At 39.3% G+C, this 57,671-nt stretch carries 54 protein-coding genes, 7 tRNA genes and 1 other RNA gene (1 of these 62 running past the window's edge); 19 read left to right on the forward strand and 43 right to left on the reverse strand.

The window, feature by feature from the left end; genetic code table 11:
* Positions 1 to 1,487: the 3' portion of a bifunctional lysophospholipid acyltransferase family protein/GNAT family N-acetyltransferase gene (locus tag FFU37_RS12285; protein ID WP_138489602.1), read on the forward strand. Its footprint begins 277 nt before the window's first position; the window shows 1,487 of its 1,764 coding nt (coding positions 278–1,764); its start codon lies beyond the left edge, outside the window; it ends in the stop codon at positions 1,485 to 1,487.
* Positions 1,488 to 1,606: 119 nt separating this feature from the next.
* Here FFU37_RS12285 and FFU37_RS12290 read toward each other — a convergent pair whose 3' ends face one another.
* From FFU37_RS12290 to FFU37_RS12300, 3 genes are all read right to left on the reverse strand, one after another.
* Entirely contained in the window at positions 1,607 to 2,311 is a 705-nt protein-coding gene (locus FFU37_RS12290; protein WP_138489603.1) for an NRDE family protein, read from the reverse strand.
* 1 nt (position 2,312) lies between these two features.
* Positions 2,313 to 2,846 (reverse strand): DinB family protein, encoded by a 534-nt coding sequence (locus FFU37_RS12295; protein WP_138489604.1) that lies wholly within the window; start codon positions 2,844 to 2,846, stop codon positions 2,313 to 2,315.
* Positions 2,847 to 3,057: 211 nt separating this feature from the next.
* Positions 3,058 to 3,132, reverse strand: a tRNA-Arg gene (locus tag FFU37_RS12300).
* Between the two features lie 246 nt (positions 3,133 to 3,378).
* On the opposite strand from FFU37_RS12300, the gene FFU37_RS12305 reads away from it, so the two are divergent.
* A complete protein-coding gene (locus tag FFU37_RS12305) occupies positions 3,379 to 3,561 on the forward strand; it encodes a hypothetical protein (RefSeq protein ID WP_039490259.1) in 183 nt (60 codons plus the stop codon).
* Positions 3,562 to 3,564: 3 nt separating this feature from the next.
* On the opposite strand, the gene FFU37_RS12310 is transcribed toward FFU37_RS12305, so the two are convergent.
* The 3 genes from FFU37_RS12310 to FFU37_RS12320 form a co-directional block, all read right to left on the reverse strand.
* Positions 3,565 to 4,371, reverse strand: a complete 807-nt coding sequence (locus FFU37_RS12310) for a phosphotransferase (protein ID WP_138489605.1) — start codon at positions 4,369 to 4,371, stop codon at positions 3,565 to 3,567.
* A gap of 3 nt (positions 4,372 to 4,374) precedes the next feature.
* On the reverse strand, positions 4,375 to 4,992 hold the full coding sequence (gene pnuC / locus FFU37_RS12315; RefSeq protein WP_002963042.1) for a nicotinamide riboside transporter PnuC: 618 nt from the start codon (positions 4,990 to 4,992) through the stop codon (positions 4,375 to 4,377).
* Between the two features lie 201 nt (positions 4,993 to 5,193).
* Entirely contained in the window at positions 5,194 to 5,445 is a 252-nt protein-coding gene (locus FFU37_RS12320; protein ID WP_002963043.1) for a hypothetical protein, read from the reverse strand.
* A 100-nt stretch (positions 5,446 to 5,545) separates the two neighbouring features.
* On the opposite strand from FFU37_RS12320, the gene FFU37_RS12325 reads away from it, so the two are divergent.
* Positions 5,546 to 5,785 (forward strand): DUF2960 domain-containing protein, encoded by a 240-nt coding sequence (locus FFU37_RS12325; RefSeq protein WP_002963045.1) that lies wholly within the window; start codon positions 5,546 to 5,548, stop codon positions 5,783 to 5,785.
* Between the two features lie 31 nt (positions 5,786 to 5,816).
* Here FFU37_RS12325 and alr read toward each other — a convergent pair whose 3' ends face one another.
* The 9 genes from alr to rpsF form a co-directional block, all read right to left on the reverse strand.
* Positions 5,817 to 6,896, reverse strand: a complete 1,080-nt coding sequence (gene alr, locus FFU37_RS12330) for an alanine racemase (protein ID WP_138489606.1) — start codon at positions 6,894 to 6,896, stop codon at positions 5,817 to 5,819.
* A complete protein-coding gene (dnaB, locus tag FFU37_RS12335; RefSeq protein WP_002963050.1) occupies positions 6,896 to 8,275 on the reverse strand; it encodes a replicative DNA helicase in 1,380 nt (459 codons plus the stop codon). The genes alr and dnaB overlap by 1 nt, the downstream gene beginning before the upstream one ends.
* 112 nt (positions 8,276 to 8,387) lie before the next feature.
* On the reverse strand, positions 8,388 to 9,326 hold the full coding sequence (locus tag FFU37_RS12340; RefSeq protein ID WP_002963051.1) for a DUF4097 family beta strand repeat-containing protein: 939 nt from the start codon (positions 9,324 to 9,326) through the stop codon (positions 8,388 to 8,390).
* 9 nt (positions 9,327 to 9,335) lie between these two features.
* Positions 9,336 to 9,818: a hypothetical protein gene (locus FFU37_RS12345; RefSeq protein ID WP_024596807.1), complete on the reverse strand. Its 483-nt coding sequence runs from the start codon at positions 9,816 to 9,818 to the stop codon at positions 9,336 to 9,338.
* Entirely contained in the window at positions 9,805 to 10,356 is a 552-nt protein-coding gene (locus FFU37_RS12350; RefSeq protein ID WP_138489607.1) for an RNA polymerase sigma factor, read from the reverse strand. The genes FFU37_RS12345 and FFU37_RS12350 overlap by 14 nt, the downstream gene beginning before the upstream one ends.
* A gap of 227 nt (positions 10,357 to 10,583) precedes the next feature.
* On the reverse strand, positions 10,584 to 11,036 hold the full coding sequence (gene rplI, locus FFU37_RS12355) for a 50S ribosomal protein L9 (protein ID WP_002962755.1): 453 nt from the start codon (positions 11,034 to 11,036) through the stop codon (positions 10,584 to 10,586).
* A gap of 35 nt (positions 11,037 to 11,071) precedes the next feature.
* Positions 11,072 to 11,299, reverse strand: a complete 228-nt coding sequence (gene rpsR / locus FFU37_RS12360) for a 30S ribosomal protein S18 (protein WP_002962753.1) — start codon at positions 11,297 to 11,299, stop codon at positions 11,072 to 11,074.
* 12 nt (positions 11,300 to 11,311) lie between these two features.
* Entirely contained in the window at positions 11,312 to 11,629 is a 318-nt protein-coding gene (gene priB / locus FFU37_RS12365) for a primosomal replication protein N (RefSeq protein ID WP_004588456.1), read from the reverse strand.
* Between the two features lie 43 nt (positions 11,630 to 11,672).
* Positions 11,673 to 12,014 (reverse strand): 30S ribosomal protein S6, encoded by a 342-nt coding sequence (gene rpsF, locus FFU37_RS12370; protein WP_002962750.1) that lies wholly within the window; start codon positions 12,012 to 12,014, stop codon positions 11,673 to 11,675.
* 374 nt (positions 12,015 to 12,388) lie between these two features.
* Between rpsF and FFU37_RS12380 the strand changes: the two genes are divergently transcribed.
* Positions 12,389 to 13,588, forward strand: a complete 1,200-nt coding sequence (locus FFU37_RS12380) for an alpha/beta hydrolase-fold protein (RefSeq protein ID WP_138489608.1) — start codon at positions 12,389 to 12,391, stop codon at positions 13,586 to 13,588.
* 264 nt (positions 13,589 to 13,852) lie between these two features.
* On the opposite strand, the gene FFU37_RS12385 is transcribed toward FFU37_RS12380, so the two are convergent.
* From FFU37_RS12385 to FFU37_RS12400, 4 genes are read right to left on the reverse strand one after another with little or no spacing between them, the layout of a single operon-like run.
* A complete protein-coding gene (locus FFU37_RS12385) occupies positions 13,853 to 15,019 on the reverse strand; it encodes an FAD-dependent monooxygenase (RefSeq protein WP_138489609.1) in 1,167 nt (388 codons plus the stop codon).
* Positions 15,016 to 16,203 (reverse strand): 2-octaprenyl-6-methoxyphenyl hydroxylase, encoded by a 1,188-nt coding sequence (gene ubiH / locus FFU37_RS12390; RefSeq protein WP_138489610.1) that lies wholly within the window; start codon positions 16,201 to 16,203, stop codon positions 15,016 to 15,018. The genes FFU37_RS12385 and ubiH overlap by 4 nt, the downstream gene beginning before the upstream one ends.
* Positions 16,204 to 16,218: 15 nt before the next feature.
* Positions 16,219 to 17,541: a Xaa-Pro aminopeptidase gene (pepP, locus tag FFU37_RS12395; protein WP_138489611.1), complete on the reverse strand. Its 1,323-nt coding sequence runs from the start codon at positions 17,539 to 17,541 to the stop codon at positions 16,219 to 16,221.
* Positions 17,542 to 17,569: 28 nt separating this feature from the next.
* Entirely contained in the window at positions 17,570 to 18,133 is a 564-nt protein-coding gene (locus tag FFU37_RS12400) for a UPF0149 family protein (RefSeq protein ID WP_002962745.1), read from the reverse strand.
* A 193-nt stretch (positions 18,134 to 18,326) separates the two neighbouring features.
* Between FFU37_RS12400 and ssrS the strand changes: the two genes are divergently transcribed.
* Positions 18,327 to 18,509: non-coding RNA, 6S RNA (gene ssrS / locus FFU37_RS12405), on the forward strand.
* A gap of 138 nt (positions 18,510 to 18,647) precedes the next feature.
* Here the strand turns inward: ssrS and FFU37_RS12410 are convergent.
* The 9 genes from FFU37_RS12410 to FFU37_RS12455 form a co-directional block, all read right to left on the reverse strand.
* Entirely contained in the window at positions 18,648 to 21,731 is a 3,084-nt protein-coding gene (locus FFU37_RS12410) for an efflux RND transporter permease subunit (RefSeq protein ID WP_138489612.1), read from the reverse strand.
* Entirely contained in the window at positions 21,728 to 23,044 is a 1,317-nt protein-coding gene (locus FFU37_RS12415) for an efflux RND transporter periplasmic adaptor subunit (RefSeq protein ID WP_138489613.1), read from the reverse strand. The genes FFU37_RS12410 and FFU37_RS12415 overlap by 4 nt, the downstream gene beginning before the upstream one ends.
* Positions 23,034 to 24,449 carry a TolC family protein gene (locus tag FFU37_RS12420; RefSeq protein ID WP_138489614.1) on the reverse strand — a complete coding sequence of 472 codons (1,416 nt, stop codon included), beginning with the start codon at positions 24,447 to 24,449 and terminating at the stop codon, positions 23,034 to 23,036. The genes FFU37_RS12415 and FFU37_RS12420 overlap by 11 nt, the downstream gene beginning before the upstream one ends.
* Before the next feature lie 403 nt (positions 24,450 to 24,852).
* Positions 24,853 to 24,928, reverse strand: a tRNA-Thr gene (locus tag FFU37_RS12430).
* A 102-nt stretch (positions 24,929 to 25,030) separates the two neighbouring features.
* A tRNA-Phe gene (locus FFU37_RS12435) sits at positions 25,031 to 25,106 on the reverse strand.
* Between the two features lie 132 nt (positions 25,107 to 25,238).
* A tRNA-Thr gene (locus FFU37_RS12440) sits at positions 25,239 to 25,314 on the reverse strand.
* Between the two features lie 57 nt (positions 25,315 to 25,371).
* A tRNA-Phe gene (locus tag FFU37_RS12445) sits at positions 25,372 to 25,447 on the reverse strand.
* A 52-nt stretch (positions 25,448 to 25,499) separates the two neighbouring features.
* Positions 25,500 to 25,575 (reverse strand) — tRNA-Thr (locus FFU37_RS12450).
* A gap of 71 nt (positions 25,576 to 25,646) precedes the next feature.
* A tRNA-Phe gene (locus tag FFU37_RS12455) sits at positions 25,647 to 25,722 on the reverse strand.
* 330 nt (positions 25,723 to 26,052) lie between these two features.
* On the opposite strand from FFU37_RS12455, the gene FFU37_RS12460 reads away from it, so the two are divergent.
* On the forward strand, positions 26,053 to 28,830 hold the full coding sequence (locus FFU37_RS12460) for a hybrid sensor histidine kinase/response regulator (protein WP_138489616.1): 2,778 nt from the start codon (positions 26,053 to 26,055) through the stop codon (positions 28,828 to 28,830).
* A 49-nt stretch (positions 28,831 to 28,879) separates the two neighbouring features.
* On the opposite strand, the gene FFU37_RS12465 is transcribed toward FFU37_RS12460, so the two are convergent.
* The gene (locus FFU37_RS12465; protein ID WP_002962543.1) at positions 28,880 to 29,152 is read right to left on the reverse strand and encodes an oxidative damage protection protein; all 273 of its coding nucleotides are present in this window, start codon (positions 29,150 to 29,152) and stop codon (positions 28,880 to 28,882) included.
* Positions 29,153 to 29,187: 35 nt separating this feature from the next.
* Complete coding sequence (gene mutY, locus FFU37_RS12470; RefSeq protein ID WP_138489617.1) at positions 29,188 to 30,249, reverse strand: A/G-specific adenine glycosylase; 1,062 nt, start codon at positions 30,247 to 30,249, stop codon at positions 29,188 to 29,190.
* A gap of 161 nt (positions 30,250 to 30,410) precedes the next feature.
* Between mutY and trmB the strand changes: the two genes are divergently transcribed.
* From trmB to arcA, 4 genes are all read left to right on the forward strand, one after another.
* On the forward strand, positions 30,411 to 31,136 hold the full coding sequence (gene trmB / locus FFU37_RS12475) for a tRNA (guanosine(46)-N7)-methyltransferase TrmB (RefSeq protein WP_007582957.1): 726 nt from the start codon (positions 30,411 to 30,413) through the stop codon (positions 31,134 to 31,136).
* Positions 31,137 to 31,198: 62 nt separating this feature from the next.
* Complete coding sequence (gene rsmC, locus FFU37_RS12480) at positions 31,199 to 32,224, forward strand: 16S rRNA (guanine(1207)-N(2))-methyltransferase RsmC (RefSeq protein WP_024605357.1); 1,026 nt, start codon at positions 31,199 to 31,201, stop codon at positions 32,222 to 32,224.
* A 151-nt stretch (positions 32,225 to 32,375) separates the two neighbouring features.
* Complete coding sequence (locus tag FFU37_RS12485; protein WP_138489618.1) at positions 32,376 to 33,980, forward strand: sensor histidine kinase; 1,605 nt, start codon at positions 32,376 to 32,378, stop codon at positions 33,978 to 33,980.
* 499 nt (positions 33,981 to 34,479) lie between these two features.
* Positions 34,480 to 35,196, forward strand: a complete 717-nt coding sequence (arcA, locus tag FFU37_RS12490; RefSeq protein ID WP_002962549.1) for a two-component system response regulator ArcA — start codon at positions 34,480 to 34,482, stop codon at positions 35,194 to 35,196.
* Between the two features lie 16 nt (positions 35,197 to 35,212).
* Here the strand turns inward: arcA and arcB are convergent, their stop codons facing one another.
* A complete protein-coding gene (arcB, locus tag FFU37_RS12495; protein ID WP_039486381.1) occupies positions 35,213 to 37,531 on the reverse strand; it encodes an aerobic respiration two-component sensor histidine kinase ArcB in 2,319 nt (772 codons plus the stop codon).
* Between the two features lie 231 nt (positions 37,532 to 37,762).
* On the opposite strand from arcB, the gene folE2 reads away from it, so the two are divergent.
* The 4 genes from folE2 to FFU37_RS12515 all read left to right on the forward strand — a co-directional run bounded on the left by folE2 (position 37,763) and on the right by FFU37_RS12515 (position 41,170).
* On the forward strand, positions 37,763 to 38,683 hold the full coding sequence (gene folE2 / locus FFU37_RS12500) for a GTP cyclohydrolase FolE2 (RefSeq protein ID WP_002962551.1): 921 nt from the start codon (positions 37,763 to 37,765) through the stop codon (positions 38,681 to 38,683).
* A gap of 115 nt (positions 38,684 to 38,798) precedes the next feature.
* Positions 38,799 to 39,395, forward strand: coding sequence for a DUF2726 domain-containing protein (locus FFU37_RS12505; protein WP_002962552.1), 597 nt, complete (start codon positions 38,799 to 38,801; stop codon positions 39,393 to 39,395).
* Positions 39,396 to 39,517: 122 nt separating this feature from the next.
* The gene (mtnN, locus tag FFU37_RS12510) at positions 39,518 to 40,225 is read left to right on the forward strand and encodes a 5'-methylthioadenosine/S-adenosylhomocysteine nucleosidase (protein WP_024597687.1); all 708 of its coding nucleotides are present in this window, start codon (positions 39,518 to 39,520) and stop codon (positions 40,223 to 40,225) included.
* Complete coding sequence (locus FFU37_RS12515; RefSeq protein WP_138489619.1) at positions 40,226 to 41,170, forward strand: cobalamin biosynthesis protein CobD/CbiB; 945 nt, start codon at positions 40,226 to 40,228, stop codon at positions 41,168 to 41,170.
* 64 nt (positions 41,171 to 41,234) lie between these two features.
* Here the strand turns inward: FFU37_RS12515 and tyrS are convergent, their stop codons facing one another.
* A complete protein-coding gene (gene tyrS, locus FFU37_RS12520; protein ID WP_007585427.1) occupies positions 41,235 to 42,434 on the reverse strand; it encodes a tyrosine--tRNA ligase in 1,200 nt (399 codons plus the stop codon).
* A gap of 323 nt (positions 42,435 to 42,757) precedes the next feature.
* Here tyrS and FFU37_RS12525 point away from each other — a divergent pair, with 323 nt between their 5' ends.
* Positions 42,758 to 44,071, forward strand: coding sequence for a peptidoglycan DD-metalloendopeptidase family protein (locus FFU37_RS12525; RefSeq protein ID WP_002962558.1), 1,314 nt, complete (start codon positions 42,758 to 42,760; stop codon positions 44,069 to 44,071).
* A gap of 74 nt (positions 44,072 to 44,145) precedes the next feature.
* Here FFU37_RS12525 and FFU37_RS20305 read toward each other — a convergent pair whose 3' ends face one another.
* The 5 genes from FFU37_RS20305 to FFU37_RS12545 all read right to left on the reverse strand — a co-directional run bounded on the left by FFU37_RS20305 (position 44,146) and on the right by FFU37_RS12545 (position 48,632).
* Positions 44,146 to 44,322, reverse strand: coding sequence for a hypothetical protein (locus FFU37_RS20305; protein WP_007583822.1), 177 nt, complete (start codon positions 44,320 to 44,322; stop codon positions 44,146 to 44,148).
* A 13-nt stretch (positions 44,323 to 44,335) separates the two neighbouring features.
* Positions 44,336 to 45,307, reverse strand: coding sequence for an aldo/keto reductase (locus FFU37_RS12530; protein WP_024604017.1), 972 nt, complete (start codon positions 45,305 to 45,307; stop codon positions 44,336 to 44,338).
* Positions 45,308 to 45,449: 142 nt separating this feature from the next.
* Entirely contained in the window at positions 45,450 to 46,580 is a 1,131-nt protein-coding gene (locus FFU37_RS12535; protein WP_002961942.1) for a sodium ion-translocating decarboxylase subunit beta, read from the reverse strand.
* Between the two features lie 13 nt (positions 46,581 to 46,593).
* The gene (gene oadA, locus FFU37_RS12540) at positions 46,594 to 48,375 is read right to left on the reverse strand and encodes a sodium-extruding oxaloacetate decarboxylase subunit alpha (protein ID WP_138489620.1); all 1,782 of its coding nucleotides are present in this window, start codon (positions 48,373 to 48,375) and stop codon (positions 46,594 to 46,596) included.
* An 11-nt stretch (positions 48,376 to 48,386) separates the two neighbouring features.
* Entirely contained in the window at positions 48,387 to 48,632 is a 246-nt protein-coding gene (locus FFU37_RS12545) for an OadG family protein (protein ID WP_002961940.1), read from the reverse strand.
* 519 nt (positions 48,633 to 49,151) lie between these two features.
* Here FFU37_RS12545 and FFU37_RS12550 point away from each other — a divergent pair.
* From FFU37_RS12550 to FFU37_RS12560, 3 genes are all read left to right on the forward strand, one after another.
* Positions 49,152 to 49,325 (forward strand): DUF1328 domain-containing protein, encoded by a 174-nt coding sequence (locus tag FFU37_RS12550; protein ID WP_002961939.1) that lies wholly within the window; start codon positions 49,152 to 49,154, stop codon positions 49,323 to 49,325.
* Between the two features lie 58 nt (positions 49,326 to 49,383).
* A complete protein-coding gene (locus FFU37_RS12555) occupies positions 49,384 to 49,575 on the forward strand; it encodes a hypothetical protein (RefSeq protein WP_002961938.1) in 192 nt (63 codons plus the stop codon).
* A 134-nt stretch (positions 49,576 to 49,709) separates the two neighbouring features.
* Positions 49,710 to 50,177, forward strand: a complete 468-nt coding sequence (locus FFU37_RS12560; RefSeq protein WP_002961937.1) for a YcxB family protein — start codon at positions 49,710 to 49,712, stop codon at positions 50,175 to 50,177.
* 50 nt (positions 50,178 to 50,227) lie between these two features.
* Here FFU37_RS12560 and csrA read toward each other — a convergent pair whose 3' ends face one another.
* From csrA to FFU37_RS12590, 6 genes are all read right to left on the reverse strand, one after another.
* On the reverse strand, positions 50,228 to 50,419 hold the full coding sequence (gene csrA, locus FFU37_RS12565) for a carbon storage regulator CsrA (RefSeq protein WP_004587515.1): 192 nt from the start codon (positions 50,417 to 50,419) through the stop codon (positions 50,228 to 50,230).
* A gap of 91 nt (positions 50,420 to 50,510) precedes the next feature.
* Complete coding sequence (locus tag FFU37_RS12570; protein WP_138489621.1) at positions 50,511 to 51,728, reverse strand: aspartate kinase; 1,218 nt, start codon at positions 51,726 to 51,728, stop codon at positions 50,511 to 50,513.
* A gap of 6 nt (positions 51,729 to 51,734) precedes the next feature.
* Positions 51,735 to 54,335 (reverse strand): alanine--tRNA ligase, encoded by a 2,601-nt coding sequence (gene alaS, locus FFU37_RS12575; protein ID WP_138489622.1) that lies wholly within the window; start codon positions 54,333 to 54,335, stop codon positions 51,735 to 51,737.
* 19 nt (positions 54,336 to 54,354) lie between these two features.
* Positions 54,355 to 54,807 (reverse strand): regulatory protein RecX, encoded by a 453-nt coding sequence (locus FFU37_RS12580; RefSeq protein WP_138489623.1) that lies wholly within the window; start codon positions 54,805 to 54,807, stop codon positions 54,355 to 54,357.
* The gene (locus FFU37_RS12585) at positions 54,807 to 55,595 is read right to left on the reverse strand and encodes a BPSS1780 family membrane protein (protein WP_024595741.1); all 789 of its coding nucleotides are present in this window, start codon (positions 55,593 to 55,595) and stop codon (positions 54,807 to 54,809) included. Before FFU37_RS12585 ends, FFU37_RS12580 begins: the two co-directional genes overlap by 1 nt.
* Before the next feature lie 81 nt (positions 55,596 to 55,676).
* Positions 55,677 to 56,300 carry a GTP cyclohydrolase II gene (locus FFU37_RS12590; RefSeq protein ID WP_002961931.1) on the reverse strand — a complete coding sequence of 208 codons (624 nt, stop codon included), beginning with the start codon at positions 56,298 to 56,300 and terminating at the stop codon, positions 55,677 to 55,679.
* A gap of 249 nt (positions 56,301 to 56,549) precedes the next feature.
* Between FFU37_RS12590 and FFU37_RS12595 the strand changes: the two genes are divergently transcribed.
* A complete protein-coding gene (locus FFU37_RS12595) occupies positions 56,550 to 57,665 on the forward strand; it encodes an energy transducer TonB (RefSeq protein ID WP_138489624.1) in 1,116 nt (371 codons plus the stop codon).
* Positions 57,666 to 57,671 lie beyond the last annotated feature (6 nt).

Consider the following 57,671-nt stretch of genomic DNA (forward strand, 5'->3'; position numbering starts at 1 on the left):
ATCCTTATGGCATGATTGAGGGCGTAATTATTGCAAATTTACTCACCCATTATCGTAGCGATACAAAAGTAATGGCTAACGTGGGTTTAAAAATATTTAAAGAAATTAAAGACTATTTTATTTTTGCTAACCCACTAAAACCAAAAGCAGCCATTAATACCAGCGCAATAAAACAGTGTTTTAGTCATGTTAAAAATGATGGCTTACTTGTGGTTTTTCCTGCGGGAAGAGTGTCATTTTTTCAATCAGAAAAACAACGTGTAACTGACGGGCAATGGAATCGCTTAGCCGCTCAACTAGCTTTAAAAACACAAGCTCCTTTATTGCCTGTATTTATTAGCGGTCAGAATAGCTCAACCTTTTATAACTTGGGGCGTGTTTACTACCGATTTAGATTATTAATGCTAATACGCGAATTACTTAAAATTCAAAAAAGCTCTATTAGCTTAAGCGCTGGTAATTTACTTACACCCAAATTATTAAATAAGTTTGAAAAAACTGACGACATAAACGCACTTACACGCTTGCAGTGTTACTTAAACGATGAGCGCTTTGTAACGCCTTGGCAAGAGGATAACCAATCAACACAGCTCAAAGCTATTATGCAGGAAGTTGATAAAACAAAAATGAAAAATGAGCTTGCCAACTTGCCAAGCGAGCAGCACTTAGTCGACTTTAAAGGTTACTCAGTTTATTACGGCTACCAAGAGCAAATACCTAATTGCGTTACTGAAATAACACGCCTCAGAGAAATAACCTTTCGTACATTAAACGAAGGAAGTGGCGAGCCATGCGACACTGATAAGTTTGATGCGACTTACATGCATTTGTTTATTTTTGATCATAAAAATGAAGAAATTATTGGTGCTTATAGAATTGGACAAACCGATTTATTACAAAAAAATAGCAACGTGAGCGCTCTTTATTTATCGCAAATGTTTAACTTTGAACCTTCTTTTATTAATCAGCAACAGCCGTGCTTAGAAATGGGTCGATCGTTTATAGTTCAAAAACATCAGGGCAGTTACCATGGTTTATTACTGCTATTTAAAGGGATTGGTGCGTTTATGGTGCAAAATCCACGCTATAGGACTTTATATGGCACTGTTTCATTAAGTAAACTTTATGACCCTCGTTCTGTTGCAATTATTGACCATGCAATGGTTAATAATAAACAAGGTGTTAGCGCCAATACGCCTTTTAATAATAAGCTGCACCCAGAGTTTGAAGACTTTATTAATGACCACACGTTAAATATAAGCCATGTATCAGCATTGGTTATGGGAATAGAAGAAGATAAAAAAGACATACCGATTTTATTAAAGCAATACCACAAGCTAGGCGCTCAATTTCATTGCATGGGCATTGATAGCAACTTTAATCACACGCCAGGATTACTTTTAAGTGTGCACCTACCAAGTGCGCCTGAAAAGCTACTTAAGCTCTACCTTGGTGATAAAAAGGATGATTATATAAATCACTCATAATTTTTACCTGCTGCTTAATATAGCAGGTAAAATACAGTTAACAAAAAAGTCGATGTAATTAATTACATCGACTTTTTTGTTTTTAATTATGTAATAGTTATGGCTATAAAAATATTTAGTTAAGCAGCAGCGACTTTTAAACAACCAATGCTACTAATGAGCTGAGACTGCTTATCAAAATAATTAAAACGTATAGTGTCACCAACTTTAATATGACTAATACTGACCGTCATTGCATCTTCTCTTAGCATGTTTACGCCATATTGCCCTTGTTCGGCTTTACTGTAATGAAACGCTAAAAACTGCTCACTTTCAGGATGTCTTAAATCAATAAGTTGCTTAAATTGTTGTTTACGCTTTTGTGTCACCGTTTCAAGCTCAACACCTGATGACGTAGCAAGTGGTTCAACTTGGCAGTGGATTAACTGCTTTGCATCCCACCTAACAAAAACCACGTTATTGTTATTTATCGATAGCCCATCCGGAAAAATACACAACTTAAAAGGCGCGTAGCCCGATAAATCCATGTTTTGTAATTGGTACAATGCAGGGGCTTTATTGCTCAGTAAATGAGGGATTAACAGACCTCTACTATGCTTTACCGCAGTTATATCAAATACACTTTGATAATCGTTTAATAATGCGAGTGTTTGCCCAAAATGCGATACCCCAAGCCAAGTACCTCCTCCTTGCGGATCAATGGGGAAAATTGCATTGCCCTGGTGCTTACTTGGAGCGATTGCCGTTTCTCGTGTTTTTTGCTCATCGCGATTAAAAAATAGCTCGTAGCCATCATCAGTTAAAAAGTAACTTAACGTGCACATTTTAATTTTGCATCGATTTTGGTTGTGCTGGCTGGCTATTTTCTCTTAAAAAGGTAGCTGTACTTGGTGCTAAACCAAAGCTTTGATCGAGCTGCGACTTTTGAGCAAAAGAAATTTGTGAAATCATCGCGTAATGGTGCACAGCGTGACTGCCTACAAAAATAAGCTCTCGCGCAAGTGATGTTGTTACTGTTTGTACATTTTTGCTTTTAATCGAAACTTCACTTGAAAGTAATAACGGTTTATTAAAATCATCTGGACTTAGCTGTTCAACCCACGTTGTTATTTCGGCAATTTTTTTTATTGCAGCAGTTGGAGAGCTTTCAATATCTCCTCCTCTTAAGCGGCAATCATAATCTACTTTTTGCGTGCTAAAGCCGGTCATTAAAGATTGATAATGATCGATAATATGTCGCATATGAGCTCCTGCCGAGCTAATAAAGTTAGGAGTAATGACTTGGGAATAGTCCTCTTTAGTTACACCTTCAAGATAAGCGTGTCCTTGAGCTAGTATCTCTAATTGACTATTTAACATTGAATCGGTCTTCCTCATTTATCACTAAATCTTATATGCAAATAATTACAACATGATTTTTGGATGCTAATTTTGCATTGTATAAATAACTAGAAAGCTGTTTTTAAAATTAACTTTCAAAGTTTTTGCAGTAAATGCATTTTTAAATACAAGAGTAATTAATAAGAAGCTAGGTAATATAGAGAGGATAATTAATACATATAAAAGCAAATGGCGCTCTCGGTAGGGATCGAACCTACAACTCAGCCTCCGGAGGGCCACGTGATATCCATTTCACCACGAGAGCACATTTGTTGCCGCCACACCAACTCGCGATATCAGTGCTTTAGCACCCGCAATGATAAAGAGATCTTTAAATAAATACCAGTAAGATCAGCTTATATGCTTATTAATTAAACTCTTTTAAATAAAACACTTCACAAAGGCTTAAAAACACGCTATTTATTCTTATTAGATAAGAAACAGTAACGGTTTAGCAACATTAAAATTATGATTGTCGCTGTGAGGATTAGTTTAATACGAGGAAATAATGATGAGTTTAATGTCTACTGAGCAAGTCGCTGAGTTTTTAGGTGTAAAAGTAGAGCGTGTAAAACGTCTCTCTAGAGAAAGTTTATTAATTGCTAAATCTGAAGACGAGAATGGCGAACCACAATTTGATGCGGCCGAAGTAACAAAGTACAAAGAGCTCGCTGAACGCTTTGGTGGTTTGTAACTTTTATAAAAAAGTATTAGTAACAAGTTTATTTAGCTGCGCACGTAACATTATAGATTTACTAGTTATGCTGCGCTCCTCATACCAAGCAATACATAACACCAAAAAAAACAGCTTATAGTAATTTAACTTATCTATTGATGGGTAAAACGTGCTTGTTTTATCAACGCTATTTTTATAGTTGTTTAACAGCGCTTTTTTACTTTGCTCATTAAGGTTAAAACTCACTGCAAGGGCTGCCAAATCAAAATATACATCGTTAGTTTGCGCGTACTCAAAATCAATTAAATACATGCCCGAAGCATTTACAATAATGTTATCTTTTACCAAATCGTTATGACAAAAGCCTTCATCAAATTGCATGGCTGCAACTACTTTGAGTGCCTGCTCTATTTGAGGTTTATATTGCGTATATACGCCGGTGCTTTGATAAAAATGCAGCTCTTTAGCTATATCCATTGGCGCGGTAGACGCTTTGTAATTATGCACTTGAGCAAGTTTATTAATAAAGCTAAGCGTTATATCCGATTGCGCGCTCTTGCCTTCAATATAATTAAATACCGCACGACCATTTTCTTTATCAAGCCAAATAGGCGCAGGACATATATTAAGCTCACTTAAAAAACGCTGCGCTTCAAGGCCGTCACTTGGCCAATGGCTTTTATAACACTTTAACAAATACCCTTGTTGCTCGGTACGTATTAAAAAATTATCGTTACTAAAGCCATTAAGTAATCGCTCGCTTGAAACAATGCTTGTAGGCTCTATAAACGCACTACACATTTTTACTAGCTGATTATGCTCAATCATTAATTAAAGCTGAGCTAGCGGCTTAGCTTGGCTTTGTTCGTACTCTTCGTACCAAGTTTTAAAGCCCCACGCTGCCATAATGGTATAAAATATAAAGAGCGCAAGCGTTGGGTAATAGCCTTTTTCATAATATAAATACATGGAAGCTGCATCTATTACAATCCAGTACAGCCAGTTTTCGAGGACTTTTTTAGCAACTAAGTAAGTAGTTACTACGGCAAAACACGTTGTAAAACTATCAAGATAAGCAAAATCGGCATGCGTATAGTTTTGCATAACGTAACCAATTGTAATTGCAGCTACGGTTGTTAAACTAATTAAAACAGCATGACGGTTTATCGACCACGATGTAATATTTAAATTTTCAGCTTTGCCTTTTCTCCATACAACCCATCCAAACACAGCCATATACATATAATAAAAATTAAGTAACGACTCCATGAGCAATGCGCCATTCCAGTACATAATTGTATAAATGAGCGTGCTAAAAAATGCCGCCGGCCAACACCATAAGCTTTCCTTTATTGCCAATAATAAGTACGCCATCGACAATCCTACCGCAATGTATTCCCAATGCGACATTGCTGTAAAACCGCTTAAGGTTTGTGTTAAAAAGTCCATATTATGCAATCACCGTTTAGTTGCGCCATTTGTTATACCAATCTGCTTATATACGGGGTCTATTTAACGTTAAGAAAATTACGCTAGAACTAGACAAAAATTTTTGTATCTAGTTGTTCTAAATAAAAAATTTTTAACGACGTTATAGTGCAATTTAATTCGTTAAATTGATCAAAGATTTATGCAGGTTGGTATTATAGATTATTCAGGCGATAAGTCGCCAGAGAGAAACTTACATACAAAAATAGCTTTACCAAATTCTTCATATGAGCGCTTAATTTCGGTATTTAACACCTGCATTACTAAATCATAATCACCAAAAATTTGCGTTGATAGCGTATTAGTAATCACTTTTAAATTTTCGTATTCGTTTAAGCGGTCAATAAAGCCTTTAATAAACGGAATGTAATCTTGGTGAAGTGGATATTTACTGATCTCTACTGATAATTTCATTTTAAACTCTACTTTTTAATTATTTGATTTAAACAAATCATTCAATGCCAGTTCAATACAGTGTAAAATTATACTAACACTCAATTTAACTGAGCTTATTATGGCACGCAGAATAACGTATACATTTAAAAACCAACCGCGCGAAATTAACTTCGCAAAAGATAAATACCACGACATGTATCAAGCTATTGCTGCTGCCGAGGGTATTGATTTAACAAATTACTTAAACATGGTACGCCAAATAGAAATGACCTCAAAAGGGTCTGCTTCTGTTCGTAACTTTCGCGACCAAGAATTTGCCCGTATGGGCTTTAGCGACATTTACTTTATAAAAGAGTAATTATACCCAATTGGTATACGCTAAAAACTAACTATGGCTGATACTCATAACTTACGCGTGGTGTAATATTACATAATAGCTCGTAAGGAATAGTATCAGCGCACAGTGCTATTTCTTCAACTGGAAGCTCAGGGCCCCACATAGTGACTCTGTCGCCAACTTTAATATTATGCTCATTAGCGCCTATATCAACGCTGATCATGTCCATAGCTACGCTTCCTACAATACCATAACGCTGCTCACCAATTATTACCGGTGTCCCCTCTTTAGCATGCCGAGGATAACCATCGCCATAACCCATAGCTACAACAGCTAACTTGGTTGGTTTATCGCTTTTCCAACGACCACCATACCCAACAGCCTCATTAGCAGGCACATCTCGTACTGCAATTACGCGCGTAGTTAAGCGCATAACTGGTTTTAATTTGTGTTGCTGCCCAATACTATTTGCCATTGGCGATACACCATATAACATAAGCCCAGGACGTACCCAATCGCCATGACCGCTCGGCCAGGCAATAATACCAGCAGAATTTGATAAACAATGCGCTTGATCAATGCCATTCACTAAATTATCAAACAACGTAATTTGCTGAACCGTTTTAGCATTATCAACGTCATCAGCACACGAAAAGTGGGTCATTAAATTAACCGTATTTTTAGCGTTAGGTGTTTTTTGTAAGCGGTTATAAAACGCTTCAAACTGCTCTGGCGCAATACCTAATCGATGCATACCTGTATTTACTTTTAACCAGCATGTTATTGGTGCATCTAGCTTTGCTTTTTCAAGCGCTGCTAATTGGTACTCATCGTGAATAATAGTTTGAAAATTGTTGGCGAGCAGAATCGGTAAGTCGGCTTTGTTAAAAAAACCTTCTAGTAAAACAATTGGCTTTGTTAAGCCCCCAGCTCGAAGGGCGAGCCCTTCATCTATACGTGCCACAGCAAATGCGTCAGCATTATTTAAATGCTGCGCAATCGTTACTAATCCATGCCCGTAAGCATTGGCTTTTAGCACCGCCATCACTTTGCTGTTAGGTGCAAAGCCCTTAACTTGCGCTAAATTATGCGCAAGTGCCGTTAAGTTAATTTCAGCAGTCGCTAAGCGCATTAGTAATCGTCATCTACCGCTGGTCCCGCATAATTATCAAAGCGAGAAAATTGACCTTGGAACGTTAAACGCACTTTACCAATTGGGCCGTTACGTTGTTTACCTATGATAATTTCAGCAATACCTTTATCAGTACTGTCTTCGTTGTAAACTTCGTCACGGTAAATAAACATGATTAAATCGGCATCCTGCTCTATCGACCCTGACTCACGTAAATCTGAGTTAATTGGGCGTTTATCAGCACGTTGCTCTAGCGTACGGTTTAGCTGCGAAAGCGCAACAACCGGACATTTTAGCTCTTTTGCTAGTGATTTAAGTGAACGCGAAATTTCAGCAATTTCAAGCGTTCGGTTATCAGCAAGGCTAGGTACGCGCATTAGCTGCAAGTAATCGACCATGATCATACTAATGCCGCCGTGGTCACGCGCAATACGACGTGCACGAGAGCGAACATCGGTAGGTGTTAAGCCCGAGGCATCATCAACATACATTTTGCCTTTTTCCATCAACAAGCCCATTGTTGATGAAAGTCGCGCCCAATCGTCATCATCTAACTGACCTGTACGTACCTTAGTTTGGTTAATACGGCCAAGAGACGCTAACATCCTCATCATAATTTGTTCTGAAGGCATCTCTAGCGAGTAAATTAGCACGGGTTTGTCTTGAGTCATTGCGGCATGTTCTGCAAGGTTCATCGCAAAGGTGGTTTTACCCATTGAAGGACGCGCTGCCACAATAATTAAGTCAGATGGTTGCAGGCCCGTCGTCATTTTATCAAGATCGGCATAACCTGTACTTACACCCGTTACACCATCTTGTGGCGACTGATAAAGCTCTTCTATTTTATCAACGGTTTTTTCAAGTATGTTATGAATACTTTGCGGGCCTTCCGTACTTTTTGTACGTTGCTCGGCAATTTTAAATACTTTGCTTTCGGCAAAGTCGAGTAAGTCGTGACTAGTACGCCCTTCGGTATTAAAACCCGCTTCGGCTATTTCATTTGCCACGCCAATCATTTCACGTACAACAGCACGCTCACGTACAATGTTTGCGTAGGCATCAATGTTGGCTGCACTTGGGGTATTTTTAGCAATTTCGGCTAAGTAAGCAAAACCACCAATACCTGCAAGTTTATTATTTTTTTCTAAACTTTCAGAAATAGTGATTAAATCTATCGGATCGCCAATCTCAGCAAGTGCCGTCATCGCCTCAAAAATTAACTTGTGCGTGCGGGTATAAAAATCCTGTGATACAACAAGCTCAGCTACGCGGTCAAAAGCTTGGTTATCAAGCATTAAGCCACCTAAAACAGATTGTTCAGCTTCTATTGAATGGGGAGGAACTTTAAGAGTATCGACTTGCTTATCTGGTTTGGCCATAACTTCACAGTAGTAAAATTGAATGGCTCTATTCTATCGACTTGCAGGGGCTGTGCAAATAGAAAAGCAGGAAATCTTTCCTGCTTTTTGTAATCGTGATGGGGAATGAGTGTTATTTGGTACGCAGCTCTATGCGTCCACTAATGGTATCCATTTCAACATTAGCATTACCGCCATTAATGCTAAATTCTAAATCACTGGCTGGGCCATATTTAGCTTTACTGACTTTGTCACTACTGACTTTGTTAATGATTTTACCATTAGCATGGGCTTTAATTTCAAACTTTGCTGATACACTTTGTGGGAAATAAAAGTCGGCATCACCACTTACTGATTCAAAACGTACATCACCGCCTTTTAAAAGCTCGTTAATCTGTACTTCTGCTTCGCCATTGACCGTATTAATACGTAGGTTTTTAATAGCCGATAGCGTAAATTCTATATCGCCATTTACGTTTTCAAGGCGTACATCATTAGCGCTTGAAGTTGATTTAATATCACCATTAACAGCGCTAAAACGCAACTCACCACTTGATTGCCTATCGTTAATTTCACCATTTACGGTTTCAAACTGAATATTCCCGTTTAAGTTCTCAGCGTTCACATCACCATTTACAGTGGTGAGCTTAATGTTGCCAGTAATATCATCTACCGTAATTTCGCCGTTAACCACATCAACTTCTGCGCCGTTTTTAAGCTCCTTTGCAGTCACCGATACATTAACGCCAGCAAACTCTAAACTACTGCTTTTAGGCATAAATATAGTTAGGTTTGAGCCGTCACCACTATTTCCCCAATTTGATTTACGGGGCATTTTTACAATAAACTGTGTTTTATCACCACTTGTTTTAAGCTCATAACCCTGTGCTTTATCATCAAGCTCGCCAGATACTTTAAATTCGTTTTTATCCCAGCCTGTAATATGTATATCACCCCGTTGGTTTTCAATAAAAATAGTGCCGCCACTTGGTACGTCTATTTGCTTATCTATTTTTTCACCCGCAAATGCCGCCAGTGGAAATAAGCTCAGTCCTAATAAAATCGCTTTCATACCGTACTCCTAAATGTGCTGCCAACGTGGCGCGTGCACCTTGTTAATTAAATCAAGTTGTTGTTGATATATTTGCGCTAACATTGTCAGTAGCGCTTGGTTTTGTGGTTCGTTTTCAAGAGCTTGCTTTATTGCTTGCTCAGCTTCTTCAAGTTCTTGTAGTTGCGTTTGCCAGTTAGTGGTTAATGCTTCTTTATTTTCGTATTCAACTAACAAACTATTTTTTTGAGCCGAAAAGTAATCACTTATAGCCACTACGGGCTGTGGTTCAGGTGCTATAACAAATATATTAACAGCAATTAAAGCAGCCACAGTACACGCTGCTATTGCCGTTAGTTTTGGCCAAATAATAGTGCTGTTTGGGTTCTGCTTATTATTAACAATTGCTCGCTCAATCCCCGCCCATAAATCTTTTTGTGGCGTAATTTCTTTATCAAGCGTGTTTAATGACTTATTTAAGTAGTCGTTAAAGTTTGGTTTACTCATTTTCATACCACTCTTGTAATAACTGCCTAGCACGATGATATTGTGACTTACTTGAACCAACAGCCATACCTAATTGCTCCGCTATTTCCTCGTGCCTGTAACCTTCAATAGCAAATAATACAAATACCATACGTGCGCGCTCAGGAAGCCTTACTATTAACTTATCGAGGCCATCATTTAAGCCTTTGCAGTCGTTAGCTGATTGCTCATCCATACCGCGGTGTTCAATACTTACTACTTTTTGTAACCAGTTTTTTTGCTTGCGCAGGTAACTTATCGCTACATTACTGGCAACACTATATAGCCAAGTAGAAAACTGCGAACGCCCATCAAACAATGCTATTTTATGCCATACCTGTACAAATACCTCTTGGGCGGCGTCTTCGGCGTGTGCTTGGTCTGCTAATAAGCGTAAACATAAACCGTATACTCGTTTTATATGTAACTCATAAAGCGTTGTGTATGCGCCTTGATCACCCGATTTAACTCGCCCAATGAGTGCAGCTTCGCACAAAGGCGCTGGTTCGGGTTTAACATGTAACATCCGTGATGCCGCCTTTTAATTATTATTGTTGAGTTGCTATTTGAGTGTATTGATAAGTTAGACGTAATGACAGTTCGAAAAGGTTTAAAAGGAATGGAAAAATAATTGAATAAAAAAAGGGCTTATACGAGGTTGTATTAAATTGTGCCCTCAACTAATGAAGTTAGCCAAATTATAGGCACAAAAAAGCCGTGCTAATAGCACGGCTTTTTTAGCTTAATTAAAAATTAAGCTTCAGCGATTACGATTACTTTGATAGTAGCCGTTACGTCTGAGTGAACTGAAATTGATACGTCAAATTCACCAGTCTCACGGATAGTACCTAGAGGCAAACGAACTTCTGACTTAGCAACTTCAACACCAACAGCTGAGATAGCGTCAGCGATGTCACGAGTACCGATTGAACCGAATAACTTACCTTCGTCACCAGCTTTAGATACTAATGTAACTTCTGCTAATGCTTCTAGTTTTTCAGCGCGTGCTTGTGCAGCAACTAACTGTTCAGCGATTTTCGCTTCAAGTTCTGCACGACGAGCGTCAAACGTTTCAATGTTAGCTTTAGTCGCAGGAACTGCCTTACCTTGCGGGAAAAGGAAGTTACGTGCGAAACCAGATTTAACTACAACCTGTTCACCTAGGCTACCTAGGTTAGCGATCTTATCTAGTAGAATAACTTGCATGTTTCTACACCTTTTAAAAACTGTTAATCCGCTGCTTACTTATGTAAGTCAGTGTATGGAAGAAGGGCTAAGTAGCGAGCACGCTTAATAGCAGTTGCTAGCTGGCGCTGGTATTTAGCGCTAGTACCTGTGATACGGCTAGGTACGATTTTGCCACTTTCTGTAACATAGTTTCTAAGAGTAGCTAGATCTTTGTAATCGATTTGTTGTACGCCTTCCGCTTTAAAGCGGCAGAACTTACGACGTCTGAAATAACGTGCCATGAGATTAATTCCTCAAATAATTCTTTCTATATGCTGAGCATGCAAAACCAATTGGCTAAGGCCGTTACGACCTTCGTGGCGATTTAAAAAACCACTCACTTGCAATGCCTGCCCAACGTGCAAATGTTGAGTCTGTTGTTGCATTTGCTTTCCACTGGCAACTACCTGAAGCCTCACATAACTATTACGGTTAAGGTCTGCTTCGGTTTGCATTGATTTATGTTCTACAACAAAAATACAATGCGGGATGCCAGCAGGGCTTTGGCTAAACTTGGGAGTTTTACAAACTACCCCAGATATAACCAGCTGATTCATATATGGGCTAACCATTATAATAACTGCTGACTACATGCCATGCTAGGACTCAAAACAATTAAGCAGCTGGTGCTTCTTTCTTCTCTTCTCTTGCAAGAGGAGACGCTTCAGTTACAGCATTTTTAGTACGCATAACTAAGTTACGAAGCACTGCATCGTTGTAGCGGAAAGTAGTTTCTAGCTCGCTGATTACTTCAGTAGGTGCTTCAACGTTCATAAGAACATAATGAGCTTTATGAAGCTTGTTGATTGGGTAAGCCAGTTGACGGCGGCCCCAGTCTTCAAGACGGTGGATAGTACCACCAGCTTCAGTGATAGAACCAGTATAACGTTCGATCATACCAGTTACTTGCTCACTCTGATCAGGGTGAACCATGAATACGATTTCGTAATGACGCATGGATATTCCTTACGGTTAATAGAGCCTTCTACCGTTTCGGCCGGTCGGTTTAAGGCAAGGAATTAATAGTTTAAAAGCCGAAATGAGCGCGCATTTTACGCTTAGACGGATAATTAAGCAAGCAGGTTTTTAAGCTTTTATAGATAAGAGTTTAAAGGCAATTATTGCGAGCTTCGCTCATCCCGTTAGCAAGCCTTAGGCCTAAAGGAAAAGCTAAACTCGCAGTTTAATATTTATCATATACGCCAAGCTTGCGCGCGTAAAAAGCGCAGCTTTGAATTACTTAAGTCTAACACCTGCCTCAAAATATAAGTATTTACTCAAACTTAAAGCCGTGCAATTATTAAGCAATACGTTATTAAATAAGGATATTTATGAAGCTCTTACTATCGCTTGTATTAATACTTACTTTTAGTACACCATTTTTAAGCCACGCAAAAACCAATACAACTGACATAACCGTTGGTAAAAAAGTCATTCTGCAATCAAAAATACTTAACGAAGACAGGCCTATCAAAATTTTCATACCTGACACCGTAAAAGATGACCAACCGCTTTATGTTATTTATTTACTTGATGGTGTTGAGCACTTTCATACGGCGTCTGGGGTTATAAAATCCTTAGTTGATTACGAGCAAATACCTAATGCCATGCTTGTTGGTATTGATACAACTAACCGCGTTCGTGATTACTTACCTAAAGTAGATGGTGAGCCTAAAACTGAGTTTCAAACTTTTGTAAAAAATAAATGGCCTGATGCTGGGCAAACCGACAAGTTTTTAAAGTTTGTGTCTGATGAACTCATGCCTTATATAAACAGTAATTACTCAACTAACGGCTACAACACCTTAATTGGCCACTCTAATGCAGGTACTTTAGCGCTTTATACTTTAGTTAATCAGCCTGAGTTATTTAATAACTATATAGCTATAAGCCCAAACAGTTGGTGGAGTGATGAAGAATTAAAAAATAATATTATAAAATACACTAAAAACCCTAAAGGCGGTCAATCGTTATTTATTAGTGTAGCAAGTGAAGGGTCACGCTTTTATACAGGTGTATTAAATACTTTAGTAAATTTAGAACAACAAATGCCAACACAGCTAAAATGGGAATATAAGCATTACCCTACTTTTAGTCATATGGGCACCATACTACCAGCCCTTAGCGATAGCCTAATTCACTTATTTGGCGACCTAATTTTTAACGTTACTGACGAGCACGGAAGATTTGCTGATGTATCGCTCATTACAGGTTACTACCAAGCACTGAGTGATAAGTACGGGTTTGAGCTTAAAATTCCACAAGATGTATATGTAGAATTTGCTCATAGCCAGCAAAAATTTGGTAACACAGCCAAAGCTGTTACCACGCTTAAACACTTTACTACCCATTACCCAAATGCAGCCTATTCTCACATGCGTTTATCGCAAGGCTATACTGCAAATAAGCAGTTTAAAGAGGCCGTCACCAGTATGAAACACGCATTAGAACTTGCTAAGCAAAACTCGCGAGATCCAATGTTAGTTGATGCACTACAAGATATGGTGAATGAAGCGCAAGAGAATTTGTAACTGATTTAACGCAAAGCGATTTTAACTAACGATAATTACGAGCTACGCTCGTCGCGTCAGCAAGCTAAACGCCTACAGGTAAAATTAAGCTCAGTGTTAAACTTTGCATGTAGACGCTGAGCTTGCTCGCGTAAAAAGCGCAGCTTTTAATATATTTAAAACCACCATAAAACAAAACCGACACTTAAATTAAACATCGGTTTTTTAATCAAGCTCATCACTTTACTTTATCCGTTGGGTTTCGCTTCGCTCAACCCAACCTACTTATTTGCCTATCGCTTCTTTGGCGAACAGGTGTTTTATTGGGCCTAAATTATCAACGAGTGACAGCCCTACTCCGCGGATAAGTTTTTTAACCGGATTTGCACCTGCAAATAGCTCTTTTAACCCTTGCATCATGGCTATGTGCTTTTGCGCATCGAGCTTACGGGTACGTTCGTAATCGCGAAGTGTGCGCGTGCTTGCAAACTCCTTGCTATCACTTGTGAGTAGCTCAATTAAATAAGCGGCGTCTTTTAGGCCTAAGTTCATACCAAGCCCTGCAAGCGGATGGATTGTATGTGCAGCATCGCCAATGAGTACCACTTTGCCTGAAACCCATTGCTGAGCGTAGCGCATTTTAAGTGGGAAAGCTGCGCGCGCACTTTGCACTTCACATAGCCCGCATTGGCCATCTATTGCAGCCATAACAGCTTTATTAAAGGCACTATCGTTCATTGCAAGCAGCTCATCGCAGTGGTTTGGGCTAGTAGACCATACTATTGAATGCGTATTTGCATCGCTCAGTGGTAAAAATGCCAGTGGCCCGGTTGGTAAAAAGACTTGGCGTGCGGTGTTTTCGTGCGGCTCTTTGGTTTTTACGGTTGCGACTAGCGCATGGTGATCGTAATCTTTAAAGCTAAGCGCCATATTAAATTGTTTACGTATAGCTGAGTTTGCCCCATCAGCAGCCACCAGCAGTTTTGCTATAATTGGTTCGCCGCTTTTAAGTGTTATAAATACATCTGATTCGCTTTGATGTATTTGCTGATACTGCGTATCAAACATTAGCGTGGCACTTGGTTGTTGCTCTAGCTCTTTTATAAGCGCGTAGCGGATAATGTCGTTTTCAACAATGTGACCTAAATGCTCAAGCTCAAGTTGCTCGTTATTAAAGGTTATTTTACCAAAGCTGTCGGCATCACGTACATCCATATGCGTATAAGCGCACGCTCGCTGTGCGATAATTTCTGGCCATACATTTAATTGCTCAAGTAAGGTTTGACTTGCAATGCTTAGCGCACTTACGCGCAAACCATATTCGTCAGTTGGCAACACTTGTGTTGGTGCGCCGTCGAGTACAACGACGCTTATATCAGCTTTTGCCAATCCAAGTGCCAGTGTTAGCCCTACACAGCCACCACCTACAATACAAACCTGTGCTTGCTTCATAAACGCCTACCTTGTTTAACTTGCCCCATTAACTGTTTGGCTAATGGCGCTTTTAATGCGGGAAATAAATCCATCGAGAACAACCCAATACTGCGCCCCAATGCGAGCACTCGCGATGAATTTGAAAAAAGCCTAACAAGTGCATCGGTTAAGCTCATTACGGTTTTTATATCATCACTGCGCTTTTTTGAATATTCACGTGTAAACGCATAGCTGCCTAAACCGTGTTGGCTGTTTGCTATTAAATTACTAAGTACTTGCACGTCGCGAAGGCCTAAATTAAAACCTTGTCCTGCAATAGGATGAATAGCATGTGCGGCATTACCAATAACCACTGTACGGTGCGCAGTCAAAGACTCGACTTGCCCGTAAACGAGCGGGTAACTCGTGCGCATGCCTACTTTAGTAAATTGACCTCCGCGATAACCAAACGCACTTTGTAGGGCACTTATAAAGTCTTGTTCATTAAGTGCCATGTGCTGTTCAACCTGATCTTGGCTCATACACCACACCAACGAATAACGGTTATTGCTCATGGGTAATAACGCCATAGGCCCGCTTTGTGTAAAACGCTCAAAGGCATGATTATTATGCCCACCAGCCACTTCTACATTAGCAATAATTGCGCCTTGTTCATAAGGCTGGGTATTAAAACCAAGCCCAAGTAAATTACGTGTGGGTGATTGTGCACCATCAGCAATAACCAATAGCGCTGCGCTTAATTGCTCGCCGCTTTGCAGGGTAAGTGTATTGCTATGCAGAGTTTGCTCAATGGCAGTTACGCTATCAGGGCACAAAAGCGTAATATTTGATTGCGTTAAACGCAGGTGGAGCGCTCGGCCAAAAGGGTTAACTTCTACTACGTAACCAAGTGAAGGCTTAGAAAATTCGTCGCAATTAATGTGCGCTTTGCCAAAGTGGCCTCTATCAGACACGCTCACTTTTTTGATTGCGGCGGTGTAAGGGGCATTTTGTTCAAATAAATTGAGGCTTTGTAAATACTCTACCGATTGCTGAGCAAGTGCAATGCTTCTGTCGTCAAAGCTTGGGTGGTAGTCGCCGGTAACTTGATTAGCTTCTACAACGGCAATATTTAACGCGGGATTAGTTTTAGCCACACTTAATGCGCAGCTTGCTCCCGCTAAACCACCGCCAATAATAACTACATCAAACTGCTTAGCCACTTTACTCTCCGAGCTTTATACGTTTTTAGCACTTTGCATAAGTGCTTCTATATCGCTAATTTTTTTAGGTACGCTTAGGGTCAAGTTTTCATGGCCGGTTTCGGTAACTAGCAAGTTATCTTCGATACGAATACCAATGCCTTTGTATTTTTGCGGTGCGCTTGAGTCTTCGCTGATATAAAGCCCAGGCTCTATGGTGAGTACCATATCCGGCTCAAATGCACGCTCAACGTTATTTACTTTGTAATCGCCAACATCATGTACATCTAAACCAAGCCAATGCCCAAGCCCGTGCATGTAATATTCTTTACATGCCCCTTTTGCCATTAGCTCGTCAAAGTCGCCGGTTAAAATACCTAAATCAAGTAAACCTTGGGTCATTACTTCCATTGCTAGTTTATTAGCATGCGACATGTAACCACCGGGTTTTACTTCATCAAAAGCAACTTCTTGCGCTTTAAGAACAATATTGTAAAGCGCGGCTTGCTCTTCGCTAAATTGTCCATTTACTGGAAAAGTACGGGTAATATCGGCGGCGTAACCTTGTAGCTCGCAACCGGAGTCTATAAGTACCAGGTCGCCATTTTTTAATACGTCGCTATTTTGCGTGTAATGTAAAATATTGGCGTTGTCGCCACTACCAACAATTGTGCCGTACGCCGGGTGCGGCGCACCATTCATGGCATAATGATGATGCAGCTCTGCCTCTAGCTGAAATTCAGTAGCTCCGGGGTGTGAAAAACGCATAGCGCGCATGTGCCCTCGCGCACTAATTTCACAACCTTCTCGCATAACATTTACTTCGCTTGGCGATTTAAACAAACGCATTTCATGAATAAGGCCGCGTATTTCTTTTAAAGTACTCGGTGCTTTGAGGCCTTTTCGCGCACCACTTCTAAGTGTACCTAGTAACGTAAACACCTTGGTATCAAATGAAAGATAAGCACCTTGTGCAAAATAAATCGCATCTTTTTCATTTAGTATATCAAGTAGCTTATCGTTTAATTCACTTAGTGGGTAAGCTTCATCAAACAAGTAGTCACTTTTAGCTTTATCAAAGCCAACTCTGCGGCCATGCCAAATTTCTGCAAGCTTGTCTTTATCTAGGCAAAATAAAGTACTGGGTGCATCGCTGTTGTTACATAGTACAAGTACAGCGTCGGGTTCGTTAAAGCCTGTTAAATAGAAAAAGTCGCTATCTTGTCTAAATGCATATTCGGTATCGCGGCTACGCGTCACTTCGCTCGCAGCAGGAATAATAGCAACGCTATTTTTATCCATTTGCGCAAGTAAACGCTCACGGCGTGCTTTAAATTCTGACTTTTGTACTTCAACCATTATTAACCAACCCGTTTAACTTTTTAAACTAATGAAGTGTTTTTTTAGTACTTTGCGTGTTTTGCTCTTTACCCAGTTCTGCAAAACAAAGTAGTGCTGATACGCGCACATATTCAATCACTTCGTGCAGCGCTTGGCTGTCTTCTTCGGTTTCTTCAAAAGTGGTATCTAGGCGAGTGATTTCGCTAAAGTCAGTAATAACCTCTTTAACATCGCTTGATAACTTACCGTAATCTTTTTGCTTTAAGCCAAAACCAAGCATAAAGCCTGCTACCCATGATACGAGGCCATTAGCCTGATCGATGAGTGTTTCGTCATCGTTTGGTAAAAATAAATCAAACTGAAATTCGTCATCATTAAAGCTCGCAACTACTTGCTTATAAATAGTGCCAAAAAACTGCTTTAAATCGTTACTAAATGATTCACCATCGTTAAACACATCGCTCAAAAGGCCTAAGTATTCTTTGTCGTCAATGGTTAAACCACACGCTAGTAAACCACTAATTACACCATGCGCTTCGGCAGGTGATACAAATATTTCGTTTTTTTCTAAAAGCAGTTGAGCTTTTTCGTAATCGGGTAAATCGTTCATAATCGAATCTTCGCTTTGCAAGTTAAGGCAATGCTACCACTCGATAAAAAGCAACTCCAATTAATTGTATGATCAAGCTCAAAAACCATGCGATAAAGTAAATGGCGAGTTAAAGGTGCGGGAAAACTAAGCGAACGGTTTAATTTTTTACGTTTAGGGTTTAAGGATTGGATTATGTCTTATATACTTAAATTGTTCCCTGGGGTACCGGAGCTTGGTTAAGTCCCTGAGCCGATAAATTTTATACCAGGATTTCTGTTCGTCTACTATTGTGCAAGCTCGGCATGTACCGAGAAGCCTACGGTAAACCGCAGATTTCCGCCCTGAAACCTTCTGGTTTCAGGACTGAAACCGGGTACCGTATCTTGGGGAACACCTTCTTACTTTTTATACTCCCTCTTATTGCTTATTCATTTTTTTGCTATACCTTCGTACATTATTTTTATAATTTTTGGCAAAAAAAAGCTGCAAGCAATTTCTTACTTACAGCTAAATTTTAAATGCTTACGCTTATTTACTTAAACCAACCTTGAAAGCGCTCCATCATCATGTAGTTTATTGGCACTAACAATAAAGTAATAAAGGTAGCAAAAATAATCCCAAACCCTAAACTTACCGCCATGGGTATTAAAAACTGCGCCTGAGTCGCTTTTTCAAATAATAACGGCATTAAGCCAATAAAGGTCGTTAAACTTGTTAGCATTACAGGGCGAAAACGCGATGCACCGGCAAGTTTAACTGCATCTAGTAATTTGCCGCCTTCACTGCGCTTTTTATTGATAAAATCAACTAGTACAAGGGAGTCATTTACTACCACCCCAGTTAGGGCGAGCATACCAAGCAAGCTCATAATGGTTAAATCCATGCCCATAATCCAATGCCCGACTACAGCACCTATCATGCCAAATGGAATTACACTCATTACTATAATTGGCTGTAAGTAAGACTTAAGCGGTATCGCTAATAGCGCATAAATTATGAAAAATACAAACACAAGTGCCCAAGCCAATGAGCCAAACGACTCTCGCTGCTCTTTAGCCTCACCTTCTAGTTTGTAATCTACTCCAGGGTATTGCTGCATTAATTCATCTAAATACTCCGTTAGGTCAGCCTGAAGTATGGTCATGTTGGTGTTATTTTTTTCGATATCCGCTGTTACATTTAAAGTACGGTAGCGGTCTATTCGGTTAATAGTTGACGGGCTTTGCCCTGCGGTAAGGGTTGCAACATGCGATAACGGCACCGAGCCACCAGTAGGTGTATTGATGAGTATATTTTGTAAATCGGCTACAGAGCGGCGCTCGTCTATAGGCAAGCGTACCATTACTCGTACATCATCACGTCCGCGCTGAATACGTTGGACTTGCGAGCCAAAGAACGAGTTACGCACTTGACCTGCAACATTAACTCTATTTAAGCCCAGCGCTAAGCCTTGCTGCGTAAGCTCTATTTGTAACTCTTCTTTACCATCAGACATGCTATCGGCAATATCAAATACCGTTGGGTAGGTCGATAAACGGGTTTTAATGTGATCAGCCACGTCTTGTAAAATAGTCAACGAAGTCCCGCTAAGCTGAACATCAATGGGGTCTGAACTTCGGCCAATTTCGGCTCTAAACGTTAAGCTTTCAGCGCCTGGAATGACACCAATTAAATCGCGCCATTCGCTGGCAAGTTCTCGTGATCCTATGTCTGATTCACGCTTTTCAGCCGGTGTTATTTCAAAGCGTACAGAGCCTGAATTAGATACACCACCACGCCCGCCTGTTGTGGCTAATATATTTAAAATAACGCTTTCACCAGTATCTGGATCGCGGTACTTTTCTTGTAATTGCTGCGCCTTTTGCGACATGTCAATTACGTATTTATTAGTTACTTCAAACGGTGTACCTGTTGGTAGTGTTAAGTTAACGCGGACTGTTTCGCTTGGTATACGCGGGAAAAATACAAACTTAGTCCAACCACTAGTGATCATGGTTAAAATTATTATAAACACACCAACAAACAAACTTACCGAAGCCAATTTATGGCGCAGTGCTAAATTTAAAGTGGGTTGGTAGTATTTTAAAATCGCGTTTTCAAATCCATCTGCAAAACGCTGTTGAATAACATCAAACTTTGAAGGTTCGCCTTTTTCGTGGCGTAGTTTTATATATTTTAAATGTGCGGGTAGTACAAATTTAGATTCAATCAATGAAAACAATAATACCGGAATAACCACTACCGGTATTTGTGCAAACAAAGCACCGCGCGCCCCTTCAATAAAGGCCAAAGGTAAAAAGGCAGCAACGGTAGTTAATACACCAAATGTTACTGGTGTTGCGACTTCTTGAGTACCTAAAATTGCAGCTTGCTCGCCCGACTTAGCTGTTTTTAAATGGGTATAGACATTTTCGCCAGTAACTATGGCGTCATCAACAACAATTCCCAGTACTAATATAAAGCCAAATAAACTCATAATATTAAGGGTTACGCCAAATATAGGCATCGCTATAAACGCGCCCATAAATGAAACCGGAATACCAATAAATACCCAAAATGCAATTGCAGGTCGTAAAAACAAAGTAAGTAAAGCAAGTACTAAAATACCGCCTTGTAGGGCATTGGTCGTTAGTGTGGCAATTCGACTTTTAACCAGCTCCGAATCATCATCCCAGTAACTTAGTTCAAACCCTTGTGGAAGGGAACTTTGTTGCTCTTGTATGTAATTTTTAACTTCGTCAGCAACAGTAATCGCACTTTGCGGACCAATTCGATATACGTCGATAAATGCAGCCTGCTTACCATTAAAGCGAGTACGTACTGGGGTTTCTTCAAAATCGTCTTTAATTATTGCAATATCGCCTAAACGAATAATCGTGCCGTCAGCTTGGTTTTTAACAACAATATTGGCAAATTCATCTTTACGATATGCTTGCCCTTTAGAGCTTATAAGTACGTCCCCACCTTCAGTTTTTAAGTTACCAGCAGAAATATCAGAGCTTGAATTAGCAATGGCACTCGATATTTGTGCAAGGCTTAAATCGTACTGGCGAAGAACGTCTTGGCTTACTTCAATGGCAATTTCGTAATCACGAACACCACTTAGCTCTACCTGCGTCACATTTGGTAAGCGTAGAATTTGATCGCGTACTGTTTCTGCATATTCACGGGTTTCTTTTTCGCCGTAATCACTTGATACGGTAACCGCGATAACTTCGCGAATTCGCTCAGCAAGCGCGACTATTGGCTTTTCAGCATCGGCTGGAAAGGTGTTAATTGCATCTACACGACTTTTAATATCAGCTAAAAGCTCACGCGGGTCGTAGCCCGTTTCAACTTCAATTGTTACAGAGCCTGAGCCTTCAGAAGAGCGGCTAAATATTTGCTTAATACCTTCTAAATCTTGTACGGCTTCTTCTATACGAATTGTTACGCCTTGCTCTACATCCTCTGGTGTTGAGCCACGCAAACTTACGTTCACGCTTATCATGTCGGTTTCGAATGAAGGGAATACTTCAAGCGGTATTTTAGTCGATAAACTAAAAAGCCCCGACAGCAGCAACGTTACTAGCAATAAGTTAGCAGCAACATGGTTTTTGGCAAACCAAGCTATCATGGCTTATCTCCTTGCTTTGCTGGACGGCGTTTTTTTAACTCTTCAACACTAATACCAAGCTCTTTTGCTTTTTGTTCAAGCTGCTCTGGAGTCGGACGCTTTCCTTTACCTTGCCCATTCACTCCACGGCTTTTAGGTTGATCTGCGCTTTGTTCACCTAAAATACTTACTTGAGTTCCTGAACTTACTTGACCAAGTGGAGTAATAACAAGTTTGTCATTTGCGTTTAAACCGGTTTTTATCATCGCCTGAGTCGCATTTTGCCAAGCTAGTGTGATGTCTTTGCGCTTAAGTACGCCACCTTCAACAATGTAAACGTACGTTCCTTGATAAATTGTACTGTTAGGAATTATAAGTGCGTTAGATACTGTTCTGCCGGTAATTTGCGCTTTTATATACTGCCCAATTTTTATTGGGTACTGGTTATTTGCTGTTGCTTTATACGGGTCATTAATTTTAGCAACTACATAAAGCTGCTGTGCGCCTTCATCTATAGCACCCTCTGTGCGTGCTAATTGCCCTTGCCACGTTTGCTCACCTACTAAGTCAGAAGTAAATTTAACAATTGAACCCGCTTGGTTTTTAGCACCATCGCGATACTGCTCTGGTAAATTTACAAATGGGAGATCTTTATTTTTAATTGGTAAGCGAATCTCAACGCTATCGATTGCGTAAATGGTAGCTAACTGTGTGTTGTTAGTAACAACTTGCCCTAAATCAACACTGCGGCTAAGTATACGCCCCGCATATGGCGCCGTTACTTTAGTGCGCTCTAAATCAAGCATCGCTTTTTCAAGTGCTGCCTGCGCTGACAAAACCTCAGCTTCAGCGGCTGCTAGTTGTGGCTCACGTAGTACTAAGCTGCTTGCTTGATTTGAGCCGCCAAGGCGCTTCCAATCGGTAATAGCTTGTTGCCCACGCGCCTTCTCTTCTAGCAAACCTTGCTCTGCGGTTAATAAATTTGCTTGAGCAGATTTAACTTCAGCCTGATGATCTCTGTCGTCTAGTTTTAAAAGTACATCGCCTTTTTCAAAAAAACCGCCTTCTCTAAAGTCATCACTTACTTCAATTATTTGTCCAGATGCCTGAGCCACTAACAAACTTTGTGTACGTGGTTTTACCGTACCGTAGCTGTCTATCATAACTTGATAATTTTGTGGTTTTAGCTCAAGCGCAGCCACACTTATTGATGCCTTAGGAGGTGCCCCAAAGCGTTTAGCCTCTGGTGGATTCCCCTTAATAAACATAACAATTAAAATTGTGGCAACAATAACCACCGCTGGAATAATAATTTTTGCTGTTTTAGTTTTCATCGTTATTGCTCTTTAGTTCACTTGAGGGCTTTGCAAAATCACCACCAAGGGCAATGTGTAGGTTAATTCTATTAGCTATTAATTGGTTTTTAATATCGATTAAGGAGCTTTGCGCGTCGAAAGAACGATCTTGGGCATCAAGCACTGTCGTGTAAGTTACCAAGCCACTTTGATACTGCTCAAACGACAATTGCTCTGCAGCAAGAGCGTTTTCTTGTGCCTCTAACGTGCTTGTATATTGAGCTTTGAGGGACTGCTGCTGCGAAATAGCATTTTCAACATCACCAAATGCGTCATAAAGCGTTTGTAAATAAAGCTGCTCTTGCTTTTGAGTATTAAGACGCGCTATTTCTTCGTTGGCTTTTAAGCGCCCTCCTTCAAAAAGTGGCGCTGAAATACTACCTAATAAAGACCATGCAAGGCTTGATGGCGAAAACAAGTCGCTTACTCTGTCTGTACTATCACTTAATGAAGCTGTTAAATCTAAACTTGGAAAGCGTTGTTTGTGCGCATATGCCAATGATGCGTCGGCTGCTAAAAGCTCATACCAACTTGCACGTAGAGTAGGTTTTCGCGTTATAAGTTCAGAAGGTAATCCTAGAGGAATATCGGTATTAATAACAGGTAAGTCACTACTAGCAGTAATAGCGCCTTTTGGGTATTCACCAAGTAAACGCTCAAGTACACGTGCTGATGCCGATAAACTCGCTGTTTGAGTGGCAATGCGAGAGCGTTCATTATTAAGCTCATTACGCGCTAAATACACATCGAGCGCTTCGTTTATGCCTTGGCGATAGCCAGCTTCAATAATATCGAGATTTTGTTGTGAGTTGGCTTCGCGACGCTTAAATAAATCCAGTAATTGCTGCGCCGTAACCACATCAAACCAACCTGTTACCACATCTGCAACGAGTTGCTGTTTAGCTTGCTCAAATCGTGCCTGCTGAGCTAAATAGTTAAGATTAGCTTCGCGCTTGGCGTCAGAAAGCTTACCCCATAAATCAACCTCGTAAGTTAAATTTAAACTTACGGAGCTTGCGTTGTCGTAACTTACAGGGCGGTTGTCTTTACTACGGCTTGTACGTGTTGATAAATCGAGGCTTGGCCAAAGTGCAGCGCCCGAGACTATAAGTTGCTGCTTTTGAATTTCAACATCATAACTCGTTTGCAAAAGCTGTTGGTTATTTTTAAGTGCTTGTTGTACAAATTTGTTAAGCGTAGGATTTTGTAATTGTGTAAGCCATTGCTCTTGTACTTTTAATGCTGAGCTTGATGCTTCTTGCTGCCATTGCTGAGGCATATTATTAGGGACTTGCATGCGCTGCGACGAGTTTAAATCACTCGCACAGCCGCTGAGCAGCATCACACTAATTGCCAGTAGGGTTGGCTTGCATTGCCAAATCATAATTAAACCTAAATTACTGCTATTTATGAGGTTAATTCAAGCACTTTGGCAAATTTTGCTCAACTTACTTTACATAACATTACATAGCTAGCGATGAATTAACATAATAGCCAGTTATACGGTAAAAATGAGTAAATGATCAGCAATTTTTGATACTAAAATTAATTTTTTGTAATGTGTTTAAGAGATTAACTATACAAAAACAAAAAAGCCCCGCTATAAGCGAGGCTTTTGAATAAATGGTGCCGACTAACAAAGTCGAGCGGGTAACTTATACAGACTACTGATTACAAGTCAGTTGCTTTAAGTTACCTAAATAAATGGTGCCGACTAACCGAGTCGAACGGATAACTTATACAGACTACTGATTACAAGTCAGTTGCTTCAAGTTACCTAAAATAAATGGTGCCGACTAACCGAGTCGAACGGTTGACCTACTGATTACAAGTCAGTTGCTCTACCAGCTGAGCTAAGTCGGCACACAAAACTGTGTGCTAAGGCACGTTCAATTTTAAAGATTGAGAACTTTTATAAAGCACTTAAAATAAAAAAACCTTGCATAAGCAAGGCTTTTCAATAAATGGTGCCTCGACGCGGAATCGAACCACGGACACGAGGATTTTCAATCCTCTGCTCTACCGACTGAGCTATCGAGGCACATAAACTGTGCTAGTTACCGGTTAATAAAATTAACCTTTAACTTAATAAATGGTGCCGACTAACCGAGTCGACGGGTAATTTGAACAGACTACTGATTACAGTTTTTCTTTTCAAACTACTTTAAATAAATGGTGCCGACTAACCGAGTCGAACGGTTGACCTACTGATTACAAGTCAGTTGCTCTACCAGCTGAGCTAAGTCGGCACACAAAACTGTGTGCTAAGGCACGTTCAATTTTAAAGATTGAGAACTTAAAGTAAATGGTGCCTCGACGCGGAATCGAACCACGGACACGAGGATTTTCAATCCTCTGCTCTACCGACTGAGCTATCGAGGCACATAAACTGTGCTAGTTACCGATTAATAAAATTAACCTTTAACTTAATAAATGGTGCCGACTAACCGAGTCGAACGGTTGACCTACTGATTACAAGTCAGTTGCTCTACCAGCTGAGCTAAGTCGGCACACAAAACTGTGTGCTAAGGCACGCGTAATAATGTTTAAACTGTTGATTAAACACCACTACTTTAATAAATGGTGCCTCGACCCGGAATCGAACCAGGGACACGAGGATTTTCAATCCTCTGCTCTACCAACTGAGCTATCGAGGCACTTAAACAGTGCTAATTAAAAATCTCAAAGGATTTTTAATGCAATTCCCACTCATCTCTACCGACTGAGCTATCTGGGCGTGCGGCGTATTAAACGAGTTTTGCCCTTACAAGTCAACTTTTTTTTTATTCTTTATAACTGTTTGAACGGTTTTCAGACAACTCAGTGTGTTTTTTATTAATAACGTTCATTTTTACCACAAATCGAACTATAAATATAAATAAATCAGACTAAAACAGTAGTGAATTATTTTTTGTAAATGTTACGATTAGCTTAGATACGTACGATAGGGACTTATCGTAGTAAAAAACATCAATTGGACACTATCAATGCAGAGTAAATTTTCATCGCCAGTCAAAGGCTTATTACCTCTTTTTTTAATCATAAATATTGCAGTAACAGCGCTTGCTATTATTGCCCACTCATTTTATACACAAATTGAAGTTAAGACAGCCCAACCAGCATCATCTATTAATATTGTAACGCTTGCCGATAGATTGGACTTACCTATGGTTGATGCATTAACTATGTATGGTCAAGGTAAAGTAAGGCAGTTACTTGATTTAACGTCGTTATTAGATGATGACTTTGAATATACTCTATATCGCTTCAATGCTACATCAGATACTCAGTTGGTATATAGCAGCAGTAAACCTGCTATCGCTTCAATTAAAACTGAAAAGCATCTAGTAGAAGAAGGCATCCTACATCACTTACTGCTGTTAAACGATCAACCTATTGGCGAGCTTATTATTAAGCAAAACCTACCAACCGCTCCTTTAAGCGCTCAAAACTCTCAAGTTATTGCCTACATTATTGCGATAGCAAGCGTAGCTGCATTATTTATATTTACTTTAATGTTTAATATGTACATTAATAGTCGCTTACGAAAAAGTACTGACAGTCTTACACAAGAGCTGCAGGCAATCACCGAAAATGCTAATTACAATAGTAGTGTTGATGAGCAGCTTGATATTGGTTTAGGTGTAGTGGCAAAAAACATTAACTTACTGCTACAAAAAGTACAGACTGCGATGAGTGAGAATGACACCGCACAAAAAGAGCTTTATAAATTACAAAATGGCCTAGAAGCCGAAGTGCAAAATCGTACTATAGCGCTTGAGCAAGCCACATTAAAAGCAGAACGAGCAAGCGATACCAAAACAACCTTTTTAGCCACAATGAGCCACGAAATAAGAACACCGATGAATGGTGTTATAGGTACTATTGATTTACTGCGCCAGACCGAGCTTGATGGCGCTCAACATCGTTTAAGTACGATTATTCGTGAATCAGCATTTTCGTTATTGAGCATTTTGGATGATATCTTAGATTTTTCTAAAATTGAGGCTGGAAAGCTAAATATTGACCCGATCCCATTTTCGGTAACCGATACCATTGAAGAAGTTGCTCGAGTGCTCTCATCAGTTGCTAAAAAACGTGAGCTTGATTTAGAGCTAGCAATAGCACCAGATATTCCGGTCAATCTTACCGGTGATAGTGTGCGTGTACGTCAGGTGCTTTATAACCTATGTAGCAACGCAATTAAATTCACTAGCACTGATGAAAAAACCCAAGGCCATGTAAAAATATCAGCAGAGGTTGTACATAATACGACTGATCACTTTACCTTACGCTTTTGCGTAACTGATAACGGTAAAGGCATGTCGCAGGCACAATTACGCGAAATATTTAATCCGTTTATTCAAGCCGAAAACTCAATTACCCGAGAATATGGTGGCACCGGTTTAGGTCTTTCTATTTGTAAAAGCTTAACTGAGCTTATGCTAGGTACTATTCATGTAACTAGTCATACGGGAATTGGCAGTGAGTTTACAGTAGAGCTGCCGTTTAGCACATCGGGTAAAATTAAGTACGCACATAAAGGTGCATTAAATGGCAAGAAAATTGTTGTAGTTAGTAATCACCTAGAACGTGAAAAAACAATGTACCGTTATTTATCGTTCATGGGCGCTAAAATAATTTATGCACACACAGAAGAAGAAATTGAAGAGCACCAGCATTCGCAAGATATTATTTGGGTAGCTGATGGCATAGACAATATGGATAAAACTAATGCGCTGCTAAGACGTTTATTTTATTCATTAGAAGATTATAACCAACAAGTTGTAGTACTAAGTAAGCTTGATGAAGCAGCTATAAATCATAAAAACATTTTTTATATTAATGCTTCTCCTCTATGTAAATCTAACTTTATGCTTTCTATATTGGTGGCTGCAGGGTTACATACACCTAAGCAAATTAAAAAAACCAAAACACTTAATAACTATTTAAATGTTGAGCAGGCACGTGATTCAAACAAATTGGTTTTACTTGTTGAAGATAACCTTCTAAACCAACAAGTCCTCACCGATCAACTACATATACTGGGCTTTGGCGTTGAAATAGCGAACAACGGTGAAGAAGGCCTAGATATGTGGAGAAAAGGTGATTACTCACTTATTTTAACCGACTTACACATGCCTAAAATGTCGGGTTACGATATGGTCGAAAAAATCCGTAATGAAGCAGAGCTATTAGAATCGATTGATGCACAGCCTTACATTATTGCAGTAACAGCAAATGCACTTAAAGGCGAAAAAGAGCGCTGTTTAGCGGTAGGTATTAACGACTTCATTACCAAACCTATAGAGCTGAACGCGTTAGAAGAAACTCTAAAACGTTGGAGCGATAAACAAAGCCAAAACCCAAATGTAGTTATCCATCAAACTATGGCACTACCTATTGATATGGAAGCTGTTGCTAAATATGTAAACGGTGATAACGCTAAGCAAATCCGTTTCTTCAAAATGTATTTAGAACAAAGCCAAGGCTTAATTAAGAGTATTAATTCCGGCGTTATGGTTAACGACTTAAATGAGATTATTGAAGGGTGTCATCAATTAAAATCGATCTCCAAGACAATTGGTGCCCAAACGGTGGCAGAACTTTCAAGTGCATTTGAAGATAAATGTAAAGAAGGTGAACTCACAACCGATGAATTAATAGAGTTAAGAGATAAGCTGGAAATTGAATACTCTAAAGCTGCTCAATTTTTAAAGGAACAAATTAAAATATCTGAGCAAGAAGATGAGTTAAATGAATAAATAAACATAAAAAAAGGGCTAAATAGCCCTTTTTCTTATGTTTAAAACATTACTTTTCAGGCGGTCGATAACCTTCAATTTCTACATCTTTGTTTTCAAACAAAAAGCCAACCATTTGCTCTTCTAAAAATGTGCGGTGTTCTGGGTCCATCATATTTAAATGCTTTTCGTTAATAAGCATTGTTTGTTTATGTTGCCACTGAGCCCACGCTTCTTTAGAGATGTTATTAAAAATCTTTTCACCAATTTCACCAGGGTATAACTGAAAGCCAAGCCCTTCGGCTTCTTTTTGTAACTTTTGACAAAATACTGTACGTGCCATGATTGATTCTCTCTAACGCTAAATATGGGGCTATTCTATACTATTGCTGTAATTTGTTTAACCAACTTTTTAGTTGGCGCTGCTAGGCCAACCTCTATTGATTGATCAAGCGGATACCAGATTAATTGCTTATCGTTTACCACATCAAGAGTTTTCTTAACATTGAGCACATGCGGGTTAATCCTCAGCTCAAAATGTGAAAACACATGAATAAACGCTTCAAGCTCTACTAAGTCGGCTTTTAGGCCTTGCTGAGCTAAAAACATTTGAAGCTCTTCGTACTCATTAAATTCAAAAAAGCCAAACAATCCGCCCCAAATACCGCTGTTAGGACGTTTTTCCATAAGCACTTTATCACCACACTGAATAATTAACTGATGACAACTCTTTTTAGGAACTGCTTTTTTAGGTTTTGAATGTGGAAACTCTTTTACTTTACCTGCATTAAAAGCACCACAGCCTGAGTTTAATGGGCACGCCTCGCAATCAAACCGGCTGCGTGAGCAAACGCTCGACCCTAAATCCATCATAGCTTGATTAAACTCAGTAACATTATCTTTAGGCGTTAACTGCTCTGATAAATGCCAAAGCTGGTTTTCGACTTTTTTAACGCCGTACCAGCCCTCAATCATAAAATAGCGTGCTAAAACTCGCTTCACGTTCCCATCTAAAATAGGGTGATGCTGCCCAAGCGACAATGATAAAACAGCCCCTGCAGTAGAGCGCCCTATTCCAGGTAAACCCATTACTTCATCGAGTGTTTTCGGAAACTCACCTTGGTATTTGTCACGCACTATTTTAGCTGTTTTGTGTAAGTTACGCGCACGTGCGTAATACCCTAAGCCGGTCCAGTGATGCAGTACTAAGTCTTCATCCGCATCAGCTAAAGCGATAATATCTGGAAAGCTTTGCATAAACTTTTCAAAGTATGGAATAACAGTAATAACTTGGGTTTGCTGCAGCATCACTTCAGACACCCAAACTTTATAAGGTGTTTTACCTAGCTGCCACGGGAGTGTTTTACGCCCATGAAGGTGGTACCAATCAACAACTTGATTAGAAAACCAGTGTGACTGTTCTTTATTTAAATCCAACATTTTTAACTTTTACTGATGCCCAATGGCGGCTCAGTCTATTGCAGTTAACAAAAAGATCAAGCTATACGGGGTGTAAAACCAGCTAATACTTGTGATTGCGGCCTCGGTCAGGGATAATATGCAACCATTTTTAAACACATTGTTTTTGTCAGGCCAATAATATGAGTGAATCAAGCAACACTAACCTTGAGCAAGCTAAGCAAGAAGGTAAATACATCCGCACCATTCGCAGTTTTGTAAAACGCGAAGGTCGATTAACCAAAGGCCAAGCCGCTGCAATCGAAAAATGCTGGCCAACAATGGGCCTAGAGCATAAAAACGGTATGCTTGATTTAAGCGAAGTTTTTGGCAACAACAACGATGTAGTAGTAGAAATTGGTTTTGGTATGGGTAAGTCGCTTGTCGAAATGGCAACAAATGCCCCTCACCTAAACTTTATCGGTATTGAAGTACACCGCCCTGGCGTTGGTGCTTGTTTAATGGATGCCGATGAAGCAGGCATTACCAACTTACGTATTTTTGAACACGATGCAGTTGAAGTACTTGCAGATTGCATACCTAATGAAAGCTTAACAACACTACAACTATTTTTCCCTGACCCTTGGCATAAAAAGCGTCACCACAAACGCCGTATTGTACAAACTGAGTTTGTTGAAAAGCTAAGAGCCCAACTTAAAATGGGTGGCGTTTTTCATATGGCAACAGACTGGGAAAACTACGCAGAGCACATGCTCGAAGTAATGAATGTAGCTCCTGGTTTTAAAAACCAATCAGAAACAAATGATTATGTTCCACGTCCAGATTTACGCCCGCTTACTAAGTTTGAGCAGCGCGGACATCGCCTAGGTCATGGCGTGTGGGATTTAATGTTTGAGCGCACAGAATAATTAAATTTAATTACTCACTTTTACTTTTATAAAACTAAATATACTGTAAGGCAAAGCCATTTATGAGCGTACTAACCAACCCAAGTTTACTGTTACTTCGTAATAGCGAGGCACTAACGGGAAAATCTATCTTGGTGGTCAACTTTGTTCAAGATGGCTTTTTAACAGAGCTTAAAAGACTTAATCCGCAAAGCAAAGTAACTGCGTTTAGCTACAACCATGCTAACGGAGAGTTTGCTAAAAACACCAAAGATGTTGATGTTCATGTAAGCCACACAATACCTGGTAACGACTACGATTTAGTTATTCTTTACTACCCTAAATCAAAACCAGAGTTATTAATGGCACTTGATAATATTCGATCTGCTATTACTGATGATGCCGAACTATTAGTAGTAGGTGAAAACAAAAGTGGTGTTAAGTCAATTGAAAAGCAATTAGCTGGTAAAGCTGAGTTTAGTAACAAGATTGATTCAGCTAAGCACTGCGTTCTTTACTCATTTGCTGAAATTTCTAAGCACCCTCACTTTGATATTACGACTTACCATAAAAAGTTTGTTGTTAATGTTGCCGACACTGAATTTACAGCTATTAGTGTTCCTGGGGTGTTTAATCACGGTAGTTTAGATATAGGAACGAAAGTTCTACTGGAAAACGCACCGACAATTAAGCAAGGCAAAGTTCTCGACTTTGGTTGTGGCGCAGGTTTAATAGCAACTTTTTTAGGGCTTCATAATCCAGCACTTGAGTTTGTGTGTAGTGATGTAAGTGCGCTGGCAACTTATGCAACACAGCAAACCCTAAAGCTTAACAACATCAATGGTGAGGCTATATTAAGTGACGGCCTTAAAAGCATTAATGGCAAGTTTGATTTAATTATTAGCAATCCACCTTTTCATACTGGTATTGCAACCGACTACACAGTAGCAGAAACATTTTTAGCTAATGCAAAACAGCATTTAACTAAATTAGGGAAGCTAAATATTGTTGCTAACAGCTTTTTAAAGTACCCGCCTATTTTAGAAACTCAGTTTGAAAGCTATCAAACTGTATTTAAGAACAATAAATTTGCTGTATATAGCAGCTAATTTAAATTTGTAAAATGATTGAGCACAAACGTGCTCAAGCTAACTTTCGAATAAATATAAGAATTAATTTAGTTTTTTTCCTTCATTTTTCCACGTCTTTGCTAAACTAAAACTCTAAATAATTAAATTTAACTCAGGCGATAATGAAATAATGCCTAAAAAAGTTCATCAAAGTAGCATTCGAAAAGCACTCATTAATTTAATCATGCTTATTACAGCTATTTGCTTATCGTTATCTATTTCTATCTCTACGTATTTAAGCGTGAAAGAACAAAAGCAATTAATAGTTAATAAGCTTGTTATTCTTTCTGAAATTGTAGCTTTTGATGCTGGGCAATCGGTAATTGAAGATGATCGTAAAACAGAAGAAAAACGCCTCAAGTCATTTGAAAAGATCCCTCTTGTAAAAAATATACATATTTACTCAATAGAAAAAGCATCCCAAAAGCCTGTTTTCTTTATTAGCTTTAATGCTAAAAAAACACCTCCGGTGCCATTGAGAATAGACAGTGTAGAAGAGCTAAAAACACCACGAATTACGAATGACCATATTGAGCTAACCCGCCCTATTTACGATAACGAACAAGTAGTAGGTTATGTGTATATGCGAGGAAGCCTCGAGAGTTTAGAGGTTTATATTGAGAGAAAAATATTAATAGACGTGTTATTAACATTATTAATTCTGGTAGTTGTTTACTTTATTGCTATTAAAGTTCAACGACGTATAGCTAAGCCAATAGAGCAATTAAGCATGTTATTGCAGGATGTGTCTAAAAATCATAACTACGATGCACGCGCACCAGTAACTGATGTAAAAGAAATAAGTGCTCTTTCAAATAGTTTAAATATCATGCTTACGCGTACAAAAAAACAACTTGAACGCCACGAAAAAGATAAGCAAGAAATCAAACAACTAAACCTAAGCCTTGAAGAAAAAGTAAACCAACGAACAATCGCCCTTAGAGAGGCAAATCAAGAGCTTTTATCAACTCTTGAGCGGATGCATCAATACCAAACACAAATTGTTGAAAACGAAAAAATGGCATCTTTAGGGCAAATGGTTGCAGGTGTTGCCCATGAAGTTAACACACCAATAGGGCTAGGTATTACAGGTTCTACGTTACTTAGAGATAAACTAGCAGACATACAGCAAAGCTTTGATGACAAAAAACTAACCTCAAGCCATCTAAAACGCTTTATAGATGAAGGTATTGAAAACTTAGATTTAATTTACCGCAACTTAAATCGTGCAGCTGACCTTATATCTAACTTTAAAAAAGTAGCGGTTATTCAAGATGACGGTGTAAATACCTATATTAATGTGCACAAATTAATAAGTGATGTTTTAACGTCGATTCAATCTGAATTATTGCCCAAAAAGCCTGTTGTCACTATCAACTGTCCGACCGACTTGGCTATTCATAGTAAATCTGAACCTCTACAACAAGTTTTTCAGCAGTTACTTATGAACTCTGTAATTCATGGGTTTATAGGTAAAGAAAACAATGAAATTCGCTTTGACGTAGAACTCGTCGGGAAAAAATTAACAATCGTTTATTCTGACAATGGTCAGGGCGTTGACAAAAACATTAAAAATAGAATTTTTGACCCATTCGTAACTTCAAAGCGCGGGCAAGGCGCAAGTGGCTTAGGCATGCACTTAGTTTATAACTTAGTAACACAAGCACTTGGCGGAAGAGTGATGTTTGATCTTGAAGAAAAACGCGGTGCTCGCTTTATAATTACTATTCCTTAAATAAAGATCATTAAAAAGTGCATATATTTAAAATTTATCCTTGAATTAGCATTTAATGACCTCATTAATGAGGCATGTGATAAGTGCGTAACATTATTTAATTGCTTTAAATAAATATTACCAAGCGATTTATGAACTTTTTTATCTTTGCTGTATCACATACATTGATGAAAGGTTAAAAGGTTAAAAAGTGATATAGTTTTGCTTTGAATTAGTCTGATTATTTTAAGTACCTTGTTTAATTGAATGATATGTCAATTATCAAAGGAAAATGGCTTCGACTTTATGATTCAAATAGCTACATCCATGTATATATCAATTAAACAGTAGTTTTTGCACTGCCCTTTTTTAGTAGACTTTGGACACCCTACTGTTTTATTTTTATCCAATTTGTTTTTTCCTTGTTAACAAATGGGTATAATCCTATAATCTCTAGTAATCGGTTATAAATTAGTCACCGATTTTTTATAAATAATATATTCCAAAAGGTTAATTAATAATGCAAACGCCAGTCATTCTAATCGTAGAAGATGAAGACGTAACTCGACTGAACCTAGTTAGTTTATTTGAAGCTGAAGGGTACAAAGTTATTGAAGCCATTGATGGCGATGATATGCATGACAAGCTTACAAATAACGATGACGTTAATCTTGTAGTTATGGATATCAACCTTCCTGGTAAAAACGGTCTTATTTTAGCCCGTGAATTACGCCAAAAGCGTAAAGTAGGTCTTATATTCCTAACTGGTCGTGACAACGATGTTGACCGTATTTTAGGTCTTGAAATTGGCGCAGATGACTACGTTACTAAACCGTTCAACCCGCGTGAATTAACTATCAGAGCTCGCAACCTTATTACTCGTACTGCCTTAGGTGGTGAAGAGTCAGCACTAGAAACAAATGGTGTTATTACGTTTAATGGTTGGGAACTTGATGAAAACAGCCGTTGTCTTACTTCTCCAAATGGCGACGCTAAGCGTTTACCTAAAGGTGAGTACAGAGCACTTCGTTTAATGCTTGATTCTCCAGGTCGCATTTTCAGCCGTGAGCAATTAATTAAGCATATGACAGGCCGTGAGCTTCGCGCAAATGACCGTACTGTTGACGTTACTATTCGTCGCATTCGTAAGCATTTTGAAAGTGATAACTCAACGTCTGAGTTAATCAGCACCATCCATGGTGAAGGTTACCGTTTCATTGGTAAAATTGACGCTTAATTAGAGCTAATTAGTTTCACTCTAATTGCTGTAAAAATAAATGAAGGGCTTTCTGTCCTTCATTTATTTTATCTGCCAGAATATCTAACCACTGCTTTAACACCTCATCAGATTCATCAATAGCACCATGTTCCATTATTTTGGCATGAAGCTGCACATCATTAAGACCTACTGAGCCAGCCGCCCCTTTGAGTTTATGCGCTACTGATTCATACTCTTCTCTATCACCAGTATTTAATGAAGTAAGTAACTCTTGCTGATATTGTGGACTTAGCTTTTCGAATAGCTGACTACTGCGTCTAAATACAACTAAGCCCATTGAATTGACAAAGTCTTCTATTGTTTCTATATCTAATAAGTGTGCATCAATGCCTTTAAGGGCTTCTTCACTTACTTTCAACAGTGGCTCTGTGCATTCACTTTGCTTAATTCCAAATAAATCAGCCAGCATTTTATCAAGCTTCACTGTGTTAATTGGTTTAGCAAGCGCCCCTTGTATTGATATGCCTTCAAGCTCTTCTTCAGCACTACGAACATTGGCCGTAAGTGCCACAATAGGTAGTTTATCAAAATGACTATCTGAGCGTATTTGCTTGGCAACTACATCACCATTTATATCAGGCAATTGCATATCAAGTAATACTAAATCTAAGTCATCTTCGGTTTCGACAAACGAGAGTGCATCTTCACCGGTTTCAGCCCACAACACTTCATGCCCGCGTTGCTCTAATAAGTTTGTAGCAATTTCAGCGTTAAGAGGTACATCTTCTACTAGTAAAATATACAAGCCACGACCAACATAACTTTGCTCTGTTGGTGCTACACATAGACTAAGCGGTATTTGAACTGTAAAGCAACTTCCTTCGCCCTCAGTACTATTTACTGTAATTATCCCTTTCATCGCACTTACAAGTGCCTTAGTTACAGCCAAACCAATACCGGAACCTATTGCGTTAGTCCCTTTTAAATCTGGCGCTTTGTAATACATATCAAATATATGAGCAAGCTGCTCTGGCGGAATACCCTGACCGGTATCCGATACTTTCATAACTAACCATGGGCCTTCAACTCTGTTTTCTCGGCTACATTCAAGTGTTACCTTTCCTTGCTGTGTAAACTTAACGGCGTTATTAATTAAGTTCCAAACAACTTGGCGTAAGCGAGTTGGGTCGAGCTGTGCGTAAATATCCAGCACCCCATTGCGCTTAATATCAAACTCTAGCTCTTTTTGCTCCGCGATTAAGCCCGCAAAGTTAACAACGTCATTTATAAAGTCTGACACATTAATAGAGTTGGTCACTATATCGAGCTGATCTCTATCTATTTTGTCTAAATCAATAATATCGTTAAAAATATTGCCGAGCGTTTCAGCACTCGAAAATATAGTATTACCCCAGCTACGCTGCTGTTTGTTTAAGTCAGTATCAAGCAGCATTCGTGTTAAACCAACAATACCATTGAGCGGTGTACGTAGTTCATGGCTTAATGTTGCAATAAACTTACCTTTGTCTTTATAGGCCGTTTCGAGCGCTTGAGCGGCCTCCTTACGACTTGTGATATCACGACCAAAGCCCAGTAGACCAATGTAATCACCTTCATCATTTATAAAAGGTAATTTACGCAGCTCAAACCAACGCGTTTCGCCATTTACTTCATAGCCCACATCAATGGTTAGTGCTTTATGGCTTTGCTCTACTTCTTTATCGGTTTTCAAAACTTCAGATAAAAAGTGACTAGGGAATATTTGCTCAACCGTTTTGCCAATTAGTTCGCTACTTGATTTGCCCATTACTTCTTCAAACATTTTATTACAACCAGCAAACACGCCATTGTTATCGCGGTAATAAAATAAATCAGGAGATGAATCAACTATTGAGCGCTGCAGCATGCTTTGTTGAGCAAGTTCTTGTTGTGTTTTTTTACGCTCAGCAATTTCTCGACGTAGCTCTTCAATAGCGCGGTGCTTGGCATGAAATGCCATTTTACGCTCATCAATTTCGATGTTTAGACGGTTAATGTTATCTTTTAGGGTTTGATTTAAAAGCTTTTCTTGTTTGGTGGCGCTATCTAAATAAGCATATGAGGCATCAAGTTGTCGAATTGAATTAAGCAACACACTTATTATTAAAGGAGAAACTACAGCCGTAAAAAATACCACGGCTAAAATATCAACAAGGTGTAATTCGCCTATCGCCACATAATAAAACATGCTCGATAAAATAAGAGATACAGTTAAAAATAAAGTGTAACAAATAGCAGCGGTTTTAAATTCACCAAATCGCGTTATTGAGCTGGAAAGTACCCGAGCCCAAGGGCTCAAAGAATAATCGGTCATACGTAATTTTATCTCTTAGCTGTGTACTTAATATAAAGAAGGCAATGCGTATGTATAAACATACCATTTTCCCAGATTTTAGCATTTTTCTCCTACCACTACTCACGTTGTGCGATAAAAACAGAATTTTTCATGTTTGATTTAGCTCATCTATTAAACTCATCATTTCAGCAATAAATTATTTAGTGTAAAATGCCCCGCTTTATTATCCCCAAAATACGAGTAGCGCACATGCAAACCAATATGCCAGATATAGCAGACACTGCACCCGCTTTACAAACAGGTAAATTAGACTGGGTTGGCATGGGCGAAATAGAACTGCCATTTATTTTTGAATCCCGAGACTTATCTCCAGTTACAGTAAACGCCAAAGCTCGTGCATTTGTAAATTTACATAAAGAAGATGCCAAAGGCATTCATATGTCACGTCTATTTTTGGCACTTGATCTGCTTTCAACCGAGCAGCAAGTCAATCCGCAAACGATAGCGCAGGCACTCGATACCTTTATAACTAGCCACGAAGGGCTGAGCGATAAAGCACAAATTGAATTTAAATTTGAATTACCGCTACGCCGTAAGTCACTATTAAGTGGTAAAGCGGGCTGGAAAAGCTACCCAGTTGTACTTACCAGTACAATTGAAAATAACGTTATTAGCTACGAGCTAACCGTAGATGTTACTTATTCTTCAACGTGCCCATGCTCTGCTGCACTTGCGCGCCAGCTTATACAAAACGCGTTTAACGAAAAGTTTAACCAAGAAACGTTAAGCCAAAAAGATGTGCACGAATGGCTAGGCACTACACAAGGCATTGTAGCGACTCCCCACTCGCAGCGCTCTATTGCCAACGTAAAAGTAAAGCTTGATAGCAACATTCAAGAATTTGACGTAGTTACGCTAATTAACACTCTTGAAGCTGAGCTTAAAACACCAGTACAAGCGGCAGTAAAACGTGAAGATGAGCAAGAATTTGCCCGTTTGAATGGTCAAAACCTTATGTTTTGTGAAGACGCAGCGCGTAAAATTAAAGCATTGCTAGAGGCAAACAATTACAGTGATTATTGGCTGCAAATAAACCACTATGAGTCACTGCATGCGCACGATGCTGTAGCTATTGCAGTAAAAGGTATTAAAGGAGGCTACAAAGCTTAATCGCTGTGTAGCTATTGCTTGTAAACCAGTCGGTAATTATTTTATAACCTATACTTTTTAGGCACGTAAATTGCTTTGTTTGAGCAGTGTCAATTTGTTGTTATGGAGTTACCGTATGGAATTCGCTTTATTATTAATCCTAGTATTAGTTGTCGGGGCCTCTGTTGTTGCGTCAAAATTTAATGACGATGGCGGAAACCCGTATCCTTTTACTCGCAAGCAAACTGTTTTTACGCAGGTTGAAGGCGCTTTTTTAAATCTTCTAGAGCGTGCTGTTGGCGATCAATATAAAATTGTTAGTCGCGTTAAGTTAATCGACGTTATTGACTGTAAGCAAGGCCTTTCAGTAAAGTCTAAACGTGCTGCTTTAGCTAAAGCTAAAAATAAGCAACTCGACTTTGTATTAATCGATAAAGAAAAACTAACAATCATTGCTGCTGTTGACCTAGTTAACAATGCCAACAAAGATGGCCACAAAGCTCAACGCGACTGGTTTGTAAACGGTGCACTAGAGTCTGCGGGCATTCCACATATTCGTATGAAAGTTAAATCGGGCTACCGCCCTTCTGAAGTACGCGATGCAATTATGTTTAAACTTGGTAAGCCTGCAGCAACACAAACTCAGCGCCCTGTTCGTAATCGCTCACATAAGCCAGCGGTACTTTCACCTTCTCAAGCTAAAGCGCAAACCACGGCGTTAGCTGAAATTTAAAAAACGAATTAAATACTCTCCTAAAAAGTATTTAAAGCGAGCTCATAAACAAGCTCGCTTTTTTGTTTTTTATTGCTAACTTCACGTATAATCAAGTGATTCAAACTCAGGAATTAAACTTTATGAATGTTGGTATTATTGGCGCAATGGAGCCAGAAGTTAAAATTTTACGTGAAGCTATGCAAAACCCACAAATTTTAACTAAAGCAGGTTTCACTTTTTATACTGGCGAGTTGGCTGGTAACACGGTGACACTTGTTCAATCTGGTATTGGTAAAGTCGCATCAACTATTGCAACTACCTTACTTATCGATAACTTCAAACCTGATTGCATAATTAACACAGGCTCAGCCGGTGGATTCGATCCTTCTCTTAGTGTTGGCGATGTCGTAATTTCGTCAGAAGTACGTCACCACGATGTAGACGTAACTGCTTTTGGCTACGAAATTGGCCAAGTACCACAAATGCCGGCAGGCTTTGCAGCACACCCTAAATTAGTTGAAGCAGCACAGCAAACTATCGAACAAATCAGTGATGTTAAAACACTCGTTGGCTTAATTTGTACTGGTGACACATTTATGTGTGACCCTATACGCATTGATAAAGCACGTAGTGATTTTCCTACAATGCTTGCTGTTGAAATGGAAGGCGCTTCAATTGCACAAACGTGTTTTACGCTAAACACACCATTTGTTGTAATTCGCTCAATGTCTGATATTGCTGGTAAAGAGTCACCACAATCATTTGAAGAATACCTAGAAACAGCATCAATCAACTCATCTAAAATGGTTGTTGCACTTTTAGAAAAGCTTACAGCAGTATCTCTGTAAATGCTTAGCAATATTGTTCAAAATCACTTGGACTTTATTGCCTTTATACTAGCGCTCCTTGCTGAGCGCTTTATTCCCCTTATTAGCTGGTATCATCCTAATACGGCGTTAAAGGCTGTTTTTAGTGCTATTGGCAAACGTATATACAAAAGCAAAGAACCTAAAAGCTATCAATATTTGGCAGCTATACTCGCAAGCTCACTAATTTTAAGTGTCATTCTCATTATTGTAGTGTTGCTACTCGAGTTTGCTTTTTATCCTGAATTACTCGCTGGCCTTATTTTATACTTATGCTTAGAAAGTAAGAGCATTGATAAAAAAGCACTTCGCATTGCAAAGCTAACTAAACAAAATCAAAAATCCACAGCGCGCGAATTACTAAAGCCACTGCTTGCCCGTGAAGTTAATAGACTTTCATCAGCTGGTATTATCAAAGCATTAATTGAGAGCTTAATACTGCGCACCGCTCGATACTATTTCGTAGTCATATTTATATTTTTAGCATTTGGCCCTATAGCTGCCCTTGCCTATCGGTTACTTACCTTAATACAACAAGCATGGCGTAGTGATATCCCCCCAAATAGTTACTTTTTAAAACCGCTTAAAACACTCTTGTTTATTATTGAATATATTCCGATGCGCTTACTCGCTTTAACTATTGCAGCAAGTCGAGCAAGCAAACAAAGCATGCATTTTATAAAGCATTATGGCAGGCATTTTTATCAAACAAATACAGGCTGGCTCTTAAGCACATGTTCTGCATCGCTTGGCGTGCAGCTGGGCGGGCCTGCAGTTTATTTAGGTACTCGCTTTAATAAAATGCGTATTGGTACTGATAGACTACCTACACCCGAGGATGTACCTGTAATAATTAATAGGTTAAATCAGGCCCGTGTATTTTGGTTGTTAGTAATAGCCAGCATTGAAATATTAAAATTGATTTAAAGGGCTCAAAATACGAGCACAAAAAAAACCAGCCGAGGCTGGTTTTTTAGTTTTTAAACTGTGCTTAAGCTACAGTGATGTTTGCAAACTTACGTTTACCTACTTGGTAAATAGCCGTTGTGCCTTTTGCTATTTCAAGTTTGGTATCAGTGATTTTATCTTCACCGTTAAGTTTAACTGCACCTTGCTTAATCATACGCATTGCTTCTGATGTACTTACTACTAAATTTGCTTCTTTAAGCAAGTTAGCAATTAAAATAGTGTCTTCTGCAATAGTGATTGTTAGCTCTGGGATTTCATCAGGTAACGCTTTTTTCTGAAAACGCTGAATAAAATCATCATGTGCACCTTGTGCATCAGCTTCACTATGAAAACGAGCAATTAGCTCTTTAGCTAGTTCAATTTTAATATCGCGCGGATTCGTACCCTGCTCAACACGTTCTTTTTGAGCTGCAATTTCTTCAATAGAAAGCGCACTTAATAAGTCGTAGTAACGCCACATTAGCACATCACTAATTGACATTATTTTACCAAACATATCGTTAGGCGCATCAGTAATACCAATGTAGTTACCGAGCGACTTAGACATTTTTTGAACGCCGTCAGTACCTTCAAGTAATGGCATCATTAATACTGTTTGCGGCTTTTGACCTTCTACTTTTTGTAGCTCACGGCCCATTAACAAGTTAAAGCGCTGATCAGTACCGCCTAGTTCAACATCTGACTCTAGTGCAACCGAATCCCAACCTTGTACCAGTGGATATAAAAACTCATGAATTGCAATTGGTTGGCCGCTTCCGTAACGCTTTTTAAAGTCATCACGTTCAAGCATACGTGCTACGGTTTGGTTTGCAGCAAGTTTAATCATGCCTGCAGCGCCTAACTTTTCCATCCAAGTAGAGTTAAATGCAACAGTGGTCTTAGCAGGATCTAGAATTTTGAATACTTGTTCTTTATATGTTTCGGCATTGGCTAGTACGTCTTCACGAGTAAGTGGTTTACGCGTTACGTTTTTCCCCGTTGGATCACCAATCATGCCGGTAAAGTCACCAATTAAGAAAATAACCTCATGACCTAAATCCTGAAAGGTTTTCATTTTATTAATTAGTACAGTGTGTCCTAAGTGTAAATCAGGCGCTGTAGGATCAAAGCCTGCTTTTATTTTTAGCTTCTTGCCCGACTTTAGTTTTTCAACTAGTTCGTCTTCAATTAATATTTCTTCTGCACCGCGTTTTATCTCTGCTAGAGCGGTTTGTAAATCCACTGTGTATTACTCCAAAATTCTGCCGACGAAGGGGCGACTAGTTACTTGCGTAGTCACGGTTTAATAAAGGTTTAAACCGAATAAATAGATGTAGCTAACATAACAAATTTCTACCTAATTAAAACAACTTTTTAAGTGATTCATGCAACTAAACTAAATCAATTGAGTCTTAGCTAGGTAGAGCGTTAAAAAAGGCTTTCTAAGCCCGATTTTAGCGTAGTTTAAGGTCAGTTTAAATCTACAAAACACTAGTATTCGTACATTATTAAGTATATCCTGCAATATTATGTATTTATTATCTTGACAGCAGAAAAAGGCACGTTATGGTTCACGTGGTTCACACGCTCCCCAAAAAACACAAATTGCTTATTCTAGGTTTGGTTTCTGCTATTGTTGGCTTAGCCTTTCTTCCTTCTGAAAAAGCCACTGCATCCAAAGACAATAGTGCAAATGCACTAGAAATTGGTAAGCGCTATGAGTTACAAGTTAAAGTTGATAACAACGAGAAATTAACTGAGTTAAATTCAGAGCAAGCAGCAGAAAAGTTACCAGAATACGACTTTGTCGATCATAAAGTTAAAAATGGCGACAATTTAGCAATTATCTTTAAGCGTGCTGGTTTTTCGGCTCAAACGCTTCATAAACTAATTAACACTAATGCAGAGACTCGCAAACTTACTAAAATTCACCCAGGTGAAATACTTAGTTTTGCGACAGCTGAAGATGGCTCCTTAGCTCAACTGCGCTATGTGATTTCAAAAACAGATACTTTATTTGTTACCTTAAACGAAGAAGGTAACTACGATACAGCTATTGATAGCAAAGAAATTGAAACGCTAACCAAAACCGCTGGCGGCGAAATATCTAACAATTTTTGGACTTCAGCAATTGCAGCAGGTTTAAGCGAACGCCAAATAATGAACTTTGCTGACATATTTGGTTGGGATGTTGATTTTGCAAACGACATTCGTAAAGGCGATGTATTTGGCTTAATTTACGAGTCTCACTATGTTGATGGCGAGTTTATTGGTACCGGTAAGATTATTGCAGCCGAATTTGTAAACCAAGGTCAGCGCTTTGCAGCTATTCGCCATACCGACGGCAATTTTTATACGCCTGAAGGGCGTAGCATGAAAAAAGCATTTTTACGTGCACCTGTAAGCTTTAAGTATATTAGTTCGAGCTTTAATCCTCGTCGCTTACACCCAGTTACTGGGCAAGTTAGAGCGCACCGTGGTATCGACTTTGCGGCACGCACTGGCACACCGGTGGTTGCATCAGGTAACGGTAAGGTAGTTAAAGCGGGTTACAGCAAGTACAACGGTAACTACGTATTTATTAGCCATGGCACACAATATGTAACTAAGTACTTACACCTAAATAAGAAGCTAGTTAAAACAGGCCAAAAAGTTAAACAGGGCCAACAAATTGGTACTGTAGGTTCTACAGGTCGTGTTACTGGTGCACATTTACACTATGAATTTTTAGTAAATGGCGTTCACCGTAATCCTAAAACTGTAAAACTTCCTAAGTCAGAGCCATTACCTCGCTCAGAACTTGCCAAGTTTAAGCCTATTGCTGATAACTTTATTGCCCAGCTTGAGCGCAATCGCGAGCTACAGTTAGCACTTAAATAAAGTTTATTAATAAACATTAAAAAAGCCTTTGCAGGTTTAACCTGCAAAGGCTTTTTTGTATACGCTATAAACCATTAGTACATTAGTACATAAATGAGCTGAATAACTAAAGACACCATCACTAATGGCCAAATATATTTACTGTATTTGGTTGCGCCGTTGAGCCCTATTTTACTTTGATACTTTTCAAGCAAGGGTATAAGTATCGCCAGCGCAACAAACAAACCAATTAAAATAACGAATATGTTCATATTAACGCCCTACTTATGGTAATTCGTGGCCTTTAGCGCTTACATAAAGTGCATACCAATGCTCACGAGTTAGCTCTACGTTTACAGCATCACAAGAAGCTTTAATCCGTTTAGCATTAGTTGTTCCAATAATTGGCTGAATAGATGCGGGATGGCGAAGCAACCATGCAAGTACAATTGCCTCAGCAGAGGTTTCATAAAGTGCAGCCAGCTTATTAACTAAAAGACTGGTGTTGATATCTGCCTGAGATGCGTTTGATAAATCACTACCACTGTACAAGCCTTGGCATAAACTACCCCAGCTTTGAATTTGGATTTCAAAATGGCGACAGTACTCAATACTACCTGGCGTAAAATTAAGATCTTTACCGTCACTGTTACCGGCATATACACCTTCATCAACAAACTGATGTTTTTGTAAACTAGCCTCAATTTGGTTAGCCACAATTGGCATATCAAGCGCATGTTGTAAAAAGTTCATTTGGTGCTGCTGCATATTAGACACTGCAAAATTGCGCACTTTACCGCTTTCTTTTAAGCAACTAAATATGCGAGCAATTTCGTTAACTTCCATGAGTGGATCAGGGCGATGCAGCATAAGTACGTCTAAATAATCTGTATTTAATCGTTTTAATGATGCTTCAACTGATTGCTCAATCCACTTTGATGAAAAATCATAGCGCTTTGGCCCTAAGTCATCTTCAAAACGAATCCCACACTTAGATTGAATATACATGTGCTCTCTAAGCTCTGGTCGCTCACTTAATGCTTTACCAAAAACCTGTTCTGCTTTACCAAAAGTATAAATATCAGCATGGTCAAAAAAATTAATACCACCTTCAATGGCGTTATCTATACATTCATGAGCTTGCTTAACATGTGCATCAGTGATTGCGTCTTTATTCCAACCGCCGCCCAGACCCATACATCCAAATACAAGTTTACTAACATGAGGCAAGTGCTTTGCTAAAGGAGTGTGAAGCATGATAACTATCCTTAAAATTTTGAAGAGCTGTTACTGTAAACAAAAAGTGCTGAACAAGAAACCATTTAGCGGTGAACAAATTAAGAACAAAAAAAAGCGCAGTAAACTGCGCTTAATGGTTAATCTATTTTAAATTACATTTTTAGCCAACAAGTGCTAATAAAATACCCGCAGCAACTGCACTACCCAATACACCCGCTACGTTGGGTCCCATTGCATGCATAAGTAAAAAGTTATGTGGGTTACTTTCAAGGCCAACTTTATTAACTACTCGTGCCGCCATTGGCACAGCAGATACACCTGCAGCCCCAATTAATGGGTTTATAGGTGTTTTAGATATTCGGTTAAGTCCTTTTGCCATAAATACGCCAGATGCCGTACCAATTGCAAAAGCCAGTGCGCCAAGCACTAAAATACCAATCGTCTCAACAGTTAAAAATTTATCTGCAGCAAGCTTTGAACCTACAGCTAAGCCTAAAAATATAGTTGTAACATTGATGATTTCGTTTTGAGCACTGTTACTTAATCTATCAACAACACCCGACTCTCGCATTAAGTTACCTAAACAAAACATACCTACCAGCGGTATAGCAGCCGGTAAAAACATAGCCGTTAAACTAAGCACCATAAGAGGAAAAATAATCTTTTCCTTTTTAGATACTTTGCGAAGCTCTGGCATTTTTATTTTACGTTCTTCTGGGGTTGTTAGTGCACGCATAATTGGCGGCTGAATAATTGGCACAAGTGCCATGTATGAATATGCAGCTACCGCTATTGCGCCTAGTAAATCAGGTGCCAGTTTTGATGCTAAAAATATTGCCGTTGGCCCATCGGCACCACCTATAATGGCTATAGCCGATGCGTCCTGTAGAGTAAATTCAAAACCTGGCACATAGTTAAGTAATATAGCGCCAAACAATGTAGCAAAAATACCAAACTGTGCAGCCGCGCCTAATAACAACATACGTGGGTTTGCAATAAGCGCGCTAAAGTCGGTCAGCGCCCCTACTCCCATAAATATCAACAGCGGAAAAATCCCCGTATCAATACCCACATAATAAACGTAGTACAAAAGCCCACCTGGGTCTGACAAACCTGCCACTGGTACATTTGTTAAAATTGCACCAAAACCAATAGGTAGTAATAATAGTGGTTCAAAGCCTTTAGCTATCGCTAAAAACAGTAATAAACACCCTACCGCAATCATTATTAACGATGGGATTGTAAAGTTAGCAATGCCTGTCGCATTCCAGAGGTTTAAAATACCTTCCATCCTCTATTTACTCCTAAGCTAATGCAATCATAGCGTCGCCGGTAGTTACAGCATCGCCTTCACTAACTAACACTTCAGCAATTGTTCCGGTATGCGTAGCGCGTATTTCAGTTTCCATTTTCATGGCTTCCATAATAATCACTACATCGCCTTCGTTAACAACTTGCCCAGCTTTTACTTTAATCTTAAAAATATTACCGGCTAGAGGCGCGTTAAGTGTTTCACCTGATGCAACCGAAGCAGATTGAGGAATGTGCTCAGAGTCTTTTAATGTTACTTCCTTAAGTTCACCACCTTGCGCTACGACTACGTCATAAACTTTACCATCTACTTTTACGCTGTATTGCTCAGCCTTCACTTTGTTATTATTTGAAACTGATTTAGAAGGTGCTTTACTGCTTTTATCTTCAACAGAAGGTACTGGCTCAAATGCATCTGGGTTGTTGCGGTTTTTAATAAACTTCAAACCAACTTGTGGGAATAATGCATAAGTTAATACGTCATCAATTTGATCATCAGCAAGTGTTAAACCTTGCTCTTGTGCTTCTTTTAATAACTCAGCTTCAAGCGTTGCAAGCTCAGGTGCAATGTTATCAGCAGGGCGACAAGTAATAACTTCCGCTCCATCAAGCACGCGCTCTTGTAGCTCTTTATTCATTGGTGCTGGTGTTAAGCCATATTCACCTTTTAATACGCCAGCAGTTTCTTTAGTAATTGTTTTATAACGCTCACCCGTTAGCACATTAAGTACCGCTTGAGTGCCAACAATTTGCGACGTTGGTGTTACTAAAGGTAAAAAGCCAAGATCTTCACGTACACGTGGGATCTCAAGTAAAACCTCATTAAGCTTATCGGCTGCGCCTTGCTCTTTAAGTTGGTTTTCCATGTTTGTAAGCATGCCACCAGGTACTTGAGCTAATAAAATACGCCCGTCAACCCCTTTTAAGCTACCTTCAAATGCCGCATATTTTTTACGTACATCTCTAAAGTAAGCAGCAATTTCTTCTAGGTGGTTTAAATCAAGCCCAGTATCACGCTCAGTCCCTTCAACTATCGATACAATAGTTTCAGTTGCAGAATGTCCATAAGTCATACTCATTGATGAAATAGCGGTATCGAGCATATCAATGCCAGCATCAATTGCTTTTTGGTAAGTAGCAGTACTTAAACCTGTTGTAGCGTGGCACTGCATAGCAATTGGAATAGATACAGTTTCTTTAAGTGCTTTAATTAGTTTTTCAGCATCGTACGGCTTTAATAAACCCGCCATATCTTTAATACAAATTGAGTGACAACCCATATCTTCAAGCTGTTTTGCAAGAGTTAACCACATATCAAGTGTATGAACTGGGCTAACTGTGTACGAAATAGTACCTTGAGCGTGAGCGCCCACTTTTACAGCCGCTTTAATAGCTGTTTCTAGATTGCGAACATCGTTCATTGCATCAAATATACGAAATACATCAACGCCATTTTTATGTGCGCGTTCTACAAACTTTTCAACTACGTCATCAGCGTAATGGCGGTAACCTAATAAGTTTTGACCGCGTAATAGCATTTGCTGTTTAGTATTAGGCATCGCTTTTTTAAGAGCACGAATACGTTCCCAAGGATCTTCGCCTAAATAACGAATACACGAGTCAAATGTAGCACCGCCCCACGATTCAATAGACCAATAACCCGCATCGTCTAATTTGCTAGCAATCGGTAGCATATCGTCTAGGCGCATACGCGTTGCTAATAATGATTGGTGAGCATCGCGTAATACCAATTCTGTTAATTTTAATTTAGCCATGTGTGTGCCCCTTATTTATTATTTGATTTGTACTGAGCAATGGCAGCACTAATAGCAGCGATGTGCTCATTAGGCACACCTTGAGATTTAAAAGATGGTGATTTAACTGGTGTCGCCACGTCAGGTTCGCTAAAGCGCGTCACCAAATTAGACATAAGCGTTACTGCACCAATTAATATCGACAGAAATACAAACACCCCAACCATGCCAGTAAGCATTAAGTTACCAGCCGTTGTGAGTAGAGCACCTATATCCATTTTTCTCCCCTTGAAACCCATATCGAAAATAAAAAATCGATTTAATTAAATATTTATTCACTGGATAATAACAAAACTAATCGCTTTGTCTACATCTTGTAAATTGGTAAAACCAATTAAACAATAAACAACATAACACTCAATTAATTTACATGCTATAACTCAGCAATCACGCGCTCTACAATACATACAAGAAATAACGACTATAGCTAATAGTTATATGGAAGTTGTTAATTAACTATCAAGCTAAGTAAAAATAAACACTAATTCTTAATATTAAATGCAAAGCCACACACCAATTGTTAATTGGTCTTACCAAAATAAGTTTGTTTAGTGAACATTTAGCAGTTATTTGCAACAGTGTGAATAACTTACATAACAAAGCGTAAAAGTTACTAACCAACTAATAACTAGAGTAATAGCAAAAAACCATAACCAATTGATATTTATAACAAATAAGTTTTGGCATATAACTGGCATTAGTTATTATGAGCAAATTTGATAACCAAGGAGAAAACAATGTTACGCTGGACAATTACATTTTTAGTTATTGCTTTAATCGCTGCAGTGTTAGGTTTTGGTGGCATCGCAGGTGCCGCAGCTGGTATAGCAAAAATTATATTTTTTATCTTTTTAGTACTTTTAGTGATTTCATTAGTTTCAGGTGCCCTACGTGGTAAATCACCCAGGTAGATAAAGCATTCAACTAACAAACACTAAAATTTAATTAATACTTACAAGGAATTACACTATGAACTCTACAACTTTAAAAGCAGCACTAATCGCAGTATTTGCAGGTTTTTTCATGATGGGTTGTGAAGACAACCATGCAGAAGATGCTGGCGAACGTATCGACGAAGCAGTAACTGACGTGCAAAACTCTGTTGAAGATGCATGTGAAAATGTTAAAGAAGGCGTGAACGCTGAAGAAACTAACTGTTAATTCTTCTTGTACCGCTAAAAAAAACGGCTTTCGAGCCGTTTTTTTGTGCCAGTAATAAAATCACTGACTATAAAGCTGCTCATTTAGCAGTTAGCTTGTTAAAATAAAAAAAACGATATTTAAAGCAAGGCAAAATGGCATTCACAACCACCTACACATTAGATAAACCCTACTTTTACGAGTGTTTTGATGAGTCACTCCCTTATAGTAAGCGTGCAAAACCTAAATACTTTTTACTTGTGTTGTTAGTTGCGCTTGGTTTATTTGGCATTTATGTTTTAGACGATCATTACTTAGGATCGTTTATGATCATGTTAGCGGTACTCGAGTGCGTCGCATTTTACTATCGCAGACCATGGTGGGTAACCAGACAAATGCTCAGCAGAGCATCAGGCTCTGAGGTAACACTTACCTTTGATGAAGAAGGTATTAAATCTGCTAATCATTACAAAAGCTATCAATTAGAATGGCAAAATATAAGCGAAGTAATAGACACCCAACAAGGTATTATTATTAAAAACAAAAGCGGTATGCAGTACATATCAAAACAAATACTTAATCCTGAAACACTCGCTTTTATAAACAAAAAAGCCACTCAGTGAGTGGCTTTTAGTCTAGTTGAGTTAATTACTCAACTACGTATACGTGTTGATTAAGCATTGCCCGGATTAGGGTTCGACTTTTCAGCTTGTATGCGCATGTAAATCTCTTCACGATGCACTGATACGTCTTTTGGTGCATTAACACCGATTCGAACTTGATTTCCTTTAACACCTAGAACAGTAACTGTTACTTCGTCACCGATCATTAGGGTTTCACCTACTCTACGAGTTAGTATTAGCATTCTCTTGCTCCCATGTTCCAATAAAAATTATAAGATTCCGCTTAAACATACTAATGAAAATTAGACTGAAAAGTAAGTAAAAACTCGCAATCTATCCATTTTCTGTTAAAAATGCCTTGTGTAATGCACGAACAGCCAACTCTAAGTACTTTTCATCTATTAAAACTGAAATTTTAATCTCTGAAGTCGAGACTAAAACCACATTAATATTTTCCTGCGCTAATGCATCAAAAAATAAACTAGCGACACCAGAATGTGATTTCATACCCATGCCAACAGCAGAAACTTTAGCTACTGCTTGCAATCCGCTTATATTTTGAGCACCGAGCTGAGTTTGATCTTCACTCAATAATTCAAGTGCTTGCAGATAATCATTCGAGTGCACAGTAAAAGCATAGTCTATTTTTTCAAAGTTATGATTAACTTGATTAATCATATCTATTTCGATGCCATTTTCGGCAAAAAGTTTCAATATTTTTGAAAGATATTGCGTACCCGTTGGCACACCTTGTACCTTAATTAAACATTCGTCACGATTAAACGCAATCCCCGATACAACCTTGCTTGGCATATCGTTCTCCTCAAAACTTATTAATGTACCTTCATCGGGATTAAAGCTCGAAAGCACCCTAAGTGGCACATTATGTTTTCCTGCGGCTTCTACTGAGCGAATATGCAAAACTTTCGCCCCTAAACTTGCCAGTTCTAGCATTTCGGCAAAGGTAACTTGGCTCATTCTGCGCGCGTTAGGTTCAACACGAGGATCTGTAGTATATACGCCGTCAACGTCTGTATAGATCTGGCATTCGTCAGCTTTTATAGCCGCAGCTATTTCTACAGCCGATGTATCGGTGCCGCCGCGCCCAAGCGTTGTAATGTTGCCCTCAACATCACGCCCCTGAAACCCAGCAATAATAGCAATACGATTATGCTCAAGCTCATGCTTTAAACGCGTAGCAGCAACCTCTGCAATACGAGCTTTACCAAACATGTTATCAGTTAAAATATTGACTTGATCGGCTAATAGGCTCACAGCAGAGTGGCCACGTTTTATGATGGCCATAGCAAGTAGTGATACAGAAACCTGCTCTCCGGTGCTAATAAGTACGTCTAGTTCACGGCTACTCGGGCGAGTATCAATTTGTTTGGCGAGATTAATTAAGCGGTTGGTTTCTCCCGACATAGCCGAGAGCACCACAACCACTTGATGTCCTTGTTGTCTGGTTTTTACAACAAGGTCGGCGACCGCTTCAATTCGCTCTATTGAGCCGACCGAAGTGCCACCGAATTTTTGAACAATAAGCGCCACTTAGGCTTAAGTACGCTCAGTTAACCAAGCTGTAACGCTATCTAGTGCAGCAGCAAGGTTTTGTGGCTCACTACCACCGGCTTGTGCCATATCTGGACGACCGCCACCTTTACCACCTACTTGGCCTGCCATGTGGTTAACTAACTCACCGGCTTTTACTTTGCCTGTTAAGTCTTTAGTTACACCAGCAATTAGGCTTACTTTGTCGCCACTGGCAACACCAAGAGCAATAACACCTGAGCCAATCTTGTTTTTAAGGTCGTCAACCATACCGCGAAGCGCTTTAGATTCAGTACCTTCAACGTTTGCTACAAGTAGCTTAACGCCGTTAATTTCAACAATCGAGTCAAGTAAAGACGCGCCAGCTGCACTTGCTAACTTATCGTTAAGTTGCGCAATTTGCTTTTCAAGACCTTTAGACTTTTCAAGTAACGCAGTAACTTTTTCAAGTACCGATGCGCTATCGCCTTTAACTAAAGCAGCTACATCATGTAATTGCTGCTCTTGCTCGCTAACATAAGCAACTGCATCAGCACCAGTTACCGCTTCAATACGGCGAACGCCTGCTGCAATACCGCTTTCAGACACTATTTTGAATAAACCAATATCGCCTGCGCGCTCAACGTGAGTACCACCACAAAGCTCAATAGAGTAGTCGCCAATAGTAACTACACGTACTTCGTCATCATACTTTTCGCCAAACAACGCCATAGCACCTTTCGCTTTAGCATCATCAATAGCCATAAGCTCAGTATTAAGTGCGAAGTTACGACGAATTTCGTCATTAACTACACGCTCAATTTCACGTAGCTCATCTTTTGTAACCGCTTCAAAGTGCGAAAAGTCAAAACGTAAACGATCAGGCTGAACAAGTGAGCCTTTTTGGCCTACATGGTCGCCTAATAATTGGCGTAGTGCTTCGTGTAAAATATGTGTAGCTGTGTGATTTTTCTTAATGCTATCGCGGCGTGCATTATCAATAGTCGCATCCACTTTATCGTTAACGCCAATGCGGCCTTGCACAGTACCGTGGTGAGCAAAAGCATTACCAAGTTTAGTGGTATTAGTAACATTAAATTCACCACCAGCAACTGTAATAGTACCCGTGTCGCCCGTTTGGCCGCCTGATTCAGCGTAAAACGGTGTGCGGTCTAACACTACAATACCTTGTTGACCATCTTCTAATAACTGAACAGCTTCGCCACCAGCAAAAATTTCTACCACTGTCGCGCTATGGTGTGTGCTGTCGTAGCCTTTAAACTCAGTAAGCTTTTCTGATTTTAATTGCTCGTTGTAATCAGCACCAAACTTACCCGCTTGTTGCGCTGTTTTACGTTGTACAGCCATGCATTCTTCAAAGCCTTGATGATCAATCGTCATCTGGCGCTCACGCGCAACATCGGCCGTTAAATCAGCTGGAAAACCATACGTATCGTAAAGTTTAAATACTAAGTCGCCCGGTATAATATCGCCTTTAAGGTCACTTAAGCTTTCTTCTAAAATAGCTAAGCCACGTTCAAGTGTTTTACCAAACTGTTCTTCTTCAATGCGTAATACTTTTTCGATAATTTCTTGTTGCTTAGCAAGCTCTGGGTACGCTTGACCCATTTGCTCAATTAGCGCAGCAACTAACTTATAGAAAAACGAACCTTGCGCACCTAACTTATTACCGTGGCGCACAGCACGACGAATAATACGACGTAGTACATAACCACGCCCTTCGTTAGATGGCATAACACCGTCTGAGATTAAAAACGCACACGAACGAATATGATCCGCCACTACGCGTAGTGACTTATCGTCCATATCTTGCGCGTTAGTTACACTTGCAGCTGCTGCAATTAAGCCTTGGAATAAATCGATTTCGTAGTTTGAATGCACACCCTGCAAAATAGCAGAAATACGCTCAAGGCCCATTCCCGTATCAACAGATTGCTTAGGTAGAGGCAACATTGTACCGTCGCTTTGACGGTTGTATTGCATAAATACAAGGTTCCAAATTTCGATGAAACGGTCGCCGTCTTCCTCGGGAGTGCCCGGAGGTCCGCCCCAAATATGCTCACCATGGTCATAAAATATTTCAGAACACGGACCGCATGGACCGGTATCGCCCATAGACCAAAAGTTGTCAGAGGTCGCAATACGAATAATACGATCTTCACTTAAGCCAATATCTTTTGACCAATACTCAAACGCTTCTTCATCATCGTGATAAATAGTAACAAGCAGTTTTTCTTGAGGTAATTTAACAACCTCAGTTAAAAACTCCCACGCAAACTTAATCGCGTCTTGCTTAAAGTAATCACCAAAGCTGAAGTTACCTAACATTTCAAAAAATGTATGGTGGCGAGCAGTGTAGCCTACGTTTTCTAAATCGTTATGCTTACCGCCAGCACGTACACAACGCTGCGAGCTTGTCGCACGTGTATAAGGGCGGCTTTCTGCGCCTAAAAATACATCTTTAAATTGCACCATGCCGGCATTATTAAATAACAACGTGGCATCGTTACCCGGTATAAGCGAGCTAGAAGGTACTATTTGATGTTGCTTGCTGGCAAAAAAGTCTAAAAACTGTTGCCTAATTTGTGCGGTAGTCATGTGCTGCATTTGAAAGTCTCACCTGTATTTACTGTGCTTGCATTGCAAAATTAATTTCATCGTAGCTAAAACCCCGATACATTAAGTAGCGCACGCGCTTAGCTTTATCTTTGTAATCGAGATCGGCCGGTGTATTCGAATATTTTTTATTGTACGCATCCTGCGCAAGCTCAAACCAATCTATTTCAAGCTCTTCAACTACCATTTCAAGTAGCGAACGATCAATCCCTTTGCCCATAGCTTCGCTTTGTATTCGCTTAAGCCCGTGGCATTTAAATATGTGTTTTCTTACAAAGCCTTCACAGTATCGCTGCTCGTTAATAAAATTGTGCTTTTCGCACCAATCAAGCAGCGTTTCAATAAACTCTTCTGTCGCTTCTTTTTGCTGTAATTTGAGCGTTAACTCACGACGCGAATATTCTTGGCGCCCTAGTAACCAAAGTACATAGTTTTTTAGTTTTTGCTTTAATTTATCATCCATTAAGCGTCAAAACGTCCGCTTGTTTCACTGCTAAGTGGCTTAACATTAATGTCGTCACTTAATGGTACAACAGGCATAAAAATGGCTTGATAAGATACAAAAAAGCTAATGTAGCAAATCGGCATTAAAATCAACAGTGGTAAGAACGATAAGAACATCGAAAGCGCCATAAATAATGCGCAAATAAGGCCAAAAACGCCAAGTGGCAAAATGTTATGATAAAACACCATTAACGATTTTTTAAGCGCCGTTAAAATGCGTGTTTCCTTACTAAAATAAACAAGTGGCACAGCGTACGCAAATGCAGTTAAGTAAATTAGCATTGCCATAAAAAACAAAATTACATTCGCGCCCGAAATACTCTCAAGCATTTGTTCTAGCGCCACGTTTGGATCAAGTCCTGGTTGGCTCATAACAGCCACTGCATCGGCAAATAAGCCATTAGCAAGTAACGCCATTAAAATACCCGCACCCATTTGATAAAGTGCTAAGCGTAATAACCCTAAACGATTTCCCTTAGCCGTAAATGGCTTGAGAATATCGGCTAGCATAATTTTTCCGCCCTGTTGCTTACTAAGCACCGCTTGGTAAAACCCTGCGGTTAAAAATGGCGTAGCGAGTGCTGCTACTACTTGCAGCAGCGGTAAAAATAAAGACAGCAGCCCTACAATGCCAATAAATAAATGCATAAAAATAAAGGTTGCTGGCTGGGTTTTAAAAATAAGCCATCCGGCTTTTAACCACTTTAGCCCTGCATCGGCTTTAAAAATTCGTAATTGTGTAGACATACTTGCTCTTAATTTAAAACGAAACACGCCAAGTATAACTTGGCGTAAGGGGGGATTAATAGACGAAACGTAATTAAATAATTAAGGTTTTTTAATTTTCTTAATATCTAACATATGCGCGCCATGCTTAATTTTTGTTTCTAGGTACGATTTATTACCCGCAACACCCGCTTTAATGTGCGCATGAGTGCCCACAACCGAGTCAACATTAATACCGGCATCTTTTAATGCATTAAGCTTTTTAGGATTATTAGTCATTAATTTAACGTGACTTAAATTAAGCGCATTGAGCATTAATACCGCATCCGAAAAGTCACGTAAATCATCAGCAAAGCCTAAATGATTATTAGCTTCGTAGGTGTTCATACCTTGCGATTGCAATACGTAAGCGTCTATTTTGTTGTATAAACCAATGCCACGGCCTTCTTGGCGTAAATACAATAAAATACCGCCTTGCTCGTGCATCATTTCAATACATTCATTTAGCTGCTCGCCGCAATCACAACGCGATGAGTAAAATACATCGCCCGTTAGGCATTCTGAATGCATACGAATTAGCGGTACATCTTGCTCTGTATCGGCGTTGTTAAACACCATAGCAATATGTTCTTTACCATCTTTTAAATCAGTAAATGAGATTATTTCTGCAGGGATATCACTATTTCTGCCAACTTTAAGCTGGACTCTTGCTCTTACTTGCGCCACGACAAATCCAAATATTTAAATAACTACGACACGACAATAAAGTGATAGTATCACAAAATAGGATAAATACACCGTAGTACAAGACTGTTTATGGCAAATATATGGCGACGACAGGCGTTATTTTCAATGATTGTTAAGCAATAAATTAATACAAATAACCGCCAATATTATTTACGTTGATTTACCTTAATCAGTGACACCTACAGGCACGTTTGGTATTTTGTATTTTAAACAACGATAGGGATTATTATGAAACGTCAGCAACTCGCTTTATTTATAGGTTTAAGTTTGTCTGCTTTAAGCGCAACAACTTTAAGCACTACAGCATTCGCCAGCCAAGCAAGCGATCCTCAAACGGTATTTAACCAAGCATACCAAAGCTATTTAGCAGCAGTTAAAGCAGACGAAAACGTACAACAAACTGCCAAACTTGCTTACACATCAGGTAAAGCCGTTTACGGTAAAAGCGACGACAATACTGCTAACTTAGCTATTAACTACGCTAAAGCTATTAAAGGCTACGGCGATGAGCTATACGAACAACGTTTTGCACTTTATGATGAAGCACATACTATTTTAGCGGCTAATCACGGCAAACAATCAATAGAAACAGTTGATGCACTGCTCGGAAAAGCTAACTACACAACATCAGCTTACAAAGCAGCTAACTTTTTAGAACAAGTAATAGGTATAGCTAAAACACAAAATAACCCTAAGTTTGTAGCCGACATGAAACTTGAAGCTGCAACGCTACTGGCTAAAAAGTTTAGTTCTAAAAAATATCGTGAGGCTAAAAACTACCTAGAAGAAGCCGACGAATACTACCAAGAAAACTTACCTGAAAACTCACTAGAGCGCATAAAAGCCGATTTTTTAATGGCCTCATTCGCAGAGGGTCGTAAAAGATACAATCAAGCGATTGAAAGGCTAAACCGTATAGTTACTGTATTCGATAGTAACTTAAACTTTGATCACAGCGCAGAGCTAACAGCTCATTCAAAGCTTGTAGGTCTGTACGAAAAACAAGGTAAAAGCGAAGAAGCAACTAAACATTGCCTAGCTATCGCTCAAATGGTGCCATGGAAAGAATCGCAAGAGCAAACGCCGCTTTACCGTGTTAATCCTAAATACCCAGTTAACAAAGCCAGATTTAGTACCGATGGTAGAGTTGTTATGGAGTTTGAGGTAGACGCAGCTGGCTTTGTAAAAAACCCAAAAGTACTTAGCTCTGAAGGCGGCAGCGCATTTGAAAAATCAGCCAAAGCAGCGCTTGAGCAATGGCGTTACGCGCCAAAGTTTGAAAATGGCAAACCTGTTAGCGCTATTTCTCAGGTACAACTCGACTTTAAAATTAACCGCCACTAAAAGCGG

The organism is Pseudoalteromonas distincta, from assembly GCF_005877035.1.
GTDB classification, from domain to species: Bacteria; Pseudomonadota; Gammaproteobacteria; order Enterobacterales; family Alteromonadaceae; genus Pseudoalteromonas; species Pseudoalteromonas distincta.

Excerpts from the sequence above, each read along its gene's own strand:
- FFU37_RS12545 (WP_002961940.1), bottom strand. The coding sequence starts at position 48,632 with ATGGATATAGGTGCTCTACTCACAACGGCTGGTAACTTAATGCTTACT.
- FFU37_RS12415 (WP_138489613.1), bottom strand. The coding sequence starts at position 23,044 with ATGAAAACTAAAACAGCAAAAATTATTATTCCAGCGGTGGTTATTGTT.
- FFU37_RS12310 (WP_138489605.1), bottom strand. The coding sequence starts at position 4,371 with ATGATTGAGCATAATCAGCTAGTAAAAATGTGTAGTGCGTTTATAGAG.
- FFU37_RS12530 (WP_024604017.1), bottom strand. The coding sequence starts at position 45,307 with ATGCTTCACACTCCTTTAGCAAAGCACTTGCCTCATGTTAGTAAACTT.
- FFU37_RS12340 (WP_002963051.1), bottom strand. The coding sequence starts at position 9,326 with ATGAAAGCGATTTTATTAGGACTGAGCTTATTTCCACTGGCGGCATTT.
- arcB (WP_039486381.1), bottom strand. The coding sequence starts at position 37,531 with ATGACCGATTATTCTTTGAGCCCTTGGGCTCGGGTACTTTCCAGCTCA.
- FFU37_RS12525 (WP_002962558.1), top strand. The coding sequence starts at position 42,758 with ATGGTTCACGTGGTTCACACGCTCCCCAAAAAACACAAATTGCTTATT.
- alr (WP_138489606.1), bottom strand. The coding sequence starts at position 6,896 with ATGCGCTTAGCGACTGCTGAAATTAACTTAACGGCACTTGCGCATAAT.
- dnaB (WP_002963050.1), bottom strand. The coding sequence starts at position 8,275 with ATGGCCAAACCAGATAAGCAAGTCGATACTCTTAAAGTTCCTCCCCAT.
- arcA (WP_002962549.1), top strand. The coding sequence starts at position 34,480 with ATGCAAACGCCAGTCATTCTAATCGTAGAAGATGAAGACGTAACTCGA.
- FFU37_RS12320 (WP_002963043.1), bottom strand. The coding sequence starts at position 5,445 with ATGAAATTATCAGTAGAGATCAGTAAATATCCACTTCACCAAGATTAC.
- pnuC (WP_002963042.1), bottom strand. The coding sequence starts at position 4,992 with ATGGACTTTTTAACACAAACCTTAAGCGGTTTTACAGCAATGTCGCAT.
- FFU37_RS12295 (WP_138489604.1), bottom strand. The coding sequence starts at position 2,846 with ATGTTAAATAGTCAATTAGAGATACTAGCTCAAGGACACGCTTATCTT.
- FFU37_RS12410 (WP_138489612.1), bottom strand. The coding sequence starts at position 21,731 with ATGATAGCTTGGTTTGCCAAAAACCATGTTGCTGCTAACTTATTGCTA.
- FFU37_RS12400 (WP_002962745.1), bottom strand. The coding sequence starts at position 18,133 with ATGAACGATTTACCCGATTACGAAAAAGCTCAACTGCTTTTAGAAAAA.
- FFU37_RS12305 (WP_039490259.1), top strand. The coding sequence starts at position 3,379 with ATGAGTTTAATGTCTACTGAGCAAGTCGCTGAGTTTTTAGGTGTAAAA.
- folE2 (WP_002962551.1), top strand. The coding sequence starts at position 37,763 with ATGCAAACCAATATGCCAGATATAGCAGACACTGCACCCGCTTTACAA.
- FFU37_RS12380 (WP_138489608.1), top strand. The coding sequence starts at position 12,389 with ATGAAGCTCTTACTATCGCTTGTATTAATACTTACTTTTAGTACACCA.
- FFU37_RS12460 (WP_138489616.1), top strand. The coding sequence starts at position 26,053 with ATGCAGAGTAAATTTTCATCGCCAGTCAAAGGCTTATTACCTCTTTTT.
- priB (WP_004588456.1), bottom strand. The coding sequence starts at position 11,629 with ATGGTTAGCCCATATATGAATCAGCTGGTTATATCTGGGGTAGTTTGT.
- rpsF (WP_002962750.1), bottom strand. The coding sequence starts at position 12,014 with ATGCGTCATTACGAAATCGTATTCATGGTTCACCCTGATCAGAGTGAG.
- trmB (WP_007582957.1), top strand. The coding sequence starts at position 30,411 with ATGAGTGAATCAAGCAACACTAACCTTGAGCAAGCTAAGCAAGAAGGT.
- pepP (WP_138489611.1), bottom strand. The coding sequence starts at position 17,541 with ATGGTTGAAGTACAAAAGTCAGAATTTAAAGCACGCCGTGAGCGTTTA.
- FFU37_RS12550 (WP_002961939.1), top strand. The coding sequence starts at position 49,152 with ATGTTACGCTGGACAATTACATTTTTAGTTATTGCTTTAATCGCTGCA.
- FFU37_RS12420 (WP_138489614.1), bottom strand. The coding sequence starts at position 24,449 with ATGATTTGGCAATGCAAGCCAACCCTACTGGCAATTAGTGTGATGCTG.
- FFU37_RS12515 (WP_138489619.1), top strand. The coding sequence starts at position 40,226 with ATGCTTAGCAATATTGTTCAAAATCACTTGGACTTTATTGCCTTTATA.
- rpsR (WP_002962753.1), bottom strand. The coding sequence starts at position 11,299 with ATGGCACGTTATTTCAGACGTCGTAAGTTCTGCCGCTTTAAAGCGGAA.
- FFU37_RS12465 (WP_002962543.1), bottom strand. The coding sequence starts at position 29,152 with ATGGCACGTACAGTATTTTGTCAAAAGTTACAAAAAGAAGCCGAAGGG.
- FFU37_RS12345 (WP_024596807.1), bottom strand. The coding sequence starts at position 9,818 with ATGAAAATGAGTAAACCAAACTTTAACGACTACTTAAATAAGTCATTA.
- FFU37_RS12560 (WP_002961937.1), top strand. The coding sequence starts at position 49,710 with ATGGCATTCACAACCACCTACACATTAGATAAACCCTACTTTTACGAG.
- FFU37_RS12385 (WP_138489609.1), bottom strand. The coding sequence starts at position 15,019 with ATGAAGCAAGCACAGGTTTGTATTGTAGGTGGTGGCTGTGTAGGGCTA.
- FFU37_RS12325 (WP_002963045.1), top strand. The coding sequence starts at position 5,546 with ATGGCACGCAGAATAACGTATACATTTAAAAACCAACCGCGCGAAATT.
- FFU37_RS20305 (WP_007583822.1), bottom strand. The coding sequence starts at position 44,322 with ATGAACATATTCGTTATTTTAATTGGTTTGTTTGTTGCGCTGGCGATA.
- rsmC (WP_024605357.1), top strand. The coding sequence starts at position 31,199 with ATGAGCGTACTAACCAACCCAAGTTTACTGTTACTTCGTAATAGCGAG.
- FFU37_RS12585 (WP_024595741.1), bottom strand. The coding sequence starts at position 55,595 with ATGTCTACACAATTACGAATTTTTAAAGCCGATGCAGGGCTAAAGTGG.
- FFU37_RS12580 (WP_138489623.1), bottom strand. The coding sequence starts at position 54,807 with ATGGATGATAAATTAAAGCAAAAACTAAAAAACTATGTACTTTGGTTA.
- oadA (WP_138489620.1), bottom strand. The coding sequence starts at position 48,375 with ATGGCTAAATTAAAATTAACAGAATTGGTATTACGCGATGCTCACCAA.
- mtnN (WP_024597687.1), top strand. The coding sequence starts at position 39,518 with ATGAATGTTGGTATTATTGGCGCAATGGAGCCAGAAGTTAAAATTTTA.
- FFU37_RS12350 (WP_138489607.1), bottom strand. The coding sequence starts at position 10,356 with ATGTTACATGTTAAACCCGAACCAGCGCCTTTGTGCGAAGCTGCACTC.
- FFU37_RS12485 (WP_138489618.1), top strand. The coding sequence starts at position 32,376 with ATGCCTAAAAAAGTTCATCAAAGTAGCATTCGAAAAGCACTCATTAAT.
- rplI (WP_002962755.1), bottom strand. The coding sequence starts at position 11,036 with ATGCAAGTTATTCTACTAGATAAGATCGCTAACCTAGGTAGCCTAGGT.
- FFU37_RS12595 (WP_138489624.1), top strand. The coding sequence starts at position 56,550 with ATGAAACGTCAGCAACTCGCTTTATTTATAGGTTTAAGTTTGTCTGCT.
- FFU37_RS12535 (WP_002961942.1), bottom strand. The coding sequence starts at position 46,580 with ATGGAAGGTATTTTAAACCTCTGGAATGCGACAGGCATTGCTAACTTT.
- FFU37_RS12555 (WP_002961938.1), top strand. The coding sequence starts at position 49,384 with ATGAACTCTACAACTTTAAAAGCAGCACTAATCGCAGTATTTGCAGGT.
- mutY (WP_138489617.1), bottom strand. The coding sequence starts at position 30,249 with ATGTTGGATTTAAATAAAGAACAGTCACACTGGTTTTCTAATCAAGTT.
- alaS (WP_138489622.1), bottom strand. The coding sequence starts at position 54,335 with ATGCAGCACATGACTACCGCACAAATTAGGCAACAGTTTTTAGACTTT.
- csrA (WP_004587515.1), bottom strand. The coding sequence starts at position 50,419 with ATGCTAATACTAACTCGTAGAGTAGGTGAAACCCTAATGATCGGTGAC.
- FFU37_RS12505 (WP_002962552.1), top strand. The coding sequence starts at position 38,799 with ATGGAATTCGCTTTATTATTAATCCTAGTATTAGTTGTCGGGGCCTCT.
- FFU37_RS12290 (WP_138489603.1), bottom strand. The coding sequence starts at position 2,311 with ATGTGCACGTTAAGTTACTTTTTAACTGATGATGGCTACGAGCTATTT.